This is a genomic window from Variovorax sp. H27-G14, assembly GCF_046156345.1.
Lineage (GTDB): Bacteria > Pseudomonadota > Gammaproteobacteria > Burkholderiales > Burkholderiaceae_C > Variovorax.
Map to the genome: position 1 here is coordinate 112,203 of NZ_JAYLVN010000011.1, position 55,968 is coordinate 168,170.

Annotated in this window: 57 protein-coding genes (2 of these 57 running past the window's edge); 32 read left to right on the forward strand and 25 right to left on the reverse strand. The window is 66.7% G+C overall.

Annotated features, from left to right (window positions below):
- The 5 genes from mgtA to VLK31_RS23355 form a co-directional block, all read right to left on the reverse strand.
- Positions 1–830 carry the beginning of a magnesium-translocating P-type ATPase gene (mgtA, locus tag VLK31_RS23335; protein WP_409170836.1) on the reverse strand. 1,936 nt of this gene lie to the left of the window's left edge, so the window shows 830 of its 2,766 coding nt (coding positions 1–830); its start codon is at positions 828–830; its stop codon lies off the left edge, out of view.
- A gap of 216 nt (positions 831–1,046) precedes the next feature.
- On the reverse strand, positions 1,047–1,247 hold the full coding sequence (locus tag VLK31_RS23340; RefSeq protein ID WP_409170837.1) for a hypothetical protein: 201 nt from the start codon (positions 1,245–1,247) through the stop codon (positions 1,047–1,049).
- A 414-nt stretch (positions 1,248–1,661) separates the two neighbouring features.
- The gene (locus tag VLK31_RS23345) at positions 1,662–2,000 is read right to left on the reverse strand and encodes a hypothetical protein (RefSeq protein WP_409170838.1); all 339 of its coding nucleotides are present in this window, start codon (positions 1,998–2,000) and stop codon (positions 1,662–1,664) included.
- A gap of 138 nt (positions 2,001–2,138) precedes the next feature.
- Positions 2,139–2,414, reverse strand: a complete 276-nt coding sequence (locus VLK31_RS23350) for a hypothetical protein (RefSeq protein WP_409170839.1) — start codon at positions 2,412–2,414, stop codon at positions 2,139–2,141.
- 21 nt (positions 2,415–2,435) lie between these two features.
- Positions 2,436–2,606: a hypothetical protein gene (locus tag VLK31_RS23355; RefSeq protein WP_409170840.1), complete on the reverse strand. Its 171-nt coding sequence runs from the start codon at positions 2,604–2,606 to the stop codon at positions 2,436–2,438.
- A 121-nt stretch (positions 2,607–2,727) separates the two neighbouring features.
- Here VLK31_RS23355 and VLK31_RS23360 point away from each other — a divergent pair, with 121 nt between their 5' ends.
- A complete protein-coding gene (locus VLK31_RS23360; protein WP_409170841.1) occupies positions 2,728–3,198 on the forward strand; it encodes a low molecular weight protein-tyrosine-phosphatase in 471 nt (156 codons plus the stop codon).
- A gap of 7 nt (positions 3,199–3,205) precedes the next feature.
- Here the strand turns inward: VLK31_RS23360 and VLK31_RS23365 are convergent, their stop codons facing one another.
- From VLK31_RS23365 to VLK31_RS23395, 7 genes are all read right to left on the reverse strand, one after another.
- Positions 3,206–3,634, reverse strand: a complete 429-nt coding sequence (locus tag VLK31_RS23365) for an acyl-CoA thioesterase (RefSeq protein ID WP_409170842.1) — start codon at positions 3,632–3,634, stop codon at positions 3,206–3,208.
- Positions 3,634–4,935 carry a TRAP transporter large permease gene (locus tag VLK31_RS23370; protein ID WP_409170843.1) on the reverse strand — a complete coding sequence of 434 codons (1,302 nt, stop codon included), beginning with the start codon at positions 4,933–4,935 and terminating at the stop codon, positions 3,634–3,636. Before VLK31_RS23370 ends, VLK31_RS23365 begins: the two co-directional genes overlap by 1 nt.
- Entirely contained in the window at positions 4,932–5,432 is a 501-nt protein-coding gene (locus tag VLK31_RS23375) for a TRAP transporter small permease (RefSeq protein ID WP_409170844.1), read from the reverse strand. Before VLK31_RS23375 ends, VLK31_RS23370 begins: the two co-directional genes overlap by 4 nt.
- Before the next feature lie 133 nt (positions 5,433–5,565).
- The gene (locus tag VLK31_RS23380; RefSeq protein ID WP_409170845.1) at positions 5,566–6,609 is read right to left on the reverse strand and encodes a TRAP transporter substrate-binding protein; all 1,044 of its coding nucleotides are present in this window, start codon (positions 6,607–6,609) and stop codon (positions 5,566–5,568) included.
- 37 nt (positions 6,610–6,646) lie between these two features.
- Positions 6,647–7,888, reverse strand: a complete 1,242-nt coding sequence (locus tag VLK31_RS23385; protein ID WP_409170846.1) for an alpha-hydroxy acid oxidase — start codon at positions 7,886–7,888, stop codon at positions 6,647–6,649.
- Positions 7,889–7,911: 23 nt separating this feature from the next.
- Positions 7,912–9,528: an indolepyruvate oxidoreductase subunit beta family protein gene (locus VLK31_RS23390; RefSeq protein ID WP_409170847.1), complete on the reverse strand. Its 1,617-nt coding sequence runs from the start codon at positions 9,526–9,528 to the stop codon at positions 7,912–7,914.
- 11 nt (positions 9,529–9,539) lie between these two features.
- Complete coding sequence (locus VLK31_RS23395; RefSeq protein ID WP_409170848.1) at positions 9,540–11,699, reverse strand: thiamine pyrophosphate-dependent enzyme; 2,160 nt, start codon at positions 11,697–11,699, stop codon at positions 9,540–9,542.
- Positions 11,700–11,798: 99 nt separating this feature from the next.
- Here VLK31_RS23395 and VLK31_RS23400 point away from each other — a divergent pair, with 99 nt between their 5' ends.
- The 12 genes from VLK31_RS23400 (at position 11,799) to VLK31_RS23455 (ending at position 28,210) form a co-directional block, all read left to right on the forward strand.
- Positions 11,799–12,719, forward strand: a complete 921-nt coding sequence (locus VLK31_RS23400) for a LysR family transcriptional regulator (protein WP_409170849.1) — start codon at positions 11,799–11,801, stop codon at positions 12,717–12,719.
- 55 nt (positions 12,720–12,774) lie between these two features.
- Complete coding sequence (locus VLK31_RS23405) at positions 12,775–14,028, forward strand: Nramp family divalent metal transporter (protein WP_409170850.1); 1,254 nt, start codon at positions 12,775–12,777, stop codon at positions 14,026–14,028.
- 204 nt (positions 14,029–14,232) lie between these two features.
- A complete protein-coding gene (locus tag VLK31_RS23410; RefSeq protein WP_409170943.1) occupies positions 14,233–14,970 on the forward strand; it encodes a TSUP family transporter in 738 nt (245 codons plus the stop codon).
- Positions 14,971–15,145: 175 nt separating this feature from the next.
- On the forward strand, positions 15,146–16,780 hold the full coding sequence (gene xdhA, locus VLK31_RS23415) for a xanthine dehydrogenase small subunit (protein WP_409170851.1): 1,635 nt from the start codon (positions 15,146–15,148) through the stop codon (positions 16,778–16,780).
- A gap of 2 nt (positions 16,781–16,782) precedes the next feature.
- Positions 16,783–19,242 (forward strand): xanthine dehydrogenase molybdopterin binding subunit, encoded by a 2,460-nt coding sequence (xdhB, locus tag VLK31_RS23420; RefSeq protein WP_409170852.1) that lies wholly within the window; start codon positions 16,783–16,785, stop codon positions 19,240–19,242.
- 103 nt (positions 19,243–19,345) lie between these two features.
- The gene (locus VLK31_RS23425; protein ID WP_409170853.1) at positions 19,346–20,368 is read left to right on the forward strand and encodes a LysR family transcriptional regulator; all 1,023 of its coding nucleotides are present in this window, start codon (positions 19,346–19,348) and stop codon (positions 20,366–20,368) included.
- 50 nt (positions 20,369–20,418) lie between these two features.
- On the forward strand, positions 20,419–21,819 hold the full coding sequence (locus VLK31_RS23430) for an NCS2 family permease (protein ID WP_409170854.1): 1,401 nt from the start codon (positions 20,419–20,421) through the stop codon (positions 21,817–21,819).
- 123 nt (positions 21,820–21,942) lie between these two features.
- Complete coding sequence (locus tag VLK31_RS23435) at positions 21,943–23,475, forward strand: ABC transporter ATP-binding protein (RefSeq protein ID WP_409170855.1); 1,533 nt, start codon at positions 21,943–21,945, stop codon at positions 23,473–23,475.
- Positions 23,462–24,613: an ABC transporter permease gene (locus VLK31_RS23440; protein ID WP_409170856.1), complete on the forward strand. Its 1,152-nt coding sequence runs from the start codon at positions 23,462–23,464 to the stop codon at positions 24,611–24,613. The genes VLK31_RS23435 and VLK31_RS23440 overlap by 14 nt, the downstream gene beginning before the upstream one ends.
- Positions 24,614–24,969: 356 nt before the next feature.
- Entirely contained in the window at positions 24,970–25,890 is a 921-nt protein-coding gene (locus VLK31_RS23445) for an ABC transporter permease (protein WP_409170857.1), read from the forward strand.
- 50 nt (positions 25,891–25,940) lie between these two features.
- Positions 25,941–27,107: a BMP family ABC transporter substrate-binding protein gene (locus VLK31_RS23450; protein ID WP_409170858.1), complete on the forward strand. Its 1,167-nt coding sequence runs from the start codon at positions 25,941–25,943 to the stop codon at positions 27,105–27,107.
- Positions 27,108–27,292: 185 nt separating this feature from the next.
- On the forward strand, positions 27,293–28,210 hold the full coding sequence (locus VLK31_RS23455) for an AraC family transcriptional regulator (protein WP_409170859.1): 918 nt from the start codon (positions 27,293–27,295) through the stop codon (positions 28,208–28,210).
- A 4-nt stretch (positions 28,211–28,214) separates the two neighbouring features.
- Here VLK31_RS23455 and VLK31_RS23460 read toward each other — a convergent pair whose 3' ends face one another.
- From VLK31_RS23460 to VLK31_RS23485, 6 genes are read right to left on the reverse strand one after another with little or no spacing between them, the layout of a single operon-like run.
- The gene (locus tag VLK31_RS23460) at positions 28,215–29,042 is read right to left on the reverse strand and encodes an HpcH/HpaI aldolase family protein (protein ID WP_409170860.1); all 828 of its coding nucleotides are present in this window, start codon (positions 29,040–29,042) and stop codon (positions 28,215–28,217) included.
- Between the two features lie 5 nt (positions 29,043–29,047).
- A complete protein-coding gene (gene hpaH, locus VLK31_RS23465) occupies positions 29,048–29,860 on the reverse strand; it encodes a 2-oxo-hept-4-ene-1,7-dioate hydratase (protein ID WP_409170861.1) in 813 nt (270 codons plus the stop codon).
- Complete coding sequence (locus VLK31_RS23470) at positions 29,857–30,756, reverse strand: fumarylacetoacetate hydrolase family protein (RefSeq protein WP_409170862.1); 900 nt, start codon at positions 30,754–30,756, stop codon at positions 29,857–29,859. The genes hpaH and VLK31_RS23470 overlap by 4 nt, the downstream gene beginning before the upstream one ends.
- On the reverse strand, positions 30,753–31,640 hold the full coding sequence (locus VLK31_RS23475; RefSeq protein ID WP_409170863.1) for an amidohydrolase family protein: 888 nt from the start codon (positions 31,638–31,640) through the stop codon (positions 30,753–30,755). Before VLK31_RS23475 ends, VLK31_RS23470 begins: the two co-directional genes overlap by 4 nt.
- A gap of 42 nt (positions 31,641–31,682) precedes the next feature.
- Positions 31,683–32,093, reverse strand: coding sequence for a RidA family protein (locus VLK31_RS23480; protein ID WP_409170864.1), 411 nt, complete (start codon positions 32,091–32,093; stop codon positions 31,683–31,685).
- 7 nt (positions 32,094–32,100) lie between these two features.
- Positions 32,101–33,057 (reverse strand): Bug family tripartite tricarboxylate transporter substrate binding protein, encoded by a 957-nt coding sequence (locus tag VLK31_RS23485; RefSeq protein WP_409170944.1) that lies wholly within the window; start codon positions 33,055–33,057, stop codon positions 32,101–32,103.
- Positions 33,058–33,305: 248 nt separating this feature from the next.
- On the opposite strand from VLK31_RS23485, the gene VLK31_RS23490 reads away from it, so the two are divergent.
- On the forward strand, positions 33,306–33,941 hold the full coding sequence (locus VLK31_RS23490; RefSeq protein ID WP_409170865.1) for a flavin reductase family protein: 636 nt from the start codon (positions 33,306–33,308) through the stop codon (positions 33,939–33,941).
- Between the two features lie 34 nt (positions 33,942–33,975).
- Positions 33,976–34,764: an IclR family transcriptional regulator gene (locus VLK31_RS23495; RefSeq protein WP_409170866.1), complete on the forward strand. Its 789-nt coding sequence runs from the start codon at positions 33,976–33,978 to the stop codon at positions 34,762–34,764.
- A 50-nt stretch (positions 34,765–34,814) separates the two neighbouring features.
- Here VLK31_RS23495 and VLK31_RS23500 read toward each other — a convergent pair whose 3' ends face one another.
- From VLK31_RS23500 to VLK31_RS23510, 3 genes are all read right to left on the reverse strand, one after another.
- The gene (locus VLK31_RS23500) at positions 34,815–35,123 is read right to left on the reverse strand and encodes a type II toxin-antitoxin system Phd/YefM family antitoxin (protein ID WP_409170867.1); all 309 of its coding nucleotides are present in this window, start codon (positions 35,121–35,123) and stop codon (positions 34,815–34,817) included.
- A gap of 44 nt (positions 35,124–35,167) precedes the next feature.
- On the reverse strand, positions 35,168–35,413 hold the full coding sequence (locus tag VLK31_RS23505; RefSeq protein WP_409170868.1) for a hypothetical protein: 246 nt from the start codon (positions 35,411–35,413) through the stop codon (positions 35,168–35,170).
- A 204-nt stretch (positions 35,414–35,617) separates the two neighbouring features.
- Positions 35,618–36,523, reverse strand: coding sequence for a LysR family transcriptional regulator (locus tag VLK31_RS23510; protein ID WP_409170869.1), 906 nt, complete (start codon positions 36,521–36,523; stop codon positions 35,618–35,620).
- 135 nt (positions 36,524–36,658) lie between these two features.
- Here VLK31_RS23510 and VLK31_RS23515 point away from each other — a divergent pair, with 135 nt between their 5' ends.
- From VLK31_RS23515 to VLK31_RS23535, 5 genes are all read left to right on the forward strand, one after another.
- Entirely contained in the window at positions 36,659–38,044 is a 1,386-nt protein-coding gene (locus VLK31_RS23515) for an amidohydrolase family protein (RefSeq protein WP_409170870.1), read from the forward strand.
- Between the two features lie 7 nt (positions 38,045–38,051).
- A complete protein-coding gene (locus VLK31_RS23520; RefSeq protein ID WP_409170871.1) occupies positions 38,052–38,510 on the forward strand; it encodes a DMT family transporter in 459 nt (152 codons plus the stop codon).
- A complete protein-coding gene (locus VLK31_RS23525) occupies positions 38,510–39,370 on the forward strand; it encodes an SMP-30/gluconolactonase/LRE family protein (RefSeq protein ID WP_409170872.1) in 861 nt (286 codons plus the stop codon). The genes VLK31_RS23520 and VLK31_RS23525 overlap by 1 nt, the downstream gene beginning before the upstream one ends.
- Before the next feature lie 218 nt (positions 39,371–39,588).
- A complete protein-coding gene (locus tag VLK31_RS23530) occupies positions 39,589–40,362 on the forward strand; it encodes a LuxR C-terminal-related transcriptional regulator (protein ID WP_409170873.1) in 774 nt (257 codons plus the stop codon).
- 11 nt (positions 40,363–40,373) lie between these two features.
- Complete coding sequence (locus tag VLK31_RS23535) at positions 40,374–42,260, forward strand: 7TM diverse intracellular signaling domain-containing protein (protein ID WP_409170874.1); 1,887 nt, start codon at positions 40,374–40,376, stop codon at positions 42,258–42,260.
- Here VLK31_RS23535 and VLK31_RS23540 read toward each other — a convergent pair.
- Together VLK31_RS23540 and VLK31_RS23545 are read right to left on the reverse strand one after the other, a co-directional pair.
- The gene (locus VLK31_RS23540) at positions 42,235–44,178 is read right to left on the reverse strand and encodes a hypothetical protein (RefSeq protein WP_409170875.1); all 1,944 of its coding nucleotides are present in this window, start codon (positions 44,176–44,178) and stop codon (positions 42,235–42,237) included. The two genes, VLK31_RS23535 and VLK31_RS23540, sit on opposite strands and share 26 nt — an antisense overlap.
- Positions 44,179–44,265: 87 nt before the next feature.
- Positions 44,266–45,174, reverse strand: coding sequence for a LysR family transcriptional regulator (locus VLK31_RS23545; protein WP_409170876.1), 909 nt, complete (start codon positions 45,172–45,174; stop codon positions 44,266–44,268).
- Positions 45,175–45,353: 179 nt separating this feature from the next.
- Here VLK31_RS23545 and VLK31_RS23550 point away from each other — a divergent pair, with 179 nt between their 5' ends.
- The 12 genes from VLK31_RS23550 (at position 45,354) to VLK31_RS23605 (ending at position 54,853) form a co-directional block, all read left to right on the forward strand.
- Positions 45,354–46,073, forward strand: a complete 720-nt coding sequence (locus tag VLK31_RS23550) for a pirin family protein (protein ID WP_409170877.1) — start codon at positions 45,354–45,356, stop codon at positions 46,071–46,073.
- Positions 46,074–46,225: 152 nt separating this feature from the next.
- Complete coding sequence (locus VLK31_RS23555; protein WP_409170878.1) at positions 46,226–46,879, forward strand: hydrolase; 654 nt, start codon at positions 46,226–46,228, stop codon at positions 46,877–46,879.
- Positions 46,880–46,895: 16 nt separating this feature from the next.
- Positions 46,896–47,225: a DUF1427 family protein gene (locus tag VLK31_RS23560; protein WP_409170945.1), complete on the forward strand. Its 330-nt coding sequence runs from the start codon at positions 46,896–46,898 to the stop codon at positions 47,223–47,225.
- A gap of 131 nt (positions 47,226–47,356) precedes the next feature.
- Positions 47,357–49,249 (forward strand): amidohydrolase, encoded by a 1,893-nt coding sequence (locus tag VLK31_RS23565; protein ID WP_409170879.1) that lies wholly within the window; start codon positions 47,357–47,359, stop codon positions 49,247–49,249.
- On the forward strand, positions 49,249–49,650 hold the full coding sequence (locus VLK31_RS23570) for a DoxX family protein (RefSeq protein ID WP_409170880.1): 402 nt from the start codon (positions 49,249–49,251) through the stop codon (positions 49,648–49,650). The genes VLK31_RS23565 and VLK31_RS23570 overlap by 1 nt, the downstream gene beginning before the upstream one ends.
- Complete coding sequence (locus VLK31_RS23575; RefSeq protein WP_409170881.1) at positions 49,643–51,241, forward strand: MFS transporter; 1,599 nt, start codon at positions 49,643–49,645, stop codon at positions 51,239–51,241. The genes VLK31_RS23570 and VLK31_RS23575 overlap by 8 nt, the downstream gene beginning before the upstream one ends.
- Before the next feature lie 38 nt (positions 51,242–51,279).
- Entirely contained in the window at positions 51,280–51,837 is a 558-nt protein-coding gene (locus VLK31_RS23580) for a Dps family protein (RefSeq protein WP_409170882.1), read from the forward strand.
- Positions 51,838–51,890: 53 nt separating this feature from the next.
- A complete protein-coding gene (locus VLK31_RS23585) occupies positions 51,891–52,712 on the forward strand; it encodes an alpha/beta fold hydrolase (RefSeq protein ID WP_409170883.1) in 822 nt (273 codons plus the stop codon).
- Positions 52,713–52,720: 8 nt separating this feature from the next.
- Complete coding sequence (locus VLK31_RS23590; RefSeq protein ID WP_409170884.1) at positions 52,721–53,395, forward strand: AraC family transcriptional regulator; 675 nt, start codon at positions 52,721–52,723, stop codon at positions 53,393–53,395.
- A 169-nt stretch (positions 53,396–53,564) separates the two neighbouring features.
- Positions 53,565–53,819, forward strand: coding sequence for a hypothetical protein (locus VLK31_RS23595; protein ID WP_409170885.1), 255 nt, complete (start codon positions 53,565–53,567; stop codon positions 53,817–53,819).
- A 60-nt stretch (positions 53,820–53,879) separates the two neighbouring features.
- Complete coding sequence (locus VLK31_RS23600; RefSeq protein ID WP_409170886.1) at positions 53,880–54,224, forward strand: GNAT family N-acetyltransferase; 345 nt, start codon at positions 53,880–53,882, stop codon at positions 54,222–54,224.
- Positions 54,225–54,238: 14 nt separating this feature from the next.
- Positions 54,239–54,853, forward strand: a complete 615-nt coding sequence (locus tag VLK31_RS23605) for an antibiotic biosynthesis monooxygenase (RefSeq protein WP_409170887.1) — start codon at positions 54,239–54,241, stop codon at positions 54,851–54,853.
- Here the strand turns inward: VLK31_RS23605 and VLK31_RS23610 are convergent.
- A complete protein-coding gene (locus VLK31_RS23610; protein ID WP_409170888.1) occupies positions 54,844–55,581 on the reverse strand; it encodes a YoaK family protein in 738 nt (245 codons plus the stop codon). The genes VLK31_RS23605 and VLK31_RS23610 overlap by 10 nt on opposite strands.
- A gap of 217 nt (positions 55,582–55,798) precedes the next feature.
- Positions 55,799–55,968, reverse strand: the final stretch of a protein-coding gene (locus tag VLK31_RS23615) for a S1C family serine protease (protein ID WP_409170889.1). 895 nt of this gene lie beyond the right edge of the window; 170 of the gene's 1,065 nt are visible here — the last part of the coding sequence; its start codon lies off the right edge, out of view; it ends in the stop codon at positions 55,799–55,801.

Genomic DNA, 55,968 nt, shown 5'->3' on the forward strand with positions numbered 1-55,968 from the left:
ACGATGAGCGCCGTGGCCGTGCCGCTGATCACGTTGGTGCCCATGAAGAGCAGGTTCTCGCGTTCGAGCACGCCGGCGCTGTGCTCGCCGCGGTCCACCACGAACTTCTCGACCGGCATGGCCTCGCCCGTCAGCGCGGACTGACTGATGAACATGTCCTTGGCGGTGAGGAGGCGGCAGTCGGCGGGAATCATGTCGCCGGCCGAGAGCGCGATCACGTCGCCGGGCACCAGGTCGCGCATCGGCACCTCCACGCGCACCGTGCCGGTGTGCGCGGTGTCGAAGCCTTCATCACCCGCGGCGCCCGCCTTCTGGCCCGGTGCGGGCCGCAGCACCGTGGAGGTGTTGCTCACCATCGCCTTGAGCCGTTCGGCCGCCTGGTTGGAGCGCGACTCCTGCAGAAAGCGCAGCACCGTCGACAGCACCACCATGCTGCCGATGACCAGCGTGGCCTTCATGTCCTCGGTGATGTAGGAGACCAGTGCCAGCACCGTCAACAGCAGGTTGAACGGATTGCGGTAGCACTGCCACAGGTGCTGCCACCAGGGCAGCGGCTGCTCGTGGCGCACCTCGTTGCTGCCCAGGCGCTTGCGCAGCACCTGGGCATGGCCTTCGCTGAGGCCGCGCGGGGAGCTGTCGAGCTTGACCAGCATTTCGCCGGCGTCGGTGCGCGAGGCGGTGCTCAGGGCCCGGGCGATGTCGGGCGGTATGCTGAGCGAGCCGGCGGCGACGGGTTTCGAGCCCAGCAGCGATTGCCAGCGCTCGAAGTGATGCAGCATGTGGCGGCTGCGCAGGAAGCTTTCGAAGAAAGACTTGAGGACGTTGTTCATGGGGTTCTCCTTCGGGGCGGCCGCCGCCCGCCCGGGGAGAACCTCCGCGCATCAATCAGCCGGAAGCAACCCCTTGCGAAGCGCGACGGCAGGCCGCGTTGTTGCAATCAGTCGAAGCGAAGGGGGCGCGCTGGGGCGCCGATGAGAGGCGGGGTCCATGGTGTGCTCCTGGATTGTGCGGATCGCGTGGGTTGCGAAAGAAGTGCTCTGGCAGGCTCAGCGGCGCGTGCCGGTGGCGGGCTGGAGCACCAGAAAGCTGCGGATGCGGCGCGTGGTCCACAGCGCCGCGGCCTGGTCCAGCGTGGCATCGACGGCCGGCGCCTCGACGGCGGCCGAAGGCGCACCGCTCGGCACGTGCGCCGAGGGGCGAACGCGCTGCGGTTCGTGGGACTGAAGACGAAGATGAAAGTGACGCATGGCAAGACTCCTTCGCGTTGAAGGAGCCTCGCGCACGGACACGCCAGGCTGACTGAAAAAGTCAGCAACGAGAACGACGGAAATCGGAAGGGGGGAGAGCCGCTTGCCGCAAAGGGCAAGAGGGTCACGCTGCGTGCACAACGGCCACGCAGCGCGGGGAAGCCTGCGCTAGAGAGCCGGGTGTGTCACGCCTGCCGAGGCACGCGTCTTGTCACTGATCCAACTGGCACTGTCCACGCACGAGGCTCCGAAATGAAGATTGCCAATTGTTGCACCGCGGCATGCGACGCGTCAACCCTTGAAGTCGCTTTCCGCGATGCGGAAGAGGGACTTATCGCCTCTGGGTTGCGATTTGCGAAAGGTGCCGACCCGTCGTTGTTCGCAGCGACGCAAGGGCACCTCGGGCTTCGCGGGTCACGCAACCGTGCGTTGCGTTGCGGCGCGCTTTCGCAGTGCCCAGCCGCCTGCTGCCGTCAAGACGAGGCCCAGGCCGAGCAGGAACATGCCAATCGCATTCCCTCCAACCTCGCTGTTGTTGCTCGCGCTGATTGCTCGGGCGGCGGCATTGGCATCGGTGGCCGTCATCGCGGTTGCGAAGGCCGCCTCGTTGCATCGCTCGCGCATCTCGGTGCCTTGATCTTTCATGCGCTCCTGGCACTTCGCCACCGTGTCAGCGTCGGCACGCGGGGCCGAGTTGCCGAAGGTGAGAAAGGCGCCTGCGATCACAAGAATCACACCGACCACCAGCAGCACGAGAGGGTTTTTCTTCATCGGTTCTCCAGAAGTTGTTGCGCGCTCTGTTCGCCCGAGCGCGACCACAGCATACCCAGCAAGCACCGCGCGGCGTGGCCCGCAATGAAGGCCGACAACCAGCGCGGTCTCGACGAGCCCTCAGGGCTTGCGCGGCTGCAGGTAGCCCGAGTAGCACTGCGAAATTTTCTCGTTGCCCTGCGTGCAGTCGGAGTGCCTGTAGAGCGCCTCGATTTCGATCACCGGCACCGGCTTGCCTACAAGAACTTGCTGCCCGGTCACGCGGCCGTCGAAGCTCACCAGCGTGAACTGGGCTACGAGATCGCTGTCGTACGGCCCCGCGCCACAGGCGATGAAGTCTTGTGCGTCGGCGGGCCACTGCAGGTTGCCCTTCGCATCGAAGGTGGCATGCAGCATGGTGAAGCACTGGCGCTGTCCCTAGCGCGCATCGATGGCGCTGATGCCACCGCTCCAGTGCACTCGCGCGCCCTTCGCCTGAGGTGTCAACGCCTGTGCCAGCGAGAGGTCGACGACCGGGCTCCGGGATGAGCGGGCATCGCGGTCGGCGGGTGTCGCGCAGGCCGCCAGCAGGGCGATGGCGCAGAGCATGGCGGCGATGTGTCTATGTCGATGGAGGGGCATCGTTTCATCGTAGCGCGGCGATGCGCTGCAACAGTGCCTCCGAGCCCTGGCGCAAGAGGGCCATCCGCTTGCCGCGCTATTCTTGGGAATGAAGAAACCGTCCATCTTGTTCGTCTGCACAGGCAATATTTGCCGTTCCCCCACAGCCCACATGCTGCTCATGCACAAGGCCCGCGCCACCGGTTTTCAGGTCGAAGTCGACAGCGCCGCCATCTCCGACGAAGAGCGTGGCAACCCTCCGGACCGGCGCTCGGTGGCCGAGGCCAAGCGCAGGGGCATCGAGATGCACGCCCATGCCGCACGCCAAGTCAAAAAGTCCGACTTCGCCCACTTCGACCTGCTCATCGGCATGACCACTCAGCACTGCGCGGCCCTGCGCAGGCTCGCCCCTGAAGGCACAGCCGACAAGGTTCACCTGTTCACCGAATTCGCCGATGGCATCGACGGCGACGTGCCCGACCCCTGGTACGGCGGTCAGCAGGATTTTGTCGAGGTCTTCGACCTGATCGACCACGGCGTGGACGGCCTGCTCGTCAAGCTGCAGGCCGAGGCGCGCTGAGCAGGCGTTACTCGCAGAGCGAGCGGATCGATGGCGGAATCGGCACTGCCCGAATCCCGCCGCCTTCACGCTTCGCCGCAAAGATCCGCACCTCCTCGCACTCAAGGATCAAATCGTCCCCGCGCATCACGCGGTACGTCTGCACGAAGCTCTTCTCGCGCCACTCGGTGATGCGCACCGCAATCTGCAGCGTGTCGCCATAGCTCGCGGTCTTCACGAAGCGGGTGTGCGTATCGACCAGCGGCGTGCCGATCACGCCCAGCGTCTCGCTCGTCTCTTCCCAGCGCGGCACGCCACACTCGGCAAAGAAATGCCGCGAGGCCGCGTCGATCCAGCGAAAGAAGTTGGGAAACCACACGATGCCCGCGGGGTCGCAGTCGCCGAACTCCACCCGCGCGGTGTAAACGACTTGCTTGAGGTTGCCAGTGTTGCTCATCAGCCCATTCTCGTCGGCAGCCACAGGGCGATGACGGGGAACGCGATCAGTATCACCAGCCGCACGATGTCGGTCACGATGAACGGCAGCACGCCCTTGAAGATGGTGGTGAAGCTCACGTCCTTCACCACGCTCTTGATGACGAACACGTTCATGCCCACCGGCGGATGGATCAGCCCCAGCTCCACGGTCATCACGATGATCACGCCGAACCAGATGGGGTCGAAGCCCAGGTGCACGATCACCGGATAGATGATGGGCACCGTGAGAATGATCATGGCCATCGCATCCATCAGGCAGCCCAGCACCAGGTACATGACCATGATGAGCGCCAGCACGCCATAGCGGCCAATGCCCAGGCCGGTCAGTATTTCGGTGAGCTTCTGCGGGCTTTGCGTGATGGTGAGGAAGTAGCCGAACAGCAGCGCGCCGATCAGCACGGTGAACACCGCCGCAGCCGTGCGCGTGGCCGACAGCAGTGCCTCGCGGATCTTCGGGCCGTCGAGCTTGCGCCGCACCAGACCCAGGATGAACGCGCCGCTCGCACCCACGCCGCCGGCCTCGGTCGGTGTGAAGAAGCCGCCGTACAGGCCGCCGATGACGAACACGAACAGCACCAGCGGCGCCCACACGTTCTTCAGGTCCCTGAAGCGCTCCGACCACGGCTTGACCTCGCCGCCGGGCAGCCAGTCGGGCCGCAGCTTGACGATGATGGCAATGGTCATCACGTACATCGCCATCGCCAGAATGCCCGGCACGATGCCCGCCATGAAGAGCTTGCCGATGTCCTGCTGCGTGAGGATGGCGTACACGGCCAGTACGGTCGACGGCGGCAATATCGCGCCCAGCGTGCCGCCCGCGGCAATGACGCCGGTCGAAAAAGACTGCGGGTAGTTGAAGCGCCGCATCTCGGGGTAGGCCACGGCAGAGAACGTGGCGGCCGTGGCCACCGACGAGCCGCAGATGGCCGCAAAGCCGCCGCACGCGACCACGGTGGCCACGCCGAGCCCGCCGCGCATGTGGCCGATCATCGAGTTGGCGGCCTTGAAAAGCTCGCGGCTCACGCCCGACACCGACACGATCGCCCCCATGAGCATGAACATCGGGATCACGCCGAAGGTGTAGTCGGTCACGGTGCGCATGGAGGTCTGGCCTACCAGCTTCAGCGCGGGGCCGGGCCCCACGAGGTAGCTGTAGCCGACCACACCCACCAGGCCCATGGCCATGCCCACCGGCACGCGCAACAACATCAATACGAACAGGGCGACAAAGCCCAATACGGCAACTGCATCCGGGCTCATTCGTCCGCCTTCTGTTCTGGGTGGGTTTCTTCGAGCTGTTCAGGGTGAAAGATCAGCCGGTAGGTGCGAATGGCGATCAGCAGCACGGCGCACACGTCGCCGGCCCAGGCCACCGCATAGAAGGGCCAGGTGGGAATGTTCAGGTCGTAGGTCTGCACGTTGTCCACATAGGTGCCGCGCACCTTGTCGAACAGCATGGCGGTTTGCACGGCCACCACGAACAGCAGCACCAGCGTGGCGAACACGTCGATCACGCGCTTCATGCGCGGCCCGGCCGCGGTCCACACCAGGTCGACCGTGATGTGCCCGCCGCGGTAGCTGGTGGCCGCAATGCCCCAGAAAATCAAAATGCCCAGCAGCATGCGGCCGAAGTCGTACGCGTCAGGAATCGAGGTGTCGAAGAACTTGCGCAGCACCACGGCCGCGAAGATGTTGAGCGCAACGATGCCCACGAAGATGGCGGCAAGCCATTCAATCGCATTGATCGCGCGGTCCATGACGCTTCGCTTCATTGGCTCGCCCCCCAGGCTTCGCGCACTGCGTGTCGCTTCTCCTTCCCCCCTACCGGGGGGCGGGCCGGCCGCTTCGGGCGGCCGTGCGCGGCGGCCCCCTGGCAATACGGGCCCTGCATCAGAGTGCAGACTTGTATTTGGCGAGGCTGGCTTTCAGCGCGTCCATCACCGCCTTCGGGTCTTCACCGACCTTCTTCACGCTCTCGGCCCATTGCGCCTCCGACGGCGCGGCCGCCTTGCGCCAGGCGTCGAGCTGCTCGGGCGTGAGCTTGTAGATTTCGTGGCCCGGCAGCGCGGCCATCTTGGCGTGGCCCGCAAACTCGAAGTCGGCCCACGGCCCGGCCACCTTCTGCGCCCATTCGCTGGTGCAGTGGTCGTCGATGACCTTCTTCTGCGCGACGGACATGGCCTCGTACTTGCTCTTGTTCATCACCCACACGAAGGGCGTGACGTACAGCGGCGCGTCCATGTGGTACTTCACCACCTTGTCGATGCCGAACAGGCCGATGGAGCCCCACGGAAAGGTAATGGCGTCGGCCACGCCGCGCTCCAGCATGTCGCGCGACTCGGGCGCGGAGGCCTGCACGTTGGTGCCGCCCAGAGACGTGATGAGCTGGCCCACGGTGCTTGTGGCCGGGCGCACCTTCATTCCCTTGATGTCGCCGGGCACGGTGATCTTCTTGCGCGCGTGGAAGGTGCCGGGGTCGTGCACGAACGCGAAGCAGTACTTCACGTCCTTCATTTCCTTGGCCGCGTAGTTGCGGTACCAGGCGTCGATGGCGGCTGAGCCTTCCTTGCCGTTGGCGAACAGGAAGGGCAGCGACGCACCCGCCATCACCGGAAAGCGACCGGGCTGGTAGCCGGGGTTCACGTACGAAAAGTCGGCGATGCCGTCGCGCGCCATGTCGTAGTGGTCGAAGGCCTTGCCCAGCTGCTCCGACGGAAACAGGATCGCGGTCAGGGTGCCGCCCGATTCCTTCTTGATGTCGTCGGCCCACGCCTGCAGCGCGGGGTTCAGCGGATGCTGCGCGGGCACCCAGCTCGACAGCTTGAGCTGCACGGGTTTGTCCTGCGCCTGCACGGCGGCGCTGCCAAGGGCGAGCGCGGCGCCGGCCAGGGCAATGGCAAGCAGGGTCGGGTGGGGGTGGCGGGTGGTGGTCATGGTCTCCTTCGTTATGTGTTCGATGTGGTTGCGCAATCTAGGCAGTCGCGTGCACCGGGTATATGGAGGGTTTCCCGTGCGTGTTTTCCTTGAGCTGCGCCGCGGCACTGCGTTGTTCGAGAGGCGAACGAAATTCGGGCTGGCCCACATGGCGCGGACCCAGTTCGCGCACCCGCGACGCACCCATCAACGTCATGGTGCGTTCGGTCTCCTGCGCCATCAGCTGCAGCACCGACAGCGCGCCCTGCATGCCGTCGCAGGCCACGCCGTAGACCGGTGCGCGGCCGAGCAGCACCGCCTGCGCACCGAGTGCCAGTGCCTTCACCACGTCGCTGCCGCGCCGGATGCCGCCGTCCACCAGCACGGGCATGCGCCCACCGACCGCATCGACGATGGCCGGCAGCGCGCTGACACTTGCCGGTGCCGCATCGAGCTGCCGCCCGCCGTGGTTGGAGACCACGATGCCGTCGGCGCCGTGCTGCACGGCGCGCTTCGCGTCCTCGGCCCCCAGCAGCCCTTTGATGAGCAGGGGCCCGTCCCACAGCTTGCGCAGCCAGCCGATGCTGTCCCAGTTCAGCGTGCGGTCCATGGTGCGCGACAGCAGCGCGGCCTGGGTCTGCGCGGAGACCGGTGCCTCGTCGTCCTCGGGCAGCAGGTTGGCGAATGTCGGCATGCCCGTGCGTGCGAGCCGCAGCAGCCAGCCGGGGTGGCGCGCCATGTCGAAAACGGTGCTCGGCGTGAGGCGCATCGGCACCCGAAAGCCGTGCCGCAGGTCGCGCTCGCGCAGGCCGCTGACGGGCACATCCACCGTGAGCATCAAAGCCTGGAAACCCGCGGCCCGGGCGCGGCGCACGATGCGCTCGGCAATGGCGCGTTCGCCCATCACGTACAGCTGCATCCACAGCGTGGCGTCGGGCGCGGCGGCGCGCACGTCCTCGATGCGGGTGTTCGACGCGGTCGACAGAATGAAGGGCACGCGCGCGGCCTGTGCGGCACTGGCCAGCATGGCGTCGGCGCCGGGCCGCACCAGCCCCGCCAGGCCGATGGGCGCGATGGCGAAAGGCGCGTTCCAGCGGCGACCGAACAGGTCGATGCCGATGTCCATGGCGCTGGTGTCGCGCAGGCATTCGGGAATCAGCGGCAAGGCCTCCAGCGCATCGCGGTTGCGCCGCAGGCAGCGCTCGTCTTCGGCGCCGCCGTCGACATAGTCGAACACCAGGCGGGGCAGCACGCGCCGCGCGCGGCGGCGGTAGTCCTCGACGTTGAGCAGTGCGGGCATGGCGGCAGCGCGTGGGTCGTGGGTCAGGCGCCGCCGGTGGGCTTGCGCTTCATCCAGCGGATGGGCTGGGCCTTGACGGGGCGGGCGGGTGCGCCGTGCGCGACCAGCGCGGCGTCCAGCGCGCGGCCGGCATCGTCGGCCAGTGCGGCGGTGCGCGCGGCGGCCACGGCCTGCGCGCGTTCGTCCGCTGGCACGCCGGCTTGCGCCGCAAGGTGGCCGGTCACGTGCAGCAGGTTCTCCTTTCCGCGCTCATTGGTGCTGCCGTAGCCCTTGATGAGCCGCCCGCACAGCGCCACTTCATGCCCCAGTGCCCAGGCCTCGCGCGCGCCGGCTTCCACGGCCGCGAGCCAGCGTTCGATCAGCGCTTGCTCCTCGGCAAAGCGGCTGCCGCGCCTGCGCAGCCAGCGCAGCGACGCCAGCAGCCGAAGCGACGCCATGCCCATCACCGAATGGCTGCCTACCTTCAGCGGCAGCGCCCAGGGCGCAAGGCCGCGCGCCTGGCGGGCGCGGTCCCAGGTGGTGACGCGGCGCGCGAGCGAAGGCGGCAGCAGCGCCGCGAATTCGGCGGCGCCGGGCTTGAAGTGGTCGTAGACCTTCACGATGTCTTCGTCGCCCGCGCGCACCTCTTGCCGCACGCGCTGGGCGCGGCTGGCGCGGCCCTTGAGCGCGGCCACGCGCACGATGTCGTCGAAGGCCATCCACAGCGCCAGCCAGCGCGCGGCCTCGCGGGTAATGGCAAAGCCCTGTGCGCCGGCCGGGTCGGCGGCACGTTCGGCGTCGAGCACGCGGCCCAGGCGATCGGCGTACAGCGCGGCGTAGGCGCCGTCCTGGTAGTCGAGCACGCGCGCATGGCCGAGCGTGAGCATGTCGTGCACGGCGGGCGGAAAGCGCCGCGCCAGTTCGGCGGGCAGGGCGCTGGCGGGGGGCGGTGCGTCGTTGGTGTCGCCCGCCAGCACGCTGCTGACGAAGGCGGCCTGCGCACGCGGCGCGCTCACCGCGTCGAAGGCCGCCGCAAAGCCGCGCAGGCTGGCCGCGGCCATCTTGCTCAGCTTCTCGGGCGCGCTGGTGTCGCCGCCGCGCACCACGTGTTCATACGCTTCCCGCGGAAACGGAAACAGCCCGCTGCCCGCGATGGCGCCGAGCATCACCGCGCTGACCACCGTGCCGGCGTCGCGCGCAATCGCGTTCATGTCGAACACATGGTGCTCGCGGCTGAAGGCCTTCACCACGTCGACCAGGCGCTGCGCGTCGGCGCGGCCGTCGCCGGGCTCCATGCGCTCCGCGGTCGTGAGGATGCGCGCCGACGAGCTGATGACCAGCGTGCGCAGTGGCGCGCTCATGCCGTTGCCGACCTGCCGCGCGGTCTCCAGCAGCTCCGACGACACGATCGCGTCGAGCGCGCCCGGCACCGGGCTCAGGCTGAACACGGGCCGCCTGCCGCCCAGTTGTGCGAGCGGCACGGGAAACACTTCGAGGTAATAGGTGGTGGCGCCGGTGCGCTGCGCCACACCGGGAATCGACGTGCTCTGCGCCGCGTAGCCGGCATGCCGCGCAATGTCGACCAGCCATTCGGTGAGCACGCCGCCGCCTTCGCCGCCAAGGGCGCAGATGAGCAGGGTGAGGGGACGGTTGTGTTCCATGCCTTCGCCCCTCATGCCGGTTGCAGCGCGCGCACCACCGCGCCGCGCAGCCCGTGCAGCAAACGTTCGTGCCATTTCGGGTTCTGCACCACCTCGGCCCGGTAGAAGCTCGGGCACAGCGTGGCCGCGTGCGCGTTGGCGCCGCACAGGCCGCAGCCCACACAGCCGTCGATGACGGTGGCCACCGGGTCCACCTTCAGCGGATCGGGGTTGTCCTTGAGCGTGAGCGTGGGGCAGCCCGACAGGCGAATGCAGGCGTGGTCGCCATTGCACACGTCTTCGTCCACGCCGTACTTCACGCGCACCACGCGCTCACCCCTTTTGAGCAGTCCGGCAAGCCAGGGCTTGATGCGGCGCTGGCGCTCCAGCTGGCATTCGCCTTCGGCAATCACCACCTTCAGGCCGTTGAAGTCGCTGGTGAGCGCCTCGGTCAGCGTCTTGCGCATGCGCTCCACGTCGTAGGTGGTCACGGTGCGCATCCATTGCACGCCCAGGCCTTTCAGCGTGGCCTCGATGGTCTGGTTCTTGTCGACCAGGCTGTCCCGTTTGTCGACGGCGCGTTCCTTCAGCTCGTCCTCGGGCGTGGAGATGATGTCCTGCGTGCCGGTGGCCGCGGTGTAGCCGTTCTTGAAGATCAGCAGCACCGCGTCGTCGTTGTTGAACAGCGCGCTCTGCACACCGGTGAGCAGGCCGTTGTGCCAGAAGCCGCCGTCGCCCATGATCGACAGCGTGCGCCGGTTCATCATGGGCGCGACGCCCGCGCGGCTCGCCAGGCTCATGCCATAGCCCAGGATCGAATGGCCCATGGAAAACGGCTCGAAGGTACCGAAGGCATGGCAGCCGATGTCGGCCGCAATGTGCACCGGCCCGGTTTCCTGCTGCGCGAGCTTCAGCGCGGAGAACACCGGCCGCTCCGGGCAGCCGATGCAAAAGCTCGGCGGCCGGTTGGGCAGCGGCGCGCTCAGCTGGCGGGCCACGGCCTCGCGGCGTTCGCGGTTGCCGGCCAGCCAGGCCCGCGCGGAAGAAGACGCATCGTTGGGCGCAATGTATTTCGCGGCAAAGGCGCCGATGCCGCCGGAGAGCACCTCCACGCCGTACTCGCCCGCCGCGGGCAGCAGGTCCTTGCCGTGCAGCGGGGTTTGAATGTCGCGCCGACGCAGCAGCGTGGCAATGTCTTGTTCGATGTATTCGGGCTGGCCTTCTTCCACCACCAGCACGGCGCGCTTGCCCACGCAGAAGTCGGCCACCTGCTCGGGCACCAGCGGGTAGGTCACGTTGAGCACCAGCAGGGGAATGTCGGTCGCGCCAAAGGCGTCTGCCAGGCCCTGCTGCTGCATGCTGCGAATCAGCGCGTTGTACAGGCCGCCCTGCACCACGATGCCCAGGTCGGCATGGCGCGCGCCGGGCATCAGTTCGTTCAGGCCCTGTTCGACGATGTAGCGGCGCGCCGCCGGAATGCGCTCGTCGCCCTTGAGCTTCTCGTGCCGGAAGGTGACGGGCGGGTGCGCCAGGCGCATGTAGTCGAAGCGCGCGGGCTCGCTCATGGGCGACAGCGTGGACACGGCTGGCGCAATGTTGTCCTTGCATTCGAAGCTGCCGCGCACGTGGCAGGTGCGAATGCGCAGCTCCATCAGGCAGGGCATGTTCGAGGTCTCCGACAGGCGAAACCCTTCTTCCACCATGCGCACCATCACGCCCAGGTCGGGCCGCGGGTCGAGCAGGCACATGCTCGACTTGAGCGCATACGCATGCGTGCGCTCCTGGATCACGCTGGCGCCTTCGCCGTAGTCCTCCCCCACCACCACCAGCACGCCGCCGGTGACGCCGGGGGAGGACAGGTTCGACAGCGCGTCCGCCGCCACGTTGGTGCCGACGATGGACTTCCACGTGACGGCGCCGCGCAGCGGGTAGTGAATGGACGCGCCCAGCATCGCCGCGGCCGAGGCCTCGTTGGAGCAGGCCTCCACGTGCACGCCCAGCTCGTCCATGTAGGCCTTGCCCTGGACCATCACGTCCAGCAGGTGCGACACCGGCGCGCCCTGGTAGCCGCCCACGTAGGCCACGCCCGACTGCAGCAGGCCCTTGGTGATGGCGAGGATGCCCTCGCCGTGGAAGGTGTCGCCGGCGCCCAGGCGCAGCATTTCCACTTCCTTGCTGAATGAAACTTCCATCGTGTCTCGTTGTTGTTGTGGCTCGGGGGGAGCGGGGAAGGACGGGTGAGTGTGGTCATGCCTGCGCCATACTTCAATAAAATAATCCGGCTATCCAATATGAACCCTGTGCATATCGATGCGGTCGACCTCAACCTGCTGCGGCTGTTCGATGCGGTGTTTCGCACCCGCAACGTGAGCCGCGCGGCGGAGGCCCTGGGCCTCACCCAGCCGGCGGCCAGCCACGGCCTCACGCGGCTGCGCCTGCTGCTGGGCGACGCGCTGTTCACGCGCAGCCCCGGCGGCGTGGCGCCCACGCCGCGCGCGGAGCGCCTGGCGGTGCCGGTGCAGTCGGCGCTGGCCACGCTGCAGCAGGCGCTGAGCGAGCCGGAGCGCTTCGAGCCGGCTGCCTCGCGCAAGCTGTTTCGCATTCACATGAGCGACATCGGCGAAGGGCGCTTTCTGCCGGCGCTGATGGCGCGGCTGCGCGAGCTGGCGCCGGGCGTGCGGGTGGAGACCATGCCGCTGGCCGTGGGCGACATCGCCACCGCGCTGGACAGCGGGCGGGTCGACTTCGCCTTCGGTTTTTTGCCCCGCGTGAAGGACACCCAGCGCACCCAGCTGCTGCGCGACCGCTACATCGTGCTGCTGCGCAAGGACCACCCGTTCGTGAAGCGCCGGCGCAGCGGGCAGGCGCTGCTGGAGGCGCTGCAAGAGCTCGACTACGTGGCCGTGCGCACCCACGCCGACACCCTGCGCATCCTGCAGCTGCTGAACCTGGAAGACCGGCTGCGCCTGACCACCGAGCACTTCATGGTGCTGCCGGCCATCGTGCGCGCCACCGACCTGGCCGTGGTGATGCCGCGCAACATTGCGCGCGGCTTTGCCGAGGAGGGCGGCTACGCCATCGTGGAGCCGCCGTTTCCGTTGCGCGACTTCACCGTGTCGCTGCATTGGAGCAAGCGCTTCGAGGCCGACCCGGGCAACCGCTGGCTGCGCCAGGTCATCACCGCGTTGTTTTCGGACAAGGCCAAGGCATGAACCGGCGCGCGGTTCATGTACAGGTCAGCCTTGGCGTGCAACCATCGGAACAGACATGAAAAAACGCATTCCCTCCTTCTTGCGCCACGTGGGCCCGGGCGTCGTCACGGGCGCGGCCGACGACGACCCTTCTGGCATTGCCACCTACACCCAGGCCGGCGCGCAGTTCGGCACCGGCCTGCTGTGGACGGTGTTTCTGTCGCTGCCCTTCATGGTCGCCATTCAGCTGGTGTCCGCGCGCATCGGCCGGGTCACGGGCAAGGGCGTGGCGGCCAACCTGCGCGAGCACATGCCGCGCAGCTTTCTGATCGTGCTGGTGGCGCTGCTGGTGGTGGCCAACACGATCAACATTGCGGCCGACATTGCCGCCATGGGCGAGGCGCTGCAGCTGGTGGTGGGCGGCGGGGCGCATTTTCATTCGCTGGTGTTCGGCGTGCTCACGGTGCTGCTGCAGGTGTTTGTGCCGTACCGCAAGCTGGCCCACATCCTGAAGTGGCTCACCCTCACGCTGTTCGCCTACGTGGCGGCGGTGTTCGTGGTGCAGGTGCAGTGGGGCACGGTGCTGCACGACCTGGTGGTGCCCAAGCTGCAGTGGAGCGGCGACTACTGGATGATGATCGTGGCCCTGCTGGGCACCACCATTTCGCCCTACCTGTTCTTCTGGCAAGCATCGCAAGAGGTGGAAGAGCTGCGCCTGAAGGGCGGCCAGCGCGGCACCGACAAGCAGGTGCGCCACGACCTGAAGCGCGTGCGGCTGGACACCTGGGTGGGCATGACGTTTTCCAACCTCATCGCGTTCTTCGTGATGGTGGTGGGGGCGTCGGTGCTGTTTTCGGCCGGCGTGCACGACGTCACCTCCGCCGCCCAGGCCGCCGAGGCGCTGCGCCCGCTGGCCGGCGACTTCGCCTTCTGGCTGTTTGCCGGCGGCATCATCGCCACCGGGCTGCTGGCGGTGCCGGTGCTGGCGTCTTCGGCGGCCTATGCGGTGGCCGAGGCCTTCGGCTGGGAAGAAGGGCTGGAGCGGCATTGGCGCGAGGCCAAGGAGTTCTACGGAATCATCGCCGTGGCCACGCTGGTGGGCACCGCGCTCGACTTCACTCCCATCGACCCCATGAAGGCGCTGTACTGGAGCGCCGTCATCAACGGCGTGGTGGCCGTGCCGATCATGGCGGCCATGATGATTCTGGTCACCCGCGAGAAGGTGATGGGCGTGTTCACCTCCGGGCGGCGCACCCGCTGGCTCGGCTGGGGCGGCACCGCGCTGATGGGCTTTGCGGCGCTGATGATGGGGTGGGACCTGGTGCGCTGAGGGCGCGTGCGGTACGCGCTCCATGCCCTGTATTCTTGGGGCCGCCCCCGCCCCGCGCGTTTCCGTTGTTTTGATGTCTCTTCGAATGTTCGTTCCGCACCGCTTCTTTCCCGCATTGCGCCGCCTTTCCGCGCTTTCTCCTGCTTTCTGACTGCGTTCCCGGTGCCAGAGATTTTTTCCCAGGCCGGCCCCGTGCTGGTCTTCATGGCCTGCGTCGCGCTGGCCACCTACGCGCAAAACCTGACCGGTTTTGCCTTCAGTCTCATCCTGCTCGGGTTGGTGTCGGTGTTCCACATCGCCAGCGTGAGCGACACGGCCAATGCCGCCACGGTGCTCAGCCTGGTCAACGCATGGACGTACTTTCGCGCCCGGCCCGGCGTGGTGCCCTGGCAGTTGATGAAGCCGGCGCTCAATGGCAGCACGGTGGGCGTCATCGTCGGGCTGTTGCTGCTCACCTGGCTCAGTGGCGGCGCGGTCGACTGGTTGCGCGGGCTTCTGGGCGTGTCGATACTGGGCTGCGCCGTGCTGCTGGTGCGCCAGGGCCGGCCGCTGGCCAAGGTGTCCAGCGCCAGGAGCTTTGCCGTCATCGGTGGGCTGTCGGGTGTGCTGGGCGGGTTGTTCTCCAGCTCGGGGCCGCCCATCGTCTTTCACATGTACCGCCAGCCGCTGGACCGCGAGCTGGTGCGCCGCGCGCTGCTGCTGATGTTCGCCTTCAACTCGCTCGTGCGGCTGGTGATCGTGGTGCCGACGGGGCATTTCTCCGGCTATTCGGCGCTGCTGGCCGGCTGCGCGATGCCGGTCGTCTACGCGGTCACGCGGCTGCACCACCGCCTGCCGAACAAGCTGCAACCGCGCACGCTGAAATGGCTGGTGGGCGGCTTGCTTGCCGCGGCGGGCGCCACGCTGGTCGCGTCCGCCTGGGTGGCGATCGCGCAGGGGTAATCCCGGTCTCTGTCGGCGTGGCCCGGGAATTGCAGCGCCTTCGCAAGGGTTTCCCCGGACGTGGCATACCGACCCCCACATACGCGTTATGGGCGACCCCGTATGCACGACGCCACACAAGCCGCTAACGTCCATGACTGACCGACAACAGGTCCCCCACGAGCCCCAAAAAAGCATGAGCACCGACAGCAGCCACAGCAGCCCGATTCAACCGATCCGCTTTTTCCATCGCGGAAAGATCGTCGACGTCACCGGCGTTCACCCGACCCGTTCGGTGCTCGACTGGCTGCGCGAAGACGCCCGCTGCACCGGCACCAAGGAAGGCTGCAACGAAGGCGACTGCGGCGCCTGCACCGTGGTCATCGGCGAGCTGGCCACCGACCCGGCCGCGCCGGGCACCGTCGGCGGGCTGAGCCTGCAGACCGTGAACGCCTGCATCCAGTTTCTGCCCACGCTGCACGGCAAGGCGCTGTTCACGGTGGAAGACCTGAAGGGCCAGTGCAAGGTCGAAAAGACCGCTGAAAAGAAACCGCACACCGTCCACACGCTGCACCCCGTGCAGCAGGCCATGGTCGACTGCCACGGCTCCCAGTGCGGCTTTTGCACCCCCGGCTTCGTGATGTCGCTGTGGTCCGCCTACGAGCACCACCAGGCCGAAGGCACCCAGCCCACCCGCCAGCAACTGGCCGACGACCTGTCGGGCAACCTGTGCCGCTGCACCGGCTACCGCCCCATCCTCGACGCCGGCCAGCGCATGTTCGACCTGCCCGCGGTGCGGCTGGACACCACGCCGGTGGTTGCCGCCCTCACCGCGCTGCAGAACGACGGGCTCGACTACGCCGCCCCGCTCGGCGCGCGCATCGACCATTTCCACGCCCCCAAGACCCTGGCCCAGCTCGCCGCCCTGCGCGAGCAGAAACCGCGTGCCCAGCTGCTGGCCGGCTCCACCGACGTCGGCCTGTGGGTCAACAAGCAGTTTCGCGACCTCGGCGACATCATCTACGTGGGCGACGTGGCCGAGATGAAGACCATCGAAGACCGCGCCACCGATGCGGGCGACGAGCTCTACATCGGCGCCGGCGCCTCGCTCGAATCGGCTTTCTCGGCGCTGGTTTCGCGCGTGCCCAGCCTGGCCGACGTGTGGCTGCGCTTTGCCTCGCCGCCCATTCGCCACGCCGGCACCATGGGCGGCAACGTGGCCAACGGCTCGCCCATCGGCGACTCGCCGCCGGTGCTGATGTCGCTGGACGCGCAGATCGAGCTGCGCCGCGGCACCGTGGTGCGCCGCATGCCCTTGCCCGACTTCTATGTCGACTACATGAAGAACCAGCTGCAGCCCGGCGAGTTCGTGCAGGGGCTGGCGGTGCCGCATGCCGCCATGCGCCGCCATGTGCGTGCCTACAAGATCAGCAAGCGCTTCGACTGCGACATCTCCGCGCTGTGCGCGGGCTTTGCCATTGAATTCGAGGACGGCGGCGACACGGTGAAGGCCGTGCGCCTGGCCTTCGGCGGCATGGCCGCCACCGTGAAGCGCGCCGCCGGTGCAGAGGCGGCCATTGTGGGCAAGCCCTGGACGCAGGCCAGCGTGGCCACCGCCAAGCTGGCGCTGGCGCAAGACTTCAAGCCGCTGTCGGACATGCGCGCATCGGCCGACTACCGGCTGCAGGTGGCGCAGAACCTCATTCAGCGCCTGTGGCTCGAAACCCGCGCCAACGACGCCCTGTCGCTCGAAGAAACCAGCGTCTGGAGCGTGATGCCTCACGTCACATCTGCCACCTCGGCCACCCCGACCACCGCCGCAGGAGTCTGACCATGAACAAACCCATCGACGCCCGCCTGCTGCAGCCCGCCGAGGCCTTTGCCGACTACCTTGCCAACGCCGCCGCGCGCATCGACGTGGGCGCCGAGGCGCTGGCGCACGAGCGCGGCATGCGCGTGGGCATCAGCCGCCCGCACGAGTCGGCGCACCTGCACGTGGCCGGCGAGGCCACCTACATCGACGACATTCCGGAGCTGGCCGGCACGCTGCACTGCGCGCTGGGCCTGTCGCCGGTGGCCAACGGCCGTGTCACGGCGCTGTCGCTGGACGCCATTCGCGCCATGCCGGGCGTGGTGGCGGTGCTGACGGCCGACGACATTCCGGGCACCAACGACTGCGGCTCGATCATTCACGACGACCCCATCCTGCTGCCGGTGAACGACGGTGGCGACATTCGCTACCTTGGCCAGCCGGTGTTCGCGGTGATCGCCGAAACACGCGACGCCGCGCGCCGCGCCGCCGCCAAGGCGAAAGACGCGATGACCATCGAGGCGCAGCCGCCCGTCATCACCCCGCAGGACGCGCATGCGCGCGGCCAGTACGTGGTGCCGCCCATGCACATCGTGCGCAGCGGCGGGGCTGCCAACCAGGGCGACGAGGCGGCCGTGCGCGCCGCCATCGCCCAGGCACCGCATCGCCACAAGGCCACGCTGGACGTGGGCGGGCAGGAGCAGTTCTACCTGGAAGGCCAGATCAGCTACGCCATTCCCAAGGAAGGCGGCACGCTGCACATTCACTGCTCCACGCAGCACCCGAGCGAAATGCAGCACCTGGTGGCGCATGCCATGCACCTGCAGTCGAACGAGGTGCATGTGGAATGCCGTCGCATGGGTGGCGGCTTTGGCGGCAAGGAGTCGCAGTCGGCCATCTTCGCCTGCGTGGCGGCCGTGGCCGCGCGCCAGCTGCAGCGCCCGGTGAAGCTGCGGCTGGACCGCGACGACGACTTCATGATCACCGGGCGGCGCCACTGCTTCTGGTACGAATACGAAGTGGGCTACGACGACGAAGGCCGCATTCTGGGCGCGGAGATCACCATGGTGTCGCGCGCCGGCCATTCGGCCGACCTGTCAGGCCCGGTGATGACCCGCGCGCTGTGCCACTTCGACAACGCCTACTGGCTGCCCAACGTGGCCATGCACGGCTTCTCGGGCAAGACCAACACGCAGAGCAACACGGCCTTTCGCGGCTTTGGTGGCCCGCAGGGCGCGATTGCAATCGAGAACATCCTCGACTCGGTGGCGCGTGAGCTGAAGCGCGACCCGCTCGACGTGCGGCGCGTCAACTTCTATGGCAAGGCAGAAAACAACGTCACGCCCTACCGCCAGACCGTGACCGACAACATCGTTCATGAGCTGGTGGCCGAGCTGGAAAGCACCAGCGACTACCGCGCGCGGCGCGAAGACATCGCGGCCTTCAACCAGAAGAGCACGGTGCTCAAGCGCGGCCTGGCGCTGGCGCCGTTGAAGTTCGGCATTTCGTTCAACGTGAAGCACTTCAACCAGGCCGGTGCCTTGGTCCACGTGTACACCGACGGCTCCATTCTTGTGAACCACGGCGGCACCGAGATGGGCCAGGGCCTGAACACCAAGGTGGCACAGGTGGTGGCGCACGAGCTGGGCGTGAGCTTCGAGCGCGTGCGAGTCACCGCCACCGACACCACCAAGGTGGCCAACACCTCGGCCACGGCCGCATCGACCGGCGCCGACCTGAACGGCAAGGCCGCGCAAGATGCGGCCCGCCAGATCCGCGAGCGCCTGGCCGACTGCGCGGCCGAGCGCCACGGCGGCAAGCCCGGCGACGTGCGCTTTGCCAACGACAAGGTCGAGGTGAACGGCCGCACGCTGGCCTTCAGCACCGTGGTGGGCGAGGCGTATCTGGACCGCAAACAGCTGTGGTCCGACGGCTTCTATGCCACGCCCGGCCTGAGCTGGGACAAGGACAAGATGCAGGGCCGCCCGTTCTACTACTACGCCTACGGCGCGGCAGTGAGCGAGGTGATCGTCGACACGCTCACCGGCGAATGGAAGCTGCTGCGCGCCGACATCCTGCACGACGCGGGCAAGTCGCTGAACCCGGCCGTGGACATCGGCCAGGTCGAGGGCGCCTTCATCCAGGGCATGGGCTGGCTCACCACCGAAGAACTGGTGTGGCATCCGCAAAGTGGCAAGCTCACCACGCACGCCCCCAGCACCTACAAGATTCCGACCGCCAACGACTGCCCGCCCGTGTTCAACGTGCGCCTGTTCGAAGGCCAGAACTTCGAAGACTCCATCCACCGCAGCAAGGCCGTGGGCGAGCCGCCGCTGCTGCTGCCGTTCTCGGTGTTCTTCGCGATCCGCGATGCGGTGTCGGCGGCCGGGGGCCACCGGGTCGATCCGCCGCTGAAGGCGCCGGCCACGAGCGAGTCGATTCTTCGCGCCATCACGATGGTGCAGGCTGCATCGGTCGAATGACAGCGGGCCGTGCTCGCACGGTCCGAGCTTCACTTTCACCCCCCGGTTCGCCAAATGCTGCGCTGTATAACTGTTCGCACAGACAAGAAAGGTGTGAACAGCCATGAGAGACCAAGCGCTTTTCGACAAGATCGACCTGCATCTCATACGGGTGCTGCACACCGTGCTGACCGACCGCAGCGTTTCGCGCGCCGCCATTCGCCTGGGCATGTACCAGCCGGCCGTGTCGGCCGCGCTGAAACGCCTGCGCGAGTTGTCGGGCGATCCGCTGCTGGTGCGCTCGGGCTCGGGCATGGTGCCCACCGACGCGGGGCTGCGCATGATCGAGCCGGCCGCGAGCATTCTTCGCGCGGCCGAAATGCTGTTCTCCGACGCACGCGGCTTCGACCCGCAGTCGGCGGCCACCACCTTTCGCATTGCCGCCAGCGACTACATGGACCCGCTGTTCCTGCCCATGCTGGTGGCGCAGGTCAAGCGCGATGCACCGCTGTGCCAGATCGAGATTCACGCGCTCTCGCCCGACTCGGACTACCACGGCCACCTGGCGCTGGGGCAGGTCGACCTGGTCATCGGCAACTGGCTCAAGCCGCCGGAAGACCTGCACATGGCGCGCCTGTTCGGCGACGAGGTGGTGTCGCTGGTCAACCAGGACCATCCGGCGGTGCGCCGCGGCTGGGACCTGGAAACCTGGCTGGCGGCCGAGCACATCGCGCCCACGCCCATGCACCCGGGCGGGCGCGGCATCATCGACCAGATGCTCGACGAGCTGGGCCGGCAGCGCAACATCACCGCGCGCTGCGCGCACTTCAGCCTCATACCCGACATGGTGGCCTCAAGCCTGCTGGTGCTGACCACCGGGCGCCAGTACTGCGAGCGCTTTGCCGCGCGGCTGCCGCTGAAAATTCTCGACTGCCCGGTGGCGCTGCCCCGGCTCATGTACTACCAGCTCTGGCACGAACGCACGCATTCGTCGAGCTCGGCGCGCTGGCTGCGCGAATGCATCAAGAACGTGGCGTCGTCGCTGCGCCCCACGGTTTCCGCGATACCCGCCGGTGCCTCGTCGCGCCCGCCCACCGCGCCTGAAACCTCCGATCCCTCAAGGGTCCCGCTCGCGCCGGCGTCGTGAGCGGGGCAACGATGAAGCAACCGCCACTACAACAGCTGGAGACAAGCGAAATGAGTACGTTGGAACAGGCGCCCAAAGGCGCCGAGCCCCGCAAGCCGGGGCATGCAGAGTCCGCACGTCCGCGTGCGGCTGAGGGCAATTCAAGCGGCGCGGGCCTGCTGGAGCGGGTGTTCAAGCTCAGCGAGCACAACACCACGGTGCGCATCGAACTGGTGGCGGGGCTCACCACCTTCCTCACCATGGCCTACATCATCTTCGTGAACCCCAGCATCCTGGGCGACGCGGGCATGCCCAAGGGCGCGGTGTTCGTGGCCACCTGCGTCATCGCGGCGTTCGGCACATTGATCATGGGCCTGTACGCCAACTACCCGATCGCCATGGCGCCGGGCATGGGGCTGAACGCCTACTTCTCCTACGTGGTGGTGCTGGGCATGGGCTACACGTGGCAGGTGGCGCTGGGCGCGGTGTTCATCTCGGGCTGCCTGTTTCTGGTGGTCACGGTCACGGGGCTGCGCAAGCTGATCATCGACGGCATACCGCATTCGCTGCGAACAGCGATCACGGTGGGCATCGGCATGTTCCTGGCGCTGGTGGCGCTGAAAAGCGCGGGCGTGGTGGCGGCATCGCCGGCCACCTTCGTGACGCTGGGCGACGTGCATTCGGCCCCGGTCATTCTGGCAACCATCGGCTTCTTTCTGATCGCGATCCTCGACCGCCTGAAGGTGCGCGGCGCCATCCTCATCGGCATTCTGGCGGTGACCGTGGCCTCGTTCTTCGTGGGCGGCAACAAGTTCGAGGGCGTGTTCGCGGCGCCGCCGTCGGTGGCGCCCACCTTCATGCAGCTGGACGTGATGGGCGCGCTGAAGGGCGGCATTCTGAACGTGGTGCTGGTGTTCTTTCTGGTCGAAATGTTCGACGCCACCGGCACGCTGATGGGCGTGGCCAAGCGCGCCGGCCTGCTGGTGCCCGGCAAGATGGAGCGCATGAACAAGGCGCTCCTGGCCGACAGCGGCGCCATCTTCGCGGGCTCGCTGCTCGGCACCTCGAGCACCACGGCCTACGTGGAAAGCGCGGCGGGCGTGCAGGCGGGCGGGCGCACCGGGCTCACGGCCGTGGTGGTGGCCGTGCTGTTTCTGGCCTGCCTGATGATTTCGCCGCTCGCGGCCTCGGTGCCGGCCTACGCCACCGCGCCCGCGCTGTTCTTCGTCGGCTGCCTGATGCTGCGCGACCTGACCGAGCTGAACTGGGACGACACCACCGAGGTGATTCCGGCCGCGCTCACCGCGCTGGCCATGCCCTTCACCTACTCGATTGCCACCGGCCTGGCCTTCGGCTTCATCTCGTACGCCATCTTGAAGCTGTTCACCGGCCGGGCACGGGAAGTGCATGTGTCGGTGTGGATCATCGCGGCCGTGTTCCTCTTCAAGTTTGCCTATGTCGGCGCCCATTGACCTGATGTCAAGACGGGCATGACCGGGGGCTGAGGCACTCCGGCCGGGGGCGGTGTCGCTATTAAACTTATAGCTGTACACCGCCTGTCGATGTTGAACGAGACACTCACTGAAAACCCCGGCATGACAACCCCCAGACTCCAGCTCGCGCACATCACCAAGCGGTATCCCGCGGTGGTGGCCAACAGCGACATTTCCCTGGCCGTGGCACCCGGCGAAATTCACGCCGTGCTCGGCGAGAACGGCGCCGGCAAATCGACCCTGATGAAGATCATCTACGGCTCGGTCAAGCCCGACGAAGGCAGCGTCACCTTCGACGGCCAGGTCGTCAACCTGCGCAACCCGCAGCAGGCCAGGGCGCTGGGCATCAGCATGGTGTTTCAGCACTTCAGCCTGTTCGACACCCTCACCGTGGCCGAGAACGTGTGGCTGGGCCTGGACAAAGCTCTGCAGCTGGCCGAAGTGGCGCGCAGCATCACCGCCAAGGCCAGCGAGTACGGCCTGGACATCGACCCCGCGCGCCCGGTGCACACGCTGTCGGTGGGCGAGATGCAGCGCGTTGAAATCATTCGCGCGCTGCTGACCAACCCCAAGCTCTTGATCCTTGACGAGCCCACCTCGGTGCTTACGCCGCAGGCGGTCATCAAGCTGTTCACGGTGTTGAAGAAGCTGTCGTCCGAGGGCTGCAGCATTCTGTACATCAGCCACAAGCTGCATGAGATTCAGGAGCTGTGCAGCGCCTGCACCGTGCTGCGCGGCGGCAAGGTCACGGGCGTGTGCAACCCGCAGAACGAAAGCACGCAGTCGCTGTCGCGCCTGATGATCGGCAGCGAGCCGCCGCCGCTGCAGCACCGCCCGGTGCATGCGGGCGCCGTGGCGCTGCGCGTGCAGGGGCTGACGCTGGCGCGCGAAGACCAGTTTGGCGTGGACCTGGACGCCATTTCGTTCGACGTGCGCGCGGGCGAGGTGGTCGGCATCGCGGGGGTGTCTGGCAACGGCCAGCGCGAGCTGCTGTACACGCTGTCGGGCGAGGACGTGCGTGCCGACGCGGCCATGGTGCGGGTGTTCGACAAGCCGGCCGGCCGGCTGCGCCCGCGCTCGCGGCGCGCACTGGGCCTGCACTTCGTGCCCGAGGAGCGGCTGGGCCGTGGCGCCGTGCCCACGCTGGGCCTGGCGCACAACCTGCTGCTCACGCGCAGCGAGGCGGTGGGCCGCGGCGGGTGGATCCGCACCGGCGCGCTGGAGCGCCAGGCGCAGGGCATCATCGAGCGCTTCAAGGTCAAGGCCGGTGGCCCGCGGGCGGCGGCGCGTTCGCTGTCGGGCGGCAACCTGCAGAAATTCATCGTCGGTCGAGAGATCGACGCCAACCCCAAGCTCTTCATCGTTTCGCAACCCACCTGGGGTGTGGACGTGGGCGCCGCCGCGCTGATTCACGCCGAGATACTGGCGCTGCGCGACGCCGGCTGCGCCGTGCTGGTGATCAGCGAAGAGGTCGACGAGCTGTTCAACATTTGCGACCGGCTGCACGTGATTGCCAAGGGCCGGTTGTCGCCCTCCATCGACCGCGCCGTGGCCACGCTGCCGCAGGTCGGCGAGTGGATGAGCGGCCTGTGGCAAGGCCACACCCATTCGGAGGCTGCCCATGTTCAAGCTTGAACCCCGCCCGGAGCTTTCGCGCTTCTGGAGCTATGCCTCGCCGATTCTGGCGTTGCTGATCACCGTGCTGATTGGCGTGGCGCTGTTCGCCGCGCTGGGCAAGGACCCGGTGAAGGGCCTGCTGGTGTTCTTCTACGAGCCCATCAAGAACGGCTACGCCATTGGCGAGCTGATGGTCAAGGCCACGCCCTTGCTGATCATTGCGTTGGGCCTGGCGGTGTGCTTTCGCTCGAACGTGTGGAACATCGGCGCCGAGGGGCAGTTTGTGTTCGGTGCCATTGCGGCCGGCGGTGTTGCGTTGCTGGCCGACAAGAACACGGGCCAGTGGATCGTGGTGGCCATTCTGGTGGCGGGCATGCTGGGCGGCATGCTGTGGGCAGGCATCGTGGCGTTCCTGCGCGACAAGTGCAATGCCAACGAAATTCTGGTGAGCTTGATGCTGGTCTACGTGGCCACGCTGTTGCTGGGCTACATGGTCTACGGCCCGTGGAAAGACCCGAACGGCTACAACTTTCCGCAGTCCAAGACCTTCGAGGCGGTCACGCAGATACCGCGCCTGTTCAAGGGCTCGCGGGTGACCATCGGGCTGGTCATTGCGTTGGTGGGCGCGGGGGCGTTGTGGGTGTTCTTGTTCCGCACGCGCGCGGGCTTTGCGCAGCAGGTGGGCGGGCTGGCGCCGGCGGCGTCGCGCTATGCGGGGTTCTCGGCACGGCGTGCGGTGTGGATCGCGTTGTTGACATCGGGCGGCGCGGCCGGCCTGGCCGGTGCGCTGGAAGTGGCGGGCCCATTGGGCCAGCTCACGCCGTATGTGCCGGCGGGCTATGGTTTCGCGGCCATCATCGTGGCGTTCGTCGGCCGTCTGCATCCGGTGGGCATGATTTTCTCGGCCATCCTGATGAGCATGTTCTACATCGGTGGTGAGCTTGCGCAGTCGCGTTTGGGTCTGCCCAAGTCGCTCACCGGTGTGTTCCAGGGTTTGCTGCTGTTCACCCTGCTGGCCTGCGACACCCTCATTGCCTACCGCATCCGGCGCAAGGCGGCTGCCAAGGCTGCCGCGGCCGGCATGACGACTACCTCTTTGCAGGCCAGCACGCCGCTTACTGCGCCTGTCGCTAGCTCTACTGAGGGGGCTCGCTGAGATGAATGCTTGTCTGTTTCTTCGCCGTTGTTCAGGGCGCGCCCACGCCGACGGGGTACCTTGCTCCGCGAATGTCCCCCGGCCTGCGGCCTCCTCCTTTATTTCGCTGCGCAAGGCACCCCATCGGCGTGTGCGTTATTCGGAGCGGTCGTTGATCGCGGGATCACCACGAGCGTGCCCCGGTGCAAAGGGCGTCGGGTGCTCCCCGCAGCGAAATAAAGGAGGAGGCGAAGCCGGGGGACATTCGCGGAGGGGAGTACCCGGCGGCCTTTGCACGCGCCCTGAACAACGCAGCCCTGAACAACAGCACCAAAGACAACAGCAAAAACAAACAACTCAACAGGCGAAAGACTGACATGGAAAGCTACGCACTCCTGCTGGGTTCCACACTGAGCGCGGGCACCGTGCTCGCCATCGCCGCACTCGGCCTGCTCATCAACGAGAAAGCCGGCATCGTCAACCTGGGCGCCGAGGGCCTGATGCTGTGCGCCGCCATCGCCGGCTTTGCAACCGTCGTCGTCACCCGCAACCCCTGGCTCGGCTTCCTCGCCGGCATGGCCGCCGGCGCGCTGCTCGCCGCCTTCTTCGGCGTGCTCGTCATCTGGCTCAACACCAACCAGTACGCCACCGGCCTCGCACTCAGCCTGTTCGGCGTCGGCTTCTCCGCCTTTGTCGGCATCAACTTCGTGCAGGCCAAACTGCCTGAGAGCGTGTCCTACGCCATCCCCGTGCTCGGCGACATTCCCCTCGTCGGCCCCGCACTGTTCCGCCACCACCCCATGGTGTACTTCGCGGTGCTGCTCACCTTCGGGCTCATCTGGTTTTTGTACCGCACACGCGCCGGCCTGGTGCTGCGCTCGGTCGGCGAATCGCCCGAATCGGCTCACGCGCTGGGTTACCCCGTGCGCCGCATCCGCTTCATGGCCGTGATTGCCGGCGGCGCGCTGTGCGGCTTGTCGGGGGCTTACCTGTCCACCGTGTACACACCGCTGTGGGTCGAAGGCATGGTGGCCGGGCGCGGGTGGATCGCGCTGGCGCTCACCACCTTCGCCACCTGGCGCCCGATGCGCGTGCTGCTCGGCGCGTACCTTTTCGGTGGCGTGTCGATGCTCGGTTTTCACCTGCAGAGCAGCGGTGTCGACGTGCCCGCGCAGTTCCTCAGCATGCTGCAGTACATCGCGCCCATCGTGGTGCTGGCGCTCATCTCGCGCAACCCCGCATTCATCCGCGTCAACATGCCGGCTTCCATCGGGAAACCGTTCTACCCCGGCTCATAATCGCGTTTTTCGGTTTTCCGCCAACCCGTCCTTTTTGAGGATTTTCGACAATGAATGATCTGAACAAGCGCTCCCTGCTCAAGCTGGCTGCCCTCACGGCGGTCGCTTCGGCGGCCCTGATCGGCTGCGGCAAGAAAGAAGAAGCGGCAGCACCGGCCGCGGCACCCGCACCGGCCCCGGCAGCAGCAGCAGCAGCGCCGGCACCCGCTGCGCCGCTGAACATCGCTTTCGCCTACATCGGCCCGGTCGGCGACGGCGGCTGGACCTTTGCGCACGACAACGCACGCAAGGCGCTCGAAAAGGAATTCGGCGACAAGATCAAGACCACCTTCGTCGAAAGCGTGCCCGAAGGCGCCGACGCCGAGCGCGTGTTCCGCGACATGGTCGGCCAGGGCAACAAGCTGATCTTCGGCACCACCTTCGGCTACATGGAGCCTATGCTCAAGGTCGCGGCCGACAGCAAGGACGTGAAGTTCGAGCACGCCACCGGCTACAAGACCTCCGAGAACATGCGCACCTACGACAGCCGCACGTACGAAGGCGCGTACATGGCCGGCGTGATTGCCGGTGCCATGACCAAGAGCAACACGCTGGGCGTGGTCGGCTCGGTGCCCATTCCTGAAGTGCTGCGCAATATCAACAGCTTCACGCTGGGCGCGCAGTCGGTCAACCCGAAGATCACCACCAAGGTGGTGTGGGTGAACGAATGGTTCAGCCCGCCCAAGGAAACCGAAGCGGCCACCGCGCTCATCAACGGCGGCGCCGACGTTCTGTTCCAGAACACCGACTCGCCGGCCGTGCTGAAGACCGCACAAGAGAAGGGCAAGCGCGCCTTCGGCTGGGACTCCGACATGACCGCCTACGGCCCCAAGGCCCACCTGGCATCGGCCACCATCAACTGGGCGCCGTACTACATCAAGGCCACGCAGGAAGCGCTGGACGGCAAGTGGGCCACGGGCCAGGCGTGGTGGGGCGTGAAGGAAGGCGCCATCGACCTCGTGTCGATTGCCGACGACGTGCCGGCCGAAGCCAAGGCCAAGGTCGAGGAAGTGAAGAAGGGCCTGAAGGACGGCAGCTTCGTGATCTGGAAGGGCCCGATCCTGGGTCAGGACGGCAAGGAAGTGGTGGCCAAGGACGCCGTGGCCGACGACAAGTTTCTGTCGGGTGTCAACTTCTACGTCAAGGGCGTAGAAGGCAAGGTGCCAGGAGGCAAGTAAGGCTCGCCCTCAGGCTTCACGTACTTCGTGTCGCAATCAAGGCCGCCGTTTGGCGGCCTTTTTCGTTCTACGGCCTGCATCGCGCGGCGATGCCTCGTGGCTTCGCCGCGCGATGCCCCGTGTCGTCGCCCGTGCGATGCCCCGTTGTCATCACAGGTTGGCCCGTGCGGCATAACATCCGGCGCATGCCGCCTTCCACCTGCCCCGACAACCGCTTCGGCCAACGCCTTGCCAGGCAGTACGGCGTGGACGCCGTGCCTTCGCTGGTCGCCACCTCGCGCTGGGGTTCGGAGCTGGGCATTGCGCGCATGCACTACGACCAGCCGCACCTGTTCGTGCTGCCGCCGCTGCCGAGCGAGGACGCGTTTCTGCTCAGCGTGGAAATCGACGCCGGCGGCAGCCGCCGCATCTGCAAGGGCGGCGCCACGCAACGCCTGGGCCTTCAGCAGGAGGGCGCTTTCCACATCGCCGACCTGAGCGAGTGCGCCTCGGCCTATGTGTGCAGCCCGTTCAATGTGGTGCTGTTCCACATGCCGCGCGCCACCATCGATGCATTCGCCAGCGAGATGGACGTGCCGCGCGTCGGCGCGCTGCACTGCGAGGCCGGCACCGTCGACCCCGTGGTGGCGGGCCTGGGGCGCGCCATGCTGCCGGCGCTGGCGCAGCCCGAAGCCGCGAGCACGCTCTTCGTCGATCACCTCACGCTGGCCTTGAAGGCCCATGTGCTGCACGCCTATGGCGGTGTGGCGTGCGACGTCAATGCAGAGTCGCGCGGCCTCGCGCCGTGGCAGGAGCGCCGCGCCAAGGCTTTTCTGCGCGAGCACCTGGCCGGTGACGTGTCGCTGGCCGAGGTGGCGCGCGAATGCGCGCTGTCGCGCAGCCATTTCAGCAAGTCGTTCAAGCAGACCACCGGCCAGACGCCGCATGCGTGGCTGGTGGCGCAGCGCGTGGAGGCCGCGCGCCGCCTGCTGGGCCAGGCCGAGCTGCCCATCGCGGAAATTGCCGCGGCCTGCGGCTTCTCGGACCAGAGCCATCTGACGCGGGTGTTCTCTGCGCATGTGGGCACTTCGCCGGCGCGCTGGCGGCGCTTGAACGCGGGCTGATCAATCAGTAGGCGACAGGGCTCTGCGCCACACGGTTTGACCCGCGCCGGTCATCGAAACGCGCAGCCGCCGCCTCGGCGCCCCGCGCCAGAATCTGCAGGTCCATCGCCACCGCCACGAACAGCGCGCCCAGGTCCAGGCACTCGCGTGCCCTGGTGTCGTCCAGCATCAATATGCCGGGCGCCTTGCCGCTGGCGCGGATGCAGCGAATGGCGTCGTCGATGGCGCTTTTGACCTCGGGGTGGCCCGGGTCGCCCGGATGCCCGAGGCTGGCCGACAGGTCCGCTGGCCCGATGAACACGCCGTCCAGGCCGTCCACCGCAAGAATCTCGTCCAGGTGGTCGAGCGCCTCGCGCGTTTCCACCTGCACCAGCACGCACAGTTCTTCTTGCGCGCGCTGCACGTAGTCGCCGATGCGCCCGAAGTTCGATGCCCGCACCGACCCGCCCATGCCGCGCACGCCTTCAGGCGCATAGCGCGTGGCGCGCACCGCGGCCTGCGCCTCCGCCGCGCTTTGCACGAAGGGCAGCAGCAGGCTCTGCGCGCCGATGTCCAGGTAGCGCTTGATGAGCACCGTGTCGTTCCAGTCGGGCCGCACCACGGCGCTGGTGCGCCGCGCGGTGTCGGCCGGCACTGCGGCGCTCACGGCCTGCAGCTGGTGCAGCATGTGCGGCACGTCGGTGGGCGTGTGCTCGGTGTCGAGCAGCACCCAGTCGAAGCCGGCGCCCGCCACGATCTCCGACACATACGGGTCGGGCAGCGTCGACCACAGGCCGATCTGCTGCACGCCGGCCGCCAGCGCGCGCTTGAAGTGATTGGTGGGCACAGGCATGGCGCTCATCCGAAATGGCACGACACGGTGCCAAAGCTGCCGTAGTCGGCCACCACCGTGTCGCCCTTGCCGACCTCTATCGGCCGGATGAACGAGCCCGCCAGAATGACCTGCCCGGCCTGCAGCGTCACGCCGAAGCGGTACAGCCGGTTGGCCAGCCAGGCCACGCCGTAACCGGGGTGGTTGAGCACGCCCGCGGCCAGGCCGGTTTCTTCGACCTCGCCGTTGCGGCTCACGATGGCGCCGATGCGCCGCATGTCCGCATCGATCAACGCGGGCTTGAAAGGCCGACCGCCCAGCACCAGCGCGGCATTGGCCGCGTTGTCGGAGATGGTGTCGAACACGTTGCGCGTGCGGCCCGTGGCGGGGTCGACGCGCTGGATGCGCGCGTCCAGAATTTCGAGCGCGGGCGTCACGTAGGCGGTGGCGTCGAGCACGTCGAACAGCGTGCAGTCGGGGCCCGACAGCGGGCGCGCCAGCACAAAGGCCAGCTCGGCCTCTATCTTCAGTTGCAGGAAGCGCTCGGTGGGAATCACCGCGCCGTCGCGGTAGAACATGTCGTCCAGCAGCGTGCCGTAGTCCGGCTCGGCGATGTTCACCGCGCGCTGCATCGCCTTGGAGGTCAGGCCGATCTTGTGGCCCTTCACCGTGCGGCCGTTGCGCAGTTTCAGCTGCATCCACGCATGCTGAATGGCGTAGGCGTCGTCGATGCTCATGTCGGGGTAGTCGAGCGAGAACTGGCGGCATGCCACGCGGGTGTGCTGCGCCTGCTCCAGCCGCTCGGCGGCCTGCAAGAGGGTGGCGGTGTCGAGGCTCATGCGGCGCTCCCTTCCGCCTGCACCACGTTGCGCAGCACGCCCACACCGCTCACTTCTACCTCGACCACGTCGCCGGGCTGCAGGAACCTGGGTGGATCGAATCGAATGCCCGCGCCGGTCGGCGTGCCCGTGGCGATGATGTCGCCGGGCTCCAGCGTGGTGAAGGTCGACAGGTAATGCACCAGGTAGGCAAAGTCGAACATCAGGTTGGCGGTGGTGTCGTCCTGGCGCGGCTCGCCGTTCACGCGGGTCTGGACACGCAGCGCGCCAAAGCCCTGCGGAAATTCGTCGGCGGTGACGATCCACGGGCCGATGGCGCCCGAGGCATTGAAGTTCTTGCCCTGCGTCACGTTGAACTTGGCGTGGTGCACCCAGTCGCGGATGGTGCCTTCGTTCATGCAGGTGAGGCCGGCGATGCAGGCCAGCGCTTCGTCGCCCTGCACGCGGCGCGCGCGGCGGCCGATGACGATGGCGATTTCGCCTTCGTAGTCCAGCTGTGTCGATTCGAGCGGCTGCTGCAGCGCCTCCCCGTGGCCTACGAACGATTCGGCCACACGCATGAAGATGCTCGGGTACTTGGGCAGATCGCTGCCGTCCTTGTACTCGGCGTTGCGGTGCGCGTAGTTGACGCCGATGCAGAACACGCGGCGCGGCTGCACGATGGGCAGCGCGAAGCGCACGTCGGCCAGCGCGTGGTCGGCGGTGGCACCTTCGGCCGCGGCACGTGCCTGGGCCAGCGCGGCGTCACCGCCGGCCAGCAGCGCGGACAGCGTAGCGAACGCGGGCAGGCGGCGCCCCAGATCGACGACGCCTTGGCTGTCGCCGTTGCCGTCACTGTCGCCAATGACGCAGCCCCAGTGCGAGGCCCCGCCGTGCAGGTAGCTGATGAGTTTCATGCAGTCTCGAATCCAAAAAAGTGGGCGGGGTTGTCGACAAGAATCTTCTGCCGCGTGGCGGCGTCGGGTGCGAAGCGATAGAGCAGTTCGAGCAGCGCGCCCTCGTTGGGCGGCTGCTTCACCGAAATCGGGTGCGGCCAGTCGCTGCCCCACACGCAACGATCGGGCGCGGCCTGGATCAGGCGCTGCGCCAGCGGCACCACGTCGTTCCACGGCGCGCCGGTCCTGGAGATTTTTTCGGAGAGCGACAGCATCACCCAGAAGTTGCCGCGCGCCAGCAGCTCGCGCATGCGCACGAGGCTCGCATCGGCGTCGCCCAGCGACGGATCTGCGCGGCCCATGTGGTCGAGCAGCACGGGCACGTCGAGCGATTCGAAGGTGGCGAGCTGTTCGGCAATGCCGTGGGGCTCGGGCTGCACCTTCACGTACCAGCCCAGCTCCTTCACGCGGGCGAAGGCGCGTGCCTGTTCGGCCGCGCTCAGGCTGATGCCCAGGCCACCGCGGGTGAAGCGCGCACCACGCACGCCGGCGTCGTGCAGCTTGTGCAGGTAGGCATCGTCGCGCTCGGTCAGCACGGCGGCGTTGGCGCACGCCATGTAGCGCCGCGGTCCGCCGGCGTTCAGGCCTTCGAGTGCGTCGAGCACCACCGTGTGGTCCGCGCCGTAAGTGGTGGCCTGCACGATCACGCCGCGCTGGATGCCCAGCGTGGCGTGCAGCTTCTGCGCGACCTGCCAGGTGGCGCTGGGCATTTCGTAGGCGGCGTTGGGCCGCACCGGGTACTGCGCGCGCGGGCCGAAGACGTGGAACTGGCTGTCGCACGACAGCGCGGGGGGCAGCGGCACGGGGGCGCGCGGGTGGGGGTCGAACGGGAGGTAGTCGGGCATGGGGGTAATCAGAAATTGCAAGTCGATGAGTGAGCTATGGGCTCAAGCAATCCATGCGGTGAAGCTGCACTCGATGAGCTTCCCCATGTCCAGCTCGGGCGCGACGATGGCGTGGCGCGCGGGCCGCGAGGCGGCGTCGGGGAACATTTCGAGCCAGGGCACGTTGAGCGCGGGGCGCTGGCTGCGGTCCTTCATCCACACGGTGAGCTTCACCACGTGCTGCGTGCCGCCGCCCGCCGCCTCGACGATGCGGCGCACGTTGTCCAGCATGAAGCGGCACTGCGCCTCGATGGTCTCGGCCGGCTTGCCGGTGGCGGGGTCGTTGCCCTGGATGCTGCCGCTCTCCAGCAGCGGGCCGACGCGGCAGGCCGCCGGAATCGGGTTCTTGTGGCCGAAGCCGTCGATGTAGATGCTGGTGCGCGCGGTGCGCTCGGGGGTGGTGGTGGCGGTCATTGGAATATCAGTCCGCGGTGATGTTGGATTGCTTGATCACCGGCATCCACCGCGCGTCTTCCTTGGTCAGGAACTCGGTGAACTGCTTGGGCGTGCTGCCGCGCGCCTCGGAGCCCAGCGTCTGAAAGCGGGCCTGCACGGCGGGGTCGGACAGGATCTTGCGCAGCGCTTCCGACAGGCGCGTCACCACCTGCGGCGGCGTGGCGCGCGGCGCCAGGATGCCGGTGAAGGTCTCGGTGCTGAAGTCCTTGAAGCCGGCCTCCTGCAGGGTGGGCACGTCGGGCAGCTGCGGCAGCCGCTTGGCCGAGGTGACGGCCAGCGCGCGCGTGCGGCCCTGCTGAATGAACGGGCCCGCCACCGAGATCTGGTCGAAGTTGAACTGCACCTGCCCGCCCAGCAGGTCGGTGGTGGCCGGCGCGTTGCCCTTGTAGTGCACCGTGGTCCAGTGCGCCTTGCTCTCGCGCTGCAGGTACTCGCTCACCAGGTGGTTCTGCGTGCCGGCACCGGGCGAGGCCATGGTCAGCGTGTTGCCGGGCTTTTTGCCTTCGGCCAGCAGGTCGGCCACCGTCTTGTACGGCGTGGAAGGGTGCACCTGCAGCACCAGCGGCGTGAACGACACCGAACTGACCGGTGCAAAGTCTTTCTTCCAGTCGTAGGCGTTGCGCTTGAAGATGGTCGGCGAGAAAAGAATCGGCCCGTTCGCGCCCATGAAGAAGGTGTAGCCGTCGGGCGTGGCCTTGGCCACGTATTCCGCGGCGATCATGCCGCCCGCGCCGGGGCGGTTGTCCACGATGAAGGGCTGCTTGAACACGGCCTGCAGCTGCTCGCTGATGATGCGCGCCGCGCCGTCCACGTTGCCCCCGGGCGGGTAGGGCAGCACGAGCTTCACGGGTTTGTCGGGCCAGGCTTCTTGCGCCGTGGCGGGTAGCGCGGCAAGGGCGGCAAGGGCCGTGCATGCCGACACCGCGACGGTGACCACTGTGGAAAGGGTGCTGCTGAATTTTTTCAAGGGATGTCTCCTGATTCGACACCGGCACCGCAAGTTGGCTGCGGTTTCATCGGCGACACCTGCACTCTAAGAATCCGCGGCCCGATGCTGCAATGCAATAAGCTGCGCTTGTTCCATATCGTGGACGTTTTCGGGAAGTCCCGGTGCGGCGCCGCCGATGCGCTGCGGACAATCGAGGCCCCGCCACCTCACAAGGCCCTGCCATGTTTCTCGATGCCGGCGACCTGTCGCCCGAAGCCACCTACCGCCTGATGAGCGGCATCGTCGTGCCGCGCCCCATTGCGTGGATCACCACGCTGTCGGAGGCCGGCGTGGTCAACCTCGCGCCGTTCTCCTGCTTCACCTTCGTGTCGAACAAGCCGCCGCTGCTGGGCGTGAACATCGGGCGCAAGGCGGGCCAGCGCAAGGACACGGGCGCCAACATTCATGCGCTGCGCGAGTTCGTGGTGAACATCGGCAACGCCTCGCAGATGGTCGCCATTCACGACAGCAGCGCCGAGCACGCACCCGACGTGAGCGAGGCCGAACTGCTCGGCCTGGGCACGCTGCCCTGCAGCACGGTGCGCGTGCCGCGGCTGGCGGACGCGCCGGTCAGCATGGAGTGCAAGCTGGAGCGCGTGATCGCCTTCGGCGAAACCGGCGCCGAGTTTTTCGTCGGCGAGGTGACGGCCTTTCACATTCGCGACGGCCTGTTGCGCGACGGCAAGGTCGACACGCGCGCGCTCGACCCGGTCTGCCGCATCGGCGGGCCCAACTACGCCACGCTGGGCGAAATCGTCACGCTGCGCGGCATGCAGCAGACACCCAAGCAGGTGATGGATGGCGGCAGCGGCGGATAAGAACAACACCGGCGCCGGGGCGGAAGCCGACGCTTTGGCCACCGCCGGCGCGCAAAGCGTGCGCCGCGCGCTCGCGGTGCTGCGCGTGCTGGCCACCGGCCAGGAGCGCGGCGTTCGGCTGACCGACGTGGTGAGCCACACCGGCCTGAACCGCCCCACCGTGCACCGCCTGCTGCGCGTGCTGGTCGAAGAAGGCGCGGTCGAGCAGGACCTGGCCACGCGCCGCTACCTGGTGGGCGGCGAGGTGTCGCTGCTCGGCCTGGCGCGCGCGAGCCGCTTTCCCATTCAGGCCATTGCCGAGCCGCACCTGCGCTACCTTAGCGAGAGCCTGGGCGACACCGCGTTCCTCACCATCCGCAACGGCGCGGACTCGGTCTGCATCGACCGCCGCACCGGCAGCTTTCCGGTGAAGGTGCTGTCGATAGAGATCGGCGCGCGCCGCCCGCTGGGCGTGGGCGTGAGCGGCCTGGTGCTGTTGGCGTCGCTGCCGGCCGACGAGGCGGCCGACGTGGTGCGGCGCAACGCGCGCAAGCTCAAGGCCCTGCACGTGGACCCGGCCGAACTGCTGGAGCGTGCAGTGCGCACCCGTGCGCAAGGCTATGCCTACGCGCCGGTGGGCGTGGTGCCGGGCTCGCGCGCGGTCGCGGTGCCGATCTGCCTGGCCGACGGCCGCACCGTGGCCGGCCTGGCCATCGCCACCATCACCGAGCGCCTGCCCGACGCGCGCGTGGAGACAGTGGTTGCGCAGATGCGCGCGCGGGCGCAGCTCATCGGGGCGCAGGCTGCGGAACTGGCGCACAGGAAGTCTGCGCGGCGTGGGTGAAGGGTGCGCTGGGGGAGTGCCGACTTATGGCTGCAGCCAGTCGCAGCCTTTCAAAATTTCACTGCTCGAACAGGGGAGTTCTCGGAAGGCGCAAGCATCAGGTCGATGTCGCGATGAGGCGAAGCCTGCAGCGCATCGACCAAGGCCTGGCCTGTCTGTTCACCCTGCAGGCGCCTGAACTCTGTCGCGGCGATGACCACGAATTCATCGCGGCCATGGACAGTCACGTGCTGCGGCCCATCGCTCAACACGCGCCGCGCCAACTCGCTGAAACGCGCCTTGGCATCCTCAAGCTGCCAACGCCCATAGGGAAGGGCGGGGCGCTTGGATGAGGGATTGCCGTCGACAGGTTTGGTCATCCCGACCAAAGTAGCACTGCAGCCCCGTCGACGCAACCTTGCCCTCAAAACCTCCCACGCAACGTCACCGTCGCATTTCGCGGCTCGCCATAGAAGTTGCCCCAGCCCGGCGCGCCCACGGTCTGGTAGCAGGTCTTGTCGAACAGGTTGCTTACGTTCGGCGCCAGCAACCAGTTGCGGTTGACCTGGTAGCTCACGCGCGCGGTCCACACCGCGTACGAGGGCTGCGCGATCTTGATGTTGCCGGTGGTCCGCGAGCTCTCGCTCCGGAAGTTGACGCCGCCGCCCACGCTCCATGCGTTCAGCGCGCCGGGCAGGCGGTAGTCGGTCTACAGCCGCAGGATGTGCTTGGGCCTGCAGGTGCTCGAAAAGGCCAGGCCGGCGCTGGCGGTGTTGTCCAGATAGCGAAAGCTGTTGAGCGTGTAGCTGCCAAAGATCTGCCAGCCGCGCGCAATCTCGCCGTTGATTTCCGTGCTGGGCGGGCGGATGCGATATCACAAACCCAATGACGACCTCGAAAATAGTTCAATCGCCCAGTCCGCAAATGCGCGAGTTGCGGGCGAAAGCAATTTTTGATTTGGATAGACGAGAGATACCGGCACTGGCGCAGGGCGGAAATTCGACAAGACTTCCACGAGCCGGTCAGCTCGCAGATGTTCGATGGCCAGTATTTCCGCAATCTGCACGAGGCCATATCCTTCGAGGCACAGCTTCAGATACAGCTCTGTCTCGTTGACGGCCATTGCACCATTCATCGGAACCACAACTTTCTCATGGTTCTTCAAGAAAAGGAATTCATTGCCATGCCGGTTGGTATTCGATAAATAGTGGACCGAATTGTGCGTCGACAAGTCTTCAAGAACATTTGGAATTCCGTGGCGTTCGAGGTATGAAGGCGATCCACAGGTGACCCAATTGAAATCTTTGATGCGCCTTGCCACCAACGTGGAGTTCTGAAGCTTTCCCGTCCGAATGACGCAATCGACACCGTCTTGAATCAGGTCCACCTGCCGGTCATTCACGCCGATATTCAAATAGATTCCGGGAAACCTATCGATAAATTCTTTCAGATTTGGAAGAATCACTGAATGAGCAATTCCGCTGGGCATGTCGACGCGCAATCGGCCCTCTGGTTTTTGCGCTGATTGATTCAGGCTGTTCTCGGTCGTTTCTATAAGGTCGAGAATCTCCCTGCAACGCAAGACGTACAACTCCCCCGCGGGAGTCAAGCTCAAACTTCGTGTCGTCCGGTTCAGCAATCTTGCTTTCAGATGCTTTTCCAGCGCCTTCACCGATTCAGTAACTGACGACGTCGGCAGCGAAAGCGATTCCGCCGCGCGCACAAAGCTGTTGGCCTCCACGACGCGCAGAAAAACCTTCATTGCTTGAATTCGGTCCATGCTTCGATCCAGTATTTAAATACCCGTCGTCGGGATTGCTCGGGTTTTCCGGACAGTCAATTCGGAGTCAGCCACTTTATCAGAGCAGCACACAATAATAAGATCGGCCGATCTGCAACATCCCCGCACATTGGCATGACCGACTATCAGCGAAATATTCTATACCCCGCTTCGCTTAGCCCAAAGCGTATTTTGATCAAAGGCGCCACCATCTTGAGCATGGATGTGAATATCGGCAATATTCCAAAGGGTGACATTCTGATTGAAGGCGGAAAGATAGTCAGCGTGGGCGCGGAAATTTCGGCCGATCAGGCGCAAATCATCGAGGCCGACAACATGATTGCAATTCCAGGAATGGTCGACACTCATCGGCATTCATGGGAGGGTCAATTGCGGCGCATCAATCCCAATGCAGAATCGCTGGAAGATTATTGCAATGCCACCCATTTCTCCTTCGCCAAGTATTACCGGCCTCGGGATATTTACGTGGGGAATATGCTGACGGCGCTCGGCTGCATGGATGCCGGAATTACCACGGTCATCGACAACTCTCATAACAGCCGCAGCGCCGCGCATTCGGATGCGGCCGTCGAAGCGATGCTGGATGCGGGAATTCGTGCGGTGCACGCCGCGGGCGCACCGGTTTCTGGAACATGGGATACGGCGCATTGGCCGGGCAATCTGGAGCGGCTGCAGAATAAATATTTCAAGGATGGAAACAACAGCCTGATTACGCTGGCGATGATGGCGCAACTCGAGCCTGCGCAATGGGCGGAGGCACGCAGGCTGGGTATTCCCATCGTTACTGAATTTTTCGGCGGAAAAATGGCCGATGAATTGGAAGGTTTGCACAGGGAAGGACTGCTGCGCAAAGACAATATCTTCAATCACTGCACGTGTTTGCCTGATAAAGGCTGGAAGATTTTGCGCGAGGCCGGTGTGCGAGTGAATGTATGCCCGCGTTCGGATGCGCATTACGGAATTGAAGACGGAATGTTCGCCTGGCAGGCTGCAGCACAGCACGGTATTCGACCGGGGCTGAGCGTCGATAATGAAACCTCTTACAGCGGCGATATGTTCATGGAGATGAGAGTCGCTTTCTATTTGCAGCGGGTCGTGGGGCAGCTGCGAAGAAGCGATCAAAGCCGGCAATCGGTCGAGACAATCAGCGCAAGCCGATTGCTAGAGGCGGCAACCATCGATGGGGCCGCGTGCGCTGGGTTGCAGGATCGCATTGGCAGCCTGGTTCCCGGTAAGCAGGCGGACGTGGTTCTTATAAATACCGAAGACATCAATCTTTATCCATCCAACAATGCGTTCGGTACGGTGGTTCATGCAGCCGAGCGCAGCAATATCGATACCGTCATCATCTGCGGTCGCATCGTCAAACAGCGGGGTGCGTTGATTGGCGTGAATGCAAAGGAATTGCGCGCTGCCATTGACGAGTCGCGCACTCATCTTTTTTCCGCGGCCGGGTATAAGCCTGATCAATTCTCCGAAAATTTTTCGGCATTGAATTGAGTGCAGTATGAATTTCATACTTTTTCCCGTAGCTTTCGCAGCAGGTATTGGAATTGCCCTGCAAACCACGTTGAACGCGCAGTTGGCAAAGGCGATTGGTGGAAATTCAATTATTGCAGCGTTTTTCTCCTTTACCACTGGCGCGTTATTGCTTGGCATCGTCGCGCTATTCAGAGCTGATGGATTTGAATCGATGAGAGGCATATTCAAGCAGCCGCTTTGGATGTTGCTGGGCGGCGTGCTCGGCGCGTGCGCGTTGCTTTGCTATGTGCTGCTCACACCAAAAATCGGCTTGACGCTGCTGATTGGCCTGGCAATTGCCGGTCAATTGAGTTCATCGATGGTGATCGACCATTTTTCTCTGTTCGGCGTCGCGCAGCGGCCTGTGACCATTATGAAATTGGGCGGCTTTGTTTTGATGCTGGCGGGCCTGGCAGTTACCCTATTGAGTGAACGTTTTAAATAATGACCGTACTTCAGATATTCGAAAAAAAGAAAAATCAATTGGGTGAATGTCCTGTGTGGTGCGAACGCACACAAAGGCTTTATTGGACAGACATCGTCGGCCAGACGCTTTTTGCCCACGACTCGAAAACACGAAACGTCCTCCATTGGCCTTTGCCGGAACGCCTGGGTTCATTTGCACTCACAAAGCGCGACAACGTGTTGTTGCTCGGTCTTGCATCGCGCTTGGTTCTGTTCGATTTGATCGACCAAACCATTTTAGCGCTGGCGCCGTCGCCCGGAAATCCGGGAACGCGCATTGGTGACGGGCGCTGTGACCGCGAAGGCAATTTCGTCTTTGGCACGATGCACGAAGCTGCACAGCCGGAGCAGCTCGGCGCGTTCTACCGGTTGAATGCCGCATCGCTGAGCGTCGAACGACTGGCTCTTGCTGACACGGCAATTTCCAACGGAATCTGTTTCAGCCCCGATGGCGCCACTTTCTACTATTGCGATTCGATGAAGCAGAAGATTTCTTGCTGCGACTATCCCTCGCTCGACAACCAACGAACGTTCGCGCTGGTGAATGGCAATGGCGCGCCCGATGGCTCCTGCATCGATGCGCAAGGCTTTCTTTGGAACGCTGAATGGGGAGGCAGCCGGGTGGTTCGCTACTCGCCGCACGGTGGCGTCGATCGCGTCATTCCGGCAATGGCACAGCTGACAACGTGCCCCGCCATTGGGGGCGTGCTGTACGACACCTTGTATTGCACGACCGCAAGCATTGGTCTGGGCGCTGCAAACGAAGCAGACGGGGCCTTGCTGTGCGCCAATCTGCATCAGATCAAAGGGTTGCCTGAAGTGCGATTTGCCGGTTGTTGAAGTGGTGGATCAAGTGGCGAATCAGTGCACGGCGCAACAGCCCGCCGACCGATGCGTCACGCGGCGGTACAGCGTCCCTGCATTTCCCTAGTTCAAGGTATAGGTAAACAGCCCCCGCTTCACTAGCATCGACGCCACGAAGCCTGACGCGGGTGGGGCTTGCCAAGCTCGCTGGCGCTCGACCGCGCGCCCGATCCGACTCCCTGAAGCCCAACCGCATGAACCCCGCCCTGGACCAAGACCCCGAACCGTCCACCCCCGCCGCGCACGCCGCTGCCACCCCCGCGCCCGCCCCCGCCCACGCGCCCGCTCACGCCCCCGCCGCAGACTGGCGCGAACCCCTGCTCCCCGCCCCGGTGCTCATCGTCGAAGACGAGCCCTTGATGCAGCGCCGCATCCACACGCTGCTCACCCAGTTCGGCTACGAGGCCGACGCGCTGGTGTTCGCCGGCACCTTCGCGCAGGCGCAGGCCTGCATCGCCGCGCAGCCGCATGCGCTGGCGCTGGTCGACATCGAGCTGCCCGACGGCAACGGCGTGTCGCTGATCGAGCAACTGCGCGCCGACGATCCGGGGCTGAGCATTCTGGTGATCTCGGCGTGGAGCACGGAGGACGTGATCCTTACCGCGCTGCGCGCCGGCGCCACCGGCTATGTGCTGAAGGAGCGCGACGACATCGAGCTGTCGCTGGCCATTCGCAGCGTGCTGCGCGGCGGCGCGCCCATCGACCCGTTCATTGCCAGCCGTATCCTCGAGCTGCTGCACTCGCCGGTGAGCACGCCGGGCCATGTGGATGCGGGTGTGCTCAGCCCGCGCGAGGGCGAAATTCTTCAGCTCGTGTCGCAGGGCATGACCAACCGCGAGATCGCGCAGGAGCTGTTCCTGTCCAAGCACACCGTCGAATGCCACATCAAGCACATCTACCAGAAGCTCGCGGTGTCCTCGCGCACCAAGGCGGTTTTTGCAGCGCGCTCGCGTGGCTTGCTTGCCTGATTTTTCTGGTCGTGGCGCCCGCCGCATGGGGCCAGTCGTGCGAGCCGCGGATCGAGCGGGTTGCCGCGGCGCAGGCGCTGCCTGACGGGGGCCGGCCGGCTGAAGACAAGTGGGAGCCGGTGACGCTGCCCGACCTGTGGTCGACGCGCTGGCCCGATCACGACGGCGCGGCCTGGTACCGCATCGACTGGCGTCGCGGCTGCGGCGGCACCTCGGCACCCGCGGGCGAGCAAGCGCGCCAGCAAGCGCGCCAGCAAGCGGGCGAACAAGCGGGCCAGGGCGAACCGCTCGCGCTGGCCATCGACTACCTCAACATGGCCGGCGCGGTGTTCGTCAACAACGACCTGCTGTGGACCGACCGCAACCTGGCCGAGCCGCTCAGCCGCAGCTGGAACATGCCGCGCTACCTGATCGTGCCGCCTTCGGTGCTGCGGCCCGATGTCAATACGGTGTTCATCAAGGTGGTGGGCAACCGCCTGGACGGCGCGGGCCTGGGGCGGGTGCAGATCGGCTCGGTGGCGGTGGTGGAGCCGCTGTACAGCCACCAGGTGCTGCTGCGCCGCACGCTGCCCGGGGTCAACCTGGTGATCTCCATGACGCTGGGCTGTTTCTTTCTGGTGCTGTGGCTCATGCGGCGCAGCGAGCGCTCGTACGGCTGGTACGCCCTCACGTCGTTCGCGTGGCTGATGTTCGCAAGCAATGCGGTGGCCGCCACGCCGTGGCCTTTCTCGACCAGCGAAGGCTGGTCGCGCTGGCTCATGGTGGCGCTGCTGGTGTACAGCTGCGCGTTCTGCATCTTCCTGTGCCGCTTTGGCGGCCAGCGCTTTGCGCGGGCAGAGGCGGTGCTGTGGATCTCAGCCGGCCTGGCCGCGGCGGCGGTGGTGTTCGTCGGGCGCGACGGGCTCGCCACCGTGCTGGCCGTGGTGTTTTTCGGCTGCGTGCTGCTGTTCATGGGCTCGTGCCTGCGCTTCATTGCGCGTGCGCTGCGCACGCGCCAGCCGGAGCACCTGCTGCTGGCGGTCTGCGTGCTCAGCTTTGTGGTGGCGGGCGTGCACGACGTGCTGATGGTGATGCGCGTGCTGCCCGACGGCCTGGCCTACACCACCGTGTCGGCGCCGCTGATCATGGTGGGCATGTCGGCCATTCTGGCGTGGAGCTTCACGCGCAACCTGCGGCGCATCGAGCGCTTCAACGTCGAGCTTGAAGAGCGCGTGGCCCTCACGCGCGACGAGCTCACCCAGACGCTGAAGCGCGAGCACACGCTGGAGCTGACCAATGTGCGCCTGGGCGAAAGGCTGCAGCTGGCGCACGACCTGCACGACGGCCTGGGCGGCTCGCTGGTGCGCTCCATTGCGCTGGTGGAGCAGTCGGCCCACGCGCTGGAGTCCAACCAGTACCTGTCGATGTTCAAGTCGCTGCGCGACGACTTGCGCCAGGTGATCGACAGCAGCTCCAGCGCGTCGGCGCGCATGGCGGCCACGCCGGCCGAATGGATTGCGCCGATTCGGCATCGCTTCAACCGCATCTTCGAAGAGCTGAACGTGGCGGGCCGTTGGCAGGTGCCGGCGCAGTGGCCCTGCGACATGTCGGCCAAGCAGCTGCTGGGGCTCACGCGGTTTCTGGAAGAGGCGCTCACCAACGTCATCAAGCACAGCCGGGCGCGCAGCTTCGAGGTGACCTTGCTGAAGCTGGCGGACGACCAGTTCAGCCTGTCGATAGAGGACGACGGCGTGGGCTTCGACGTGCCGCTGGTCGCAAGTGCGGTGGCCGGCATCGGCCTGCGCAGCATGCATGCGCGCATCGTGCGCATCGGCGGCACGCTGAACATCGCGTCCTCGCCCGGGCAGACCCGGCTCGAGGCGCGCGTGCCCCTCATGTCGACGGAAGCAGCGGGCTGAGGGCGGCGGCCGGCACGGGCACGGGCAAGGGCACGGGCAGAAGGAGGCACAGGCTGGTTTCGCCGGGCCGTGAACGCAGGCTGAGCGTGCCGCCCAACGCGGCGGCGCGCGCATGCATGTTGGCCAGGCCCTTGCCGGCGAACCGGGCCTGCGCGTCGAAGCCGCGGCCGTTGTCGCGCAGCGTGACTTCGATGGTGTCGACCGGCGGGCTGTGTGTGCCGTCGGGGCTGTCTGCCAGGTCCACGCCGCCGGCCGCCACCAGCCTCGCGCGCAGATGGGCCTGGCTCGCCGCCGAGTGGGCCAGCATGTTGGCGAAGGCCTCGAACAGCAGCATCTGCATCTGGTGCGACTCGCGCACGCTCCAGCCCGTCATGGTGGGCAGGTCGCTCACGTCCCAGTGCAGGTCGATGGCGGCGGCCTGCAGACGCGGCCCCAGGCGGTAGCGCACGCTGCCAAGGGCGGAGGCCACGTCGCCCTCGCAGCCGTGCATGGCGTCCACGGTGAGCTTGAGCTGGTCGACCGCGTCGCGCAGGTGCAGCGTGACATCGCCCAGCGCCATGCCCGGCTGCTGGGTCATGCGCAGCAGCCCCACCAGCTGGCCGCCCAGGCCGTCGTGCAGGTCTTGCGTGAGGCGCTGGCGTTCTTCGAGCGCGCCGCGGGCTTTTTCTCCCTCGCGCTCGCGGGCGAAAACGGCCTCCAGCGCGGCATTGCGCTCGGCAAGCTCGGCCTCCAGCGACGCATTCATCTGCGCCATGGCGCGGCCGTCTTTGCGCATGCGCTCTGCAATCACCCAGGCCAGCGAGACCGCGAAGCCGACCCAGGCAAAGCGGATCCACGGCACCATCGCGTAGGCCTGCGGCGACGTGCGCACCACCCACACGTCGCGCACCGCGCACACCACGATCAGCAACACGGCCAGGCCCAGCAAGCGGTGCTCCAGCACCGTGCTGCGCCACGCCACGCGCAACACCACCACCGCCATGGCCAGCGCGGCCAGCAGGCTCAGGCCTTGCCACAGCGGCATCAGCCACAGCCAGGGCATGCCGATGCCCAGCGCGGCCGTCACCGGCGCCAGCCAGGCCATCAGGCCCAGCAGGCGCCCCAGGCGGCTGTTGCCTTGCCCCACCACGGCCAGCGCAAAGCGGCACAGCAGCGGCACCGCCGCCTGAAAGGCCGCCAGCGGCAGCACGCCCCACCACGGCCAGGGCAGCGGCGCATGCGTGAACAGCACGCGGGCCGTCTGCAACGACCAGCACAGCTCGCCCACGCCGTAGTACAGGTATATGGCTTCGCGCTGGCGCACCCACACCATCAAGGAGAGCGCGCCCAGCACGCCGCTCACGATGGCAATGAAGCGCCCGCCGCTCACCTGCCAGAACTCCGCGCTTTCGTAGACCGGAAGCACCTCGGCCTCGGTGCCCGCCACCACCGGGGAGAGCCCGCCCTGGCGCCCGGCCTGCGCGGCAATGACCACTTCCACGTGCTGAGGCGCGGCCGAGCCCGGTGCGGGCAGCACGATGTACTGCGGCGCGAACGAGGCATCGTCGTAGGGGCCGGGCGGCATGGCGCCGAAGCGCGCCACCTCGTGGCCGTTCACCGTCACCCGAAAGCTGTTGCCGATGCGCGGCACGAACAGCGCCAGGGGCTCGCTGGGGTGCGCCACCGGCAGATCGAACGCGAAGCGCGCCTCGCCATCGACCGCGCCCTGGCGCTGGTCCCAGTGGTAGGGGAGGGAGACTGTCTGCGGCGCCGATGCAGCGTCAGGGGCCTGAACAGTGGCCTGCCCGTGCAGGGCCAGCGTGAGCTGCGCCTGCTCCACCACGGTGAGCGCGCGCGCAGGCAGGCTCCACCCGAGTCCCAGGACCGCGAGTACCAGCAGCAGGCGGCGCCAGAGCGGCGCTTTGGAAGGTCGACCCATGACGCGGGCAACTTTAGCAACAATTCTTTGCACATTCGGTGTTTGTCGCCACGGTCCGTTGCCTTGGTGCTCCGTGGCCCCGTTGCCTTACATCGACCGCGGCAACAGCGCCGGCACCAACGGCCGGTTCAATTGCTTCACCCACCACTGCAGCGCCTGCCCCATGGTTCCGGTCTTCCACGCCAGCCAGAAGGCCTCGGGCGCGCGCGGCTCCTCGGTCTGCAGCTCGACCAGCGTGCCGCGCGCCAGCTCGCCCTCTATGCATGCGCGCGGCAAAAAGCCGTGCCCCAGCCCGGCCACCTGGCACGCCACCTTCGCGGCCATGGAGGGCACCGCAATGCGCGGCTGGCCCGCCAGCAGGCCCACGGTGCGGTCAGACAAAGTGCGCGCGCTGTCGCTCACCACGATGGCGTTGTGCTCCAGCAGGTCGCCGCGCTGCAGCGGGTACGTCACTCGTGAAAGCGCATGCGTGGGCGCGACGCAGAAAGCGAAGTCCAGGCTGCCCACCATCAAGGCCTGGTAGCCGCCGCCCGCGGGCCCTTCACTCGCGGCAATGACCACGTCGGCGCGCCCCTCGCGCAGTGCCTCCCAGCTGCCGGTGAGCGCCTCGCAGCCGATGCGCAGCCGCGTGCCGCAGCGCAGTTCTTCAAAGGCGCGCACATCGTCGATGAGCGCGGCCGTGGGAATGAGCGAGTCGTGCACCAGCCGCAGCTCCGACTCGAAGCCGGTCGCAATCTGCCGCATGCGCGACTCCAGGTCGCTGGCCGCGCCCAGCAGCCAGCGCCCCTCCTTCAGCATTTCCGCGCCGGCCGGCGTGAGCGACACGCGCGGCCCGTTGCGCTCGAACAGCTGCATGCCCAGCTGCTCTTCGAGCTTGCCCACCGCATACGAGATGGTGGAGGGCACCTTGTTCAGGCGCGCGGCGGCGGCTGCGAACGAGCCGTGGCGGTCGATGGCGTCGACCACCTCGATGGCCTCCAGGCTGAGCTTGAGCATGCGGCGTTCCTCGCAAAAAATGCCGGTCGAATCTATGTTCGAAAAATTCGATCATAGACGGCAAAAGGTTTCGCCAACAGGCCCTGTCTGAAGTTCGATGATTCATCCCATGCCTCGGAAATGACTTCCGAGACGAATTGTGAATTCAATCGAATTCAAACACTGCCAAGGAGTGAATCATGTTGGAAATTCGCAGCGCCACCGACCGCGGCATCGCAGACTTCGGTTGGCTCAAGTCCCGCCACACCTTCTCGTTCGGCCACTACCACGACCCCGAGCAAGAAGGCTTCTCCGACCTGCTGGTGATCAACGACGACCGCGTGGCGCCCGGCCGCGGCTTTGGCACCCACCCGCACCGCGACATGGAGATCTTTTCTTACGTGCTGGAAGGCGCGCTGGAGCACAAGGACTCGATGGGCACCGGCTCGGTCATTCGCCCCGGCGACGTGCAGATGATGAGCGCGGGCACCGGCGTGCGCCACAGCGAGTTCAACTCGTCGGCCACCGACGCGCTGCACTTTCTGCAGATCTGGATCGTGCCGAGCAAGAAGGGCGTGGCACCGCGCTACCAGCAGGTGCACTTCACGCCGCAAGAAAAGCGCGGCCGTCTGCGCCTGATCATTTCGCCCGAAGGCACCGACGGCTCGCTCGCGGTGCATCAGGACGCTCGCGTTTATGCCGGGCTGTTCGACGGCGCGGAGCAGGCCTCGCTCACGCTCGATGCCGGGCGCCATGCCTATGTGCACGTGGCCCGCGGCAGCGTGGCGCTGAACGGCCAGCGCCTGAACGAAGGCGACGGCGTGCGGCTGCGCGACGTGCGCCAGCTCGACCTGAGCGGCGGCGAAGGCGCCGAGGTGCTGGTGTTCGACCTGCGCCCCAACGAGCTGCCCGCGTTCTGAGCCGTGCGACGCAAATGTCCAAACGGCCTCATTAATCGACAAGACACGCACCCTTGCTGAGACGAGGATGCGGCCCACGGGTTTGCCCCTCCCTTTTTCTCTTTTTTCTCTTTCTTTTTTCTCTCTCTCATCCACCCCTTACGGAGTCATTCATGTCCATCAAAGCCACCCCCACCGCCGGCGCCAAGTTGCTCACCCCCAAGGACCACACGCTGGTGATGATCGACTTTCAGTCGCAGATGGCCTTTGCCACGCATTCGATCGAAGCCATCACGCTGCGCAACAACGCCGCGCTGGTGGCCAATGCCGCCGCCGGCTTCGGCGTGCCGACCATCCTCACCACCGTGGCCGAGAAGAGTTTTTCGGGCCCGATGTTCAGCGAAATCAGCGACGCGTTTCCGGGCCAGAAAATGCTCGACCGCACCTCGATGAACACCTGGGAAGACGCTGCCGTCATCAACCGCATCAACGAAATCGGCAACAAGCGCATCGTGCTGTCGGGCCTGTGGACCGGCGTGTGCATCGTGGGCCCGGCGCTGTCGGCCATCGACCAGGGTTTTGAAGTGTTCGTGCTGGCCGACGCCTGCGGCGACGTGTCCGCCGAGGCGCACAACCGCGCGATGGACCGCATGGTGCAGGCCGGCGCGCAACCCATGACCTCGCTGCAGTACCTGCTGGAAATGCAGCGCGACTGGGCCCGCACGGACACCTACGAAATGACCACCGGCATCGCCAAAAAGTTTGGCGGCGCCTACGGCCTGGGCGTGACCTACGCCAAGGCCATGTTCGGCGCGCACGAAGGCTGAGGCCGCGGTGACCAAGATGAAGCCCTATGTTCTGTCGCTTGCGCTCGGCCTGCTGGTCGGCGTGATCTACGCACTGTTTCAGGTGCGCTCGCCGGCCCCGCCGGTCATCGCCCTGGTGGGGCTTCTGGGGATTCTGCTCGGCGAGCAGATCCCGCCGCTCATCAAGAGCGTGCTCAAGCCCGACGCCGTGGCCACCTCGTGGCTGCAGCACCAGGTCAAGCCGCATGTGTTCGGCGAGCTGCCGCAGTGCAAGAAGGCAGCCTCGGCGGCTTCGGCGGCCTCGGCTGCTTCGGTCGCATCCGCTGCCGTGGCTGCCACTGACGCCAAGCCGCAAAAGCGGACATGAGCGACGCGCTCGACGAACAACGCCGACGGCTGTGCCTGGGCACGCTCGGCGCCGCTGTAACCACAGTAGGCGCTGTTGCCGGCTCGGCCACTGCGCCTTCTTTCGCCCAACAAGTTCAAAGGACACCCGACATGGCCGGCTCCACCGCCCCCGACCTGATCCTGCACAACGGCCGCTTCACCACGCTGGACCGCGCCAACCCCACGGCCAGCGCCGTGGCCATCAAGGACGGGCGCTTTCTGCGCGTGGGCCGCGGTGAAGACCTGCTGCCGCTGGCCGGCAGCACCACCCGCGTGGTCGACCTCCAAGGCAAGAGCGTGCTGCCCGGGCTGATCGACAACCACCTGCACATCATTCGCGGCGGGCTCAACTACAACCTGGAGCTGCGCTGGGACGGCGTGCGCAGCCTGGCCGATGCCATGGGCATGCTCAAGCGCCAGGTGGCCATCACGCCGGCGCCGCAGTGGGTGCGCGTGGTGGGCGGTTTCACCGAGCACCAGTTCGCCGAAAAGCGCCTGCCGACCATCGAAGAGCTCAATGCGGTCGCGCCCGACACGCCGGTGTTCATCCTGCATCTGTACGACCGCGCACTGCTCAACGGCGCCGCCATGCGTGCCGTGGGCTACACCAGGGACACGCCCGCGCCCCCGGGCGGGGAGATCGTGCGCGACAGCGCCGGCAACCCCACGGGCCTGCTGCTGGCCAAGCCCAATGCGTCCATCCTGTATGCCACGCTGGCCAAGGGCCCCAAGCTGCCGCTGGACTACCAGGTCAACTCCACGCGCCACTTCATGCGCGACCTGAACCGCCTGGGCGTGACCGGCGCCATCGACGCGGGCGGCGGCTTTCAGAACTACCCGGAGGACTACCAGGTCATTCAGCAACTGGCCGACGCCGGCCAGCTCACCATTCGCCTGGCCTACAACCTGTTCACGCAAAAGCCCAAGCAGGAAAAGCAGGACTTTCTGAACTGGACCGCCACCTCCAAATACAAGCAAGGCGACGACTACTTTCGCCACAACGGCGCGGGCGAAATGCTGGTGTTCTCGGCCGCCGACTTCGAAGACTTTCGCCAGCCGCGCCCCGACATGGCGCCCGAGATGGAAGGCGAGCTGGAAGAGGTGGTGCGCGTGCTGGCGCAGAACCGCTGGCCCTGGCGCCTGCATGCCACGTATGACGAAACCATCGAGCGCGCGCTCGACGTGTTCGAAAAGGTCAACCAGGACACACCGCTGGCCGGGCTGAACTGGTTCTTCGACCACTGCGAAACCATCTCCGAAAAGTCGATCGACCGCATCGCGGCGCTGGGCGGCGGCATTGCGGTGCAGCACCGCATGGCCTACCAGGGCGAGTACTTCGTGGAGCGCTACGGCGCCGGCGCGGCCGAGGCCACGCCGCCCGTCAAGCGCATGCTGGAGAAGGGCGTGAACGTGTCCGCCGGCACCGACGCCACGCGTGTGGCTTCCTACAACCCGTGGGTGTCGCTGTCGTGGCTGGTCACGGGCAAGACCGTGGGCGGCATGCAGCTCACGCCGCAGCGCAACTGCATCGACCGCGAGACGGCGCTGCGCATGTGGACAGAAAAAGTGACCTGGTTCTCCAACGAGGTCGGCAAGAAGGGCCGCATCGAGGCCGGCCAACTGGCCGACCTGGTGGTGCCCGACCGCGACTTCTTCGGCTGCGCCGAATCCGACATTGCCGACACCACCGCGCTGCTGACCATGGTGGGCGGCAAGGTGGTGTACGGTGCCGGCCCGTTCACCGCGCTGGACGAAGGCACGCCGCCCGCGGCCATGCCCGACTGGTCGCCCGCGCGCACCTTCGGGGGCTACGGCGGCTGGGCCGATACGGCCGAAGGTGCCCCCATGCAGAAGGTGTTGCGCAACGCGGCCGCCGCCTGCGCCTGCGCCAACGACTGCAACGTGCACGGCCACCAGCACGCCACCGCGTGGAGCAGCAAGCTGCCCATTGCCGACCTGAAGAGCTTCTGGGGCGCGCTGGGTTGCGCCTGCTGGGCGGTGTGATGGCGCACTGGAAACCGTCACCCGTGCTGCGCTGGGTTGCGCTGCTGCTGCTGTGCGCGGCCTACCTGCAGGGCGGCCTGAACAAGGCGATGGACTTCGGCTCGGCCATTGCGGAGATGAACCACTTCGGTGTGTCACCCGCGGCGCCGATGGCCGCGGCCGTCATCGCGCTGGAGCTGGGCGCATCGGCGCTCATCCTCATCGGCTTCTACCGCTGGCTGGGCGCGTTGGCGCTGGCCGCGTTCACGCTGTTCGCTACCTTCGTGGCGCTGCGCTTCTGGCAGATGCCGGTGGGGCAAGAGCGCTTCATGGCCGCCAACTCGTTCTTCGAACACCTGGGGCTGGTCGGCGGCTTTTTGCTGGTGGCCTGGCACGACCTGCAAGGGCGCAAGAATGACTGAGGCCGCAACCACCGCCGGCAGTGCCAAAAGCGCGGGCAGCTTCGCGCCGCTTCGCCAGCCCGTCTTTGCAGTGCTGTGGGCGGCCACCGTGCTGGGCAACATCGGCAGCTTCATGCGCGACGTGGCCAGCTCCTGGCTGGTGACCGACCTGTCGGCCAGCCCCACGGCGGTGGCGCTGATTCAAACGGCGGCCACGCTGCCGATTTTTCTGCTGGCCATTCCGGCGGGCGTGCTGTCGGACATTCTGGACCGCAGGCGCTTTCTGATCTTTGTGCAGCTGATGCTGGCCAGCGTGAGCGGCACGCTGCTGGTGCTGTCGCACATGGGCTCGCTCACCGTCGAGTACCTGATTGCGCTGACCTTCGTGGGCGGCATCGGCGCGGCGCTGATGGGGCCGACCTGGCAGTCGATCGTGCCGGAGCTGGTGCCGCGCTCGGACCTGAAGAGCGCGGTGGCGCTCAACTCGCTGGGCATCAACATCGCGCGCTCCATCGGGCCCGCGGCGGGCGGGCTGATTCTGGCGAGCTTTGGTGCGGCCATGACCTACGGCGCCGACGTGCTGAGCTATGTGTTCGTCATTGCGGCGCTGCTGTGGTGGAAGCGCCCGGCGGCCGTGGACAGCGGCTTGTCGGAGAACTTTCTGGGCGCCTTCCGTGCTGGCCTGCGTTACACGCGCGCCAGCAAGGAGCTGCACCGCGTGATGCTGCGTGCGGCCGTGTTCTTCCTGTTCGCAAGCTCCGTGTGGGCGCTGCTGCCGTTGGTGGCGCGCCAGATGCTGGGCGGCACCGCCGGCTTCTACGGCGTGCTGCTGGGCGCGGTGGGCGCGGGCGCCATTGCCGGTGCGCTGGTCATGCCGCGGCTGCGGCAGCGGCTGGATGCCGACGGCCTGGTGCTGCTGGCCTCGGTGATCACCGCCGGCGTGATGGGTGCGCTGGTGTTCGCGCCGCCCAAGTGGCTGGCCATCGTGCTGCTGTTGCTGCTGGGCCTGGGCTGGATCATTGCGCTCACCACGCTCAACGGCGTGGCGCAGGCCATCTTGCCGAACTGGGTGCGCGGTCGCGGCCTGGCCGTGTACCTCACCGTGTTCAACGGCGCCATGGCGGCGGGCAGCCTGGGCTGGGGTTTGATTGCGCAAGAAATTGGCGTGCCTTACACGCTGGTGGCCGGCGCCGTCGGCCTGCTGATCGTGGCCTTGCTGTTCCACCGTGCACGCCTGCCCACCGGCGAGTCGGACCTGCAGGCCTCCAACCATTGGCCCGAGCCGCTGGTGGCCGAACCCATTGCGCACGACCGGGGCCCCGTGATGATTCAGGTCGAGTACCGCATCCGCAAGGAAGACCGCCCGGCCTTTCTGAGCGCCATGAAGCGGCTGTCTTTGGAGCGCCGCCGCGACGGTGCCTACGCCTGGGGCGTGACCGAGCACACCGGGGACGCCGAGCGCGTGATGGAGTGGTTCCTTGTCGAATCGTGGGCGGAGCATTTGCGCCAGCACCACCGCGTGTCGCATGCCGACGCCGACCTCCAGAGCGAGGCCGTGCGCTTTCACATCGGGCCTGACAAGCCGGTGGTGCATCACTTTCTTTCCCTCTGACGACCGACGGCATTCAGCCAACACACAAGGAACCCCTCATGGCCACTTCAAAGACCTCCAAGCCAGCCAAGACCGTCAAGGCCCTGGCCGACAGCACCAAGGCGCGCCGCGTCGCGTCGCTGCACACCCCCAGCGACCTGGGCGCGGACGCCACGCGCGACATTTCCGCCGCGCTCAACGTGCTGCTGGCCGACGTGTTCGCGCTGTACTTCAAGACCAAGAACTTCCACTGGCACATGTCGGGCCCGTCGTTCCGCGACTACCACCTGCTGCTGGACGAGCAGGCCGACCAGATCTTTGCCACGGTCGACCCCATTGCCGAGCGCGTGCGCAAGGTGGGCGGCACCACGCTGCGCTCCACCGGCCATGCCGCGCGCCTGCAGCGCCTGTCGGACAACGATGCCGACTTCGTGACCCCCCTGGGCATGCTGGCCGAACTGCGCGAAGACAACCAGCGCCTGGCCGGCTTCATGCGCGCCACGCACGCGGTGTGCGACGAGTACAACGACGTGGCCACGGCCAGCTTGCTGGAGAACTGGATCGACGAGGCCGAGCGGCGCACGTGGTTCCTGTTCGAGTCGGTGCGCCAGAGCTGAGCGCCGGCGCTGTTCCTTTTTTTACCCTTCACGCGATCCCAACAGGAAACACCATGGCAACCCTCACCCTGCGCGACGGCACCGAGCTCTACTACAAGGACTGGGGCTCGGGCCAGCCCATTCTGTTCAGCCACGGCTGGCCGCTGAGCGCCGACATGTGGGACGCGCAAATGCTGTTCTTCGCCGAGCGCGGCTACCGCACCATCGCCTTCGACCGCCGCGGCTTCGGCCGGTCGAGCCAGCCCTGGACCGGCTACGACTACGACACCTTCGCCGACGACATCGCAGAGCTGATCGACAAGCTCGACCTGAAGAACGTGGTGCTGGCGGGCTTCTCGATGGGTGGCGGCGACGTGGCGCGATACATCGCACGCAAGGGCACCGCGCGCGTGGCCAAGCTGGCGCTCATCAGCGCGGTAACGCCGCTGTTCGTGAAAACGGCGGACCACCCGGCGGGCCCCGACGCCTCGCTGTTCGCGGGCATCCGTGCCGGCCTGGTGGCCGACCGCCCGCAGTTTCTGGACGACTTCAGCACGCTGTTCTACGGCACCAACCGCCCCGGCGCCAAGGTGTCGCAGGGCGTGTTCAAGCAGACGCTGCAGATTGCGCTGCAGGCGTCCATCAAGGCCACCATCGACTGCGTGACCGCGTTCTCCGAAACCGACTTCCGCCCCGACATGGCCAAGATCACCGTGCCCACGCTGGTGATTCATGGCGACGACGACCAGGTGGTGCCCATCGAGGCCACCGGCAAGCTCGCGGCCGAGATGATCAAGGGCAGCCAGTTCAAGGTGTACGCCGGCGCCCCGCACGCCACCTGCGCCACGCACGCCGACCAGGTGAACGCCGACCTGCTGGCGTTCATTCAGGGCTGAACGCTCCGGTGACGAGCGAGAAGGGCGCGAGCATCAAGACAAACCAGCAGGGCGCTTACGGCGACCTGCTGGGACGCTGCTTCGAGCTGCCGTGCGCGCCCGCGCTCGTCATGTGGCCGGCGCCCGCGCAAGCCGTGTTCGATCCACCAGCCGTGTTCGATGCGCCGGCCATGTTCGCCGTCACGCGCATCACCTGCCTGCCGGGCCAGCTGGGCATGAAGCTGGAGATTCCGGCCGAAGACGCCTTTCTTGTCACGCTGCACCTGGTGGCCATGCGCCACCACGAAACCTGGGTGCGCGGGCGGCCCGCCGTGGTGCGCGGCTATGCGCCGGGCGCGCTCAGCATCGTCGACCTGCGCGACGAGGTGGCAAGCTACCTGGGCACGCCGCTGGACGCGCTGCATTTCTATGTGCCGCATGCGCTGGTGCGCGCCGTGGCGCGGGCGCAGGGCATGGCGCGCGTGAACGGCATTGCGTGCATGCCCGGTTTGGTCGACCCGGTGATGTGCAGCCTGGGCGCCGCCGTGCTGGCCCTGCTGGAACGGCCCCAGCGCAGCAGTGCGCGGGCGCAGCGGCATTTGGCGCTGGCCATCTGCGCGCACCTGGTCGACAGCTTCAAGACGACGACGGGCGCGGTGGCGCCCGGGCTGCGGGCAAGCGCGTACCGGTCGGCGCTGCATTGACTGCAATGCTTGGACGATGGCACCTTGCAGCCCAGGCTTTTCCGCAGCGGAAGAATCGAAGATGATGATGCCCAAGGCCTGCCGGCGACCGTGCACGGGCCTTGCAAGGCAGTTCATCCCTGCGCTCATCCCAGCCGCTCGAATCTGCCGCTCGTCCCACTTCTTATCCATGCCGCTCAACTATCTTTGCACCATCGAAGCTTCGCAGCTTCCGCTTGAAACCATCAACAACTTCGAGATCAGGCACATTGCCAAGCTCGCGGCGGTGGGGCTTGTGCAGGCCGAGATCAAGCCGGACTTCATGAGCGGGCATGCGCGCGGGCCGCACTCGGCGACGGTGCTGTCCATCACCAAAGCCGGTCGCGTAAAAATTGCGCAGCTCAGGCTCGGCTTTCAAGAGACGGTTCCCGGCAGCCTCACGTGAGGCCACCCGAAAGTGCGCGACGGCGGGGTGTTCGAAAAATCCACTCAACTTGAAGAATCCATGACGAGTTCCTCCACCCCCACTCCTTCACCTGCTCCCTCGGCCCCCACGCAGGTGCACGACAACCCCGCCAAGCATCGCTTCGAGTACCTCGCGCAAGGCGAACGCGCGGTCGCCATCTATTCGCTCGAAGGCAAGGTCATCACCTTCATCCACACGCTGGTGCCCGAGGCGCTGCAAGGCCAGGGCATTGCCAAGCTGTTGGTGCTGGCCGGCCTGGCCTCGGCGCGCGAGCGCGGGCTGCTGGTGGTGCCGCAGTGCCCCGTGTTCAACGCCTACATGCGCGCCCACCCCGAAACGCACGACCTGCTGTCCGACGAAGGCCGCAAGCTGCTCGGGCTCTGAGGCGCTTGCCGCACATGACCACCGACGACCGCCAGCCCGGCCTGCGCAACGCCACGCTCGACCAGATTGCCGGGCGCGCGCTGCCGGGCGGCGAGACCGTCACCGCCGTGATTCAGCAGGCGGTGAAGCGCGAGCGCGTGGCCGACTACGAGCAGTGGCTCAAGAAGGTGGTGCCCATCGCCTCGCGCTTTCCGGGGCACCGCGGGGTCAACGTCATTCATCCGGCCGCGGGCGGGCTGCAGTACACGGTCACCATCCGCTTCGATTCGTTGGCGCATGCGCAGGACTGGTTCGCGTCGGACGCTCGCCGGCAACTGGTCGAAGAGGTTGCGCCGCTGCTGGACGCCGACGAAAAGGTGGAAACGCGCAGCGGCCTGGAGTTCTGGTTCCATCCGCCCGCGGGACAGCCGCCGGCCAAGCGCTACAAGCAGTTCCTGCTGACGGTGTCGGTGATCTACCCGCTGACCATCGCGGTGCCGGCGCTGCTGCACCGTGTGCTGGCACCGGTGCCGGTGGTGTCCAACTACTGGCTGGAGCACCTGGTCGCCTCGGTGGCGATCGTCGGGCTGATGGTGTACGTGGTGATGCCCAGGTACACGCGGCTGATGGCGCGCTGGCTCTACAAGTGAGGCGCGGCTGAGGGGCTGGGCACAGGCGTGACCGGTGCAGGCGCTGCCGGGTCGCCCTCATGCGTGCTGCGCTGGAGCAGCACGCCGCAGGCCGCCAGCACCGGCGGCACGGCAAAGCACCACATGTCCCAGCGCGCGTAGATGAGCGCCGCTGCCGCGCAGCCGGCGGCAAACCATGCCACCGCGGCCGCCATGCGCCGCATGCGCGCGCGGGTGGCGGCGGCTTCGTCGGGTGCCTGGCCGCCGCGCAACAGGTCGGCCAGGTCAACCATCACCTGCGTGGTGGTGCCGGTCATGAGCGTGGTGGGCGGCGCGCTGCCCAGGTGCAGCCGGTGCACCGCGTTCTGGATGGCCATGGCCGACACCAGCACCAGCCCGGCCAGCATGGCCATGGCGCTGTCGCCGTCGGCAAACGGGCCGAAGTGGATGGCCAGTGCACCGCCCACCAGCAGCAGCACGGTCTTGATCACCAGCATCGTGCGCATCACCGGCAGGCCCATGCCGGGCAGGCCGTAGCTCAGCAGCCGCGCCAGCACCACCACCACGCAGAACACCGGCAGCGCCAGCAGCTTGGTGAGCGCCCCCGAGCTGCCGTGCACCAGCGCCGCGCCAATGGTCACGAAGTTGCCCGTCACATGCGCGGTGAACAGGCCGTGCAGCGCCAGAAAGCCCGCGGTGTCGACGAAGCCGCCGTTGAGGCTCATGAGTTGGGGCAGGGTGGGTTTCATCAGATGGCCTTTGCGTGGGAACGACGAGGAGACGGAAGCGCTCGGTGTGAATGGTGCGCCTTGGCGCCGCTGCGGTCTTGTCGGGTTGGCGTGTGCTTTGCACATTCGCAATGACATGCTCGTACACACACCCGATGCACCGGGCCCTTGGGGGCAATCGCCGACGGTCGCCAGCAGCAGGCCGCGAAGCGGCTTCGCTGGAACGAACGGACCGGTCCTAGCGCACGCTCAGCTTTGTTCGCTCTCCACTGGTGGCGTTGACCAGTTGCACGTCATCGCCGTCCTTCACGGTGTAGTAGCAGAGGCGGCTCCAGCTGGGGGAATTGAACGTTGCGCACATGGTGTCGTCCCGCACCTCCCAAGATCCCGATGCGGACGACTTGGCGT

Coding starts and splice junctions, on each gene's coding strand:
- VLK31_RS23500 (WP_409170867.1), bottom strand. CDS start 35,123: ATGACCAAACCTGTCGACGGCAATCCCTCATCCAAGCGCCCCGCCCTT.
- xdhB (WP_409170852.1), top strand. CDS start 16,783: ATGAACAAACCCATCGACGCCCGCCTGCTGCAGCCCGCCGAGGCCTTT.
- VLK31_RS23530 (WP_409170873.1), top strand. CDS start 39,589: ATGAACCCCGCCCTGGACCAAGACCCCGAACCGTCCACCCCCGCCGCG.
- VLK31_RS23520 (WP_409170871.1), top strand. CDS start 38,052: ATGAATTTCATACTTTTTCCCGTAGCTTTCGCAGCAGGTATTGGAATT.
- VLK31_RS23445 (WP_409170857.1), top strand. CDS start 24,970: ATGGAAAGCTACGCACTCCTGCTGGGTTCCACACTGAGCGCGGGCACC.
- VLK31_RS23410 (WP_409170943.1), top strand. CDS start 14,233: ATGGCCTGCGTCGCGCTGGCCACCTACGCGCAAAACCTGACCGGTTTT.
- VLK31_RS23360 (WP_409170841.1), top strand. CDS start 2,728: ATGAAGAAACCGTCCATCTTGTTCGTCTGCACAGGCAATATTTGCCGT.
- VLK31_RS23560 (WP_409170945.1), top strand. CDS start 46,896: ATGAAGCCCTATGTTCTGTCGCTTGCGCTCGGCCTGCTGGTCGGCGTG.
- VLK31_RS23365 (WP_409170842.1), bottom strand. CDS start 3,634: ATGAGCAACACTGGCAACCTCAAGCAAGTCGTTTACACCGCGCGGGTG.
- VLK31_RS23595 (WP_409170885.1), top strand. CDS start 53,565: ATGCCGCTCAACTATCTTTGCACCATCGAAGCTTCGCAGCTTCCGCTT.
- VLK31_RS23425 (WP_409170853.1), top strand. CDS start 19,346: ATGAGAGACCAAGCGCTTTTCGACAAGATCGACCTGCATCTCATACGG.
- VLK31_RS23400 (WP_409170849.1), top strand. CDS start 11,799: ATGAACCCTGTGCATATCGATGCGGTCGACCTCAACCTGCTGCGGCTG.
- VLK31_RS23460 (WP_409170860.1), bottom strand. CDS start 29,042: ATGCCTGTGCCCACCAATCACTTCAAGCGCGCGCTGGCGGCCGGCGTG.
- VLK31_RS23510 (WP_409170869.1), bottom strand. CDS start 36,523: ATGGACCGAATTCAAGCAATGAAGGTTTTTCTGCGCGTCGTGGAGGCC.
- VLK31_RS23405 (WP_409170850.1), top strand. CDS start 12,775: ATGAAAAAACGCATTCCCTCCTTCTTGCGCCACGTGGGCCCGGGCGTC.
- VLK31_RS23550 (WP_409170877.1), top strand. CDS start 45,354: ATGTTGGAAATTCGCAGCGCCACCGACCGCGGCATCGCAGACTTCGGT.
- VLK31_RS23455 (WP_409170859.1), top strand. CDS start 27,293: ATGCCGCCTTCCACCTGCCCCGACAACCGCTTCGGCCAACGCCTTGCC.
- xdhA (WP_409170851.1), top strand. CDS start 15,146: ATGAGCACCGACAGCAGCCACAGCAGCCCGATTCAACCGATCCGCTTT.
- VLK31_RS23380 (WP_409170845.1), bottom strand. CDS start 6,609: ATGACCACCACCCGCCACCCCCACCCGACCCTGCTTGCCATTGCCCTG.
- VLK31_RS23575 (WP_409170881.1), top strand. CDS start 49,643: ATGACTGAGGCCGCAACCACCGCCGGCAGTGCCAAAAGCGCGGGCAGC.
- hpaH (WP_409170861.1), bottom strand. CDS start 29,860: ATGAGCCTCGACACCGCCACCCTCTTGCAGGCCGCCGAGCGGCTGGAG.
- VLK31_RS23600 (WP_409170886.1), top strand. CDS start 53,880: ATGACGAGTTCCTCCACCCCCACTCCTTCACCTGCTCCCTCGGCCCCC.
- VLK31_RS23605 (WP_409170887.1), top strand. CDS start 54,239: ATGACCACCGACGACCGCCAGCCCGGCCTGCGCAACGCCACGCTCGAC.
- VLK31_RS23565 (WP_409170879.1), top strand. CDS start 47,357: ATGGCCGGCTCCACCGCCCCCGACCTGATCCTGCACAACGGCCGCTTC.
- VLK31_RS23440 (WP_409170856.1), top strand. CDS start 23,462: ATGTTCAAGCTTGAACCCCGCCCGGAGCTTTCGCGCTTCTGGAGCTAT.
- VLK31_RS23390 (WP_409170847.1), bottom strand. CDS start 9,528: ATGGAACACAACCGTCCCCTCACCCTGCTCATCTGCGCCCTTGGCGGC.
- VLK31_RS23585 (WP_409170883.1), top strand. CDS start 51,891: ATGGCAACCCTCACCCTGCGCGACGGCACCGAGCTCTACTACAAGGAC.
- VLK31_RS23545 (WP_409170876.1), bottom strand. CDS start 45,174: ATGCTCAAGCTCAGCCTGGAGGCCATCGAGGTGGTCGACGCCATCGAC.
- VLK31_RS23435 (WP_409170855.1), top strand. CDS start 21,943: ATGACAACCCCCAGACTCCAGCTCGCGCACATCACCAAGCGGTATCCC.
- VLK31_RS23570 (WP_409170880.1), top strand. CDS start 49,249: ATGGCGCACTGGAAACCGTCACCCGTGCTGCGCTGGGTTGCGCTGCTG.
- VLK31_RS23480 (WP_409170864.1), bottom strand. CDS start 32,093: ATGACCGCCACCACCACCCCCGAGCGCACCGCGCGCACCAGCATCTAC.
- VLK31_RS23450 (WP_409170858.1), top strand. CDS start 25,941: ATGAATGATCTGAACAAGCGCTCCCTGCTCAAGCTGGCTGCCCTCACG.
- VLK31_RS23340 (WP_409170837.1), bottom strand. CDS start 1,247: ATGCGTCACTTTCATCTTCGTCTTCAGTCCCACGAACCGCAGCGCGTT.
- VLK31_RS23470 (WP_409170862.1), bottom strand. CDS start 30,756: ATGAAACTCATCAGCTACCTGCACGGCGGGGCCTCGCACTGGGGCTGC.
- VLK31_RS23475 (WP_409170863.1), bottom strand. CDS start 31,640: ATGCCCGACTACCTCCCGTTCGACCCCCACCCGCGCGCCCCCGTGCCG.
- VLK31_RS23580 (WP_409170882.1), top strand. CDS start 51,280: ATGGCCACTTCAAAGACCTCCAAGCCAGCCAAGACCGTCAAGGCCCTG.
- VLK31_RS23385 (WP_409170846.1), bottom strand. CDS start 7,888: ATGCCCGCACTGCTCAACGTCGAGGACTACCGCCGCCGCGCGCGGCGC.
- VLK31_RS23375 (WP_409170844.1), bottom strand. CDS start 5,432: ATGGACCGCGCGATCAATGCGATTGAATGGCTTGCCGCCATCTTCGTG.
- VLK31_RS23350 (WP_409170839.1), bottom strand. CDS start 2,414: ATGCTGCATGCCACCTTCGATGCGAAGGGCAACCTGCAGTGGCCCGCC.
- VLK31_RS23370 (WP_409170843.1), bottom strand. CDS start 4,935: ATGAGCCCGGATGCAGTTGCCGTATTGGGCTTTGTCGCCCTGTTCGTA.
- VLK31_RS23555 (WP_409170878.1), top strand. CDS start 46,226: ATGTCCATCAAAGCCACCCCCACCGCCGGCGCCAAGTTGCTCACCCCC.
- VLK31_RS23490 (WP_409170865.1), top strand. CDS start 33,306: ATGTTTCTCGATGCCGGCGACCTGTCGCCCGAAGCCACCTACCGCCTG.
- VLK31_RS23515 (WP_409170870.1), top strand. CDS start 36,659: ATGACCGACTATCAGCGAAATATTCTATACCCCGCTTCGCTTAGCCCA.
- VLK31_RS23610 (WP_409170888.1), bottom strand. CDS start 55,581: ATGAAACCCACCCTGCCCCAACTCATGAGCCTCAACGGCGGCTTCGTC.
- VLK31_RS23355 (WP_409170840.1), bottom strand. CDS start 2,606: ATGCTCTGCGCCATCGCCCTGCTGGCGGCCTGCGCGACACCCGCCGAC.
- VLK31_RS23540 (WP_409170875.1), bottom strand. CDS start 44,178: ATGGGTCGACCTTCCAAAGCGCCGCTCTGGCGCCGCCTGCTGCTGGTA.
- VLK31_RS23430 (WP_409170854.1), top strand. CDS start 20,419: ATGAGTACGTTGGAACAGGCGCCCAAAGGCGCCGAGCCCCGCAAGCCG.
- VLK31_RS23525 (WP_409170872.1), top strand. CDS start 38,510: ATGACCGTACTTCAGATATTCGAAAAAAAGAAAAATCAATTGGGTGAA.
- VLK31_RS23395 (WP_409170848.1), bottom strand. CDS start 11,699: ATGGAAGTTTCATTCAGCAAGGAAGTGGAAATGCTGCGCCTGGGCGCC.